Genomic DNA, 45,437 nt, shown 5'->3' with positions numbered 1-45,437 from the left:
CCTAGCAGTGATACACAACTGCAGTATGGCGCATTGCGACGCCGGTTGGAGCAGGAGCTATCCACCCCATCGGGTTCGACGGGCCGCAGTGCAGCATCTCGGTCGCCGGTCCAATGTCCGGAAAGCGGGCCGCCCTTGCAGGCGGCCCTAAGCTTTAGATTTCAATGGCTTCCGCGATAGCCAGTGCATCTTCAAGCTCGACACCGAGATACCGGACCGTGCTATACATCTTGGTGTGACCGAGCAGAAGTTGCACGGCTCTGAGATTTCCCGTCTTTTTGTAGATCTGCGTAACCTTGGTGCGGCGCATCGAATGGGTGCCATAGGCCGTCGCTTCTAGACCGATCGAAGTGACCCAGTCGCGTACGATCCTCGCGTACTGACGGGTTGAGATGTGCAGACGTTCGTGAAATCTACCTGGCCAAAGATATTCTGACCCGACCATGAGCTCATCCTCCATCCACTTCTCGACAGAGGCACGCGTGCCTTCGGAAATCTCGAAGCGAACCGGTTTCTGTGTCTTGTTCTGTAGAACGGAAGCGCGCTCTTTGATCTGACCCGAAGCCATCACGTCGACCACTTGCATCTTCACTAGGTCACATCCGCGGAGCTTGCTGTCGATTGCCATATTGAACAGGGCTAGATCAAGATGGTTCTCTGCCAATTCAAGTCGCACCCGGATTGCCCAGACATGCTTTGGCTTCTGCGGGCGTTTTTGACCGACAATGCGACCCTTGTTCCATGCAGGGCGAAGTGCGCGAATGGCTGGCAAGTTTGGTGTTTCCATGACTGATCCTCCGATCCACCATGCCCTCCCAAAACGACAACCCGACGTTGACCTAGTCAACATATCACGTGATGTTGCACTGCACTTTGGGTCCGGATTGAGCCCTTCTTGACCGATGCTGCGCTTTGCACGGATGTCGGCTTTTCTCACAAAGCGAGAAACGTCAATTGGCGAGAGTGGGCAACTTTGATTGCAGCCACGATGCGCGCAGGTGCTTTGGTGGTACTTTCGCTTATCAAACTCAGACCATGCGTTTTGACAAGAATCGAATAATCCCAATAAAATAGTGAGGGCTGGCTTCTTTGATCGTTATTTGCAGGGGTTTTTGCATGAAAATTTTTCTCTGGATACTCGCGCTTACCATGTTGGCTGAACCGATCTATGCACAGAACCTACCGGCCAACTCTGTTTTTTGGTCGCCGCCTCGGAGCACAGCTAGCTGCTGGGCCCAATCGCAACAGAAATTGCCTGATGAAGTCACTATCGTCGCGCGTGGAGCATTTGAGGGCAAATCATCGGCGCAGCGGTTCACGCAGGCCAGTGGTTCCAACATGCAGACTGCAATAGGCAGCAGGAGCTTCAATACCCGCACATTTGCGCAGCAATACGTCGCGCTGGCGCAAAAGGGGTCGTTTACACGGCTGCCAGGCGGCAGCCACGATACACATCCGGCGTTTCAATCATCCGTCATTCTCATCAATGCGGCCTTTGCGGTTTCATTGTTTGAAAACCGCCAAGCCTGGTCTTCTCAGGAGCGTGAACTTGTCGTCAAATGGGGAAATAAGGATGAGCGTAATCAGTGGAAATACGGCACGCCCTCGGTTGATTCCGTTGCCGCGCAAGGCGCTGCGGCAATGGCGTGGGGCGCAGCCACCCAGCAACAAAAGATCTATAAGAAGGGATATTCCCGCTATATTCGCGTGTTTAAGCGGATCGACAAGACTGACCTTTTTGAACAAAACCTACGGGACAATAATGAAACCATCGCGATGATCATGCTATCGGCAGAGGTTCAGCACCGTAACGGGCTGCCGGGCTATAATCTGGTCAACAACGGCAAAACGCTTCACGATGCGGTAAAGGCCCATTCGATCCGTACGTTGGAACTGGGGCCCACAAAATTGCGTACGCAGACAGATGATGGGGGGTTGGTCAGCTATTTTCGCACCAAAGGTTACGCGGGACACTTAGCATGGATCCCCATGTATCTTAGCCGCTATCCGAATGGCCCCGCGTCAGCAGATGTCAAAAGACTGAAGACAGCGGTGGTGCGCCATGGTGCGGGCGGCAAAAGCTTCTTTGGTCGCAATATCGGCGGGCCGACAGATTGCCTTTGGTAATGCGATCGGGAAGAAATTCGGATCGCTCGTTGAAATGTTCGGTGAAGAGGTGGTGTTTTGGTACGTGCTGCGACGTCTGCAAATGACAGCACAACACCGCGTCGAAAACTGGCTGCCATCTTTGCCGCAGATGTAGCAGGCTACAGCCGCCTGATGGCGGATAACGAAGAAAAAACCACCGCAGAACTGGTCGCGCAACGCAAGATTATGGATGCCGTGATCAAAAAATACGGTGGCCGGATTGCGAATACAGCTGGCGACAGCGTGCTTGCTGAATTCGAAAGCTCTGTTGAGGCGGTCAGATGCGCTGTTGAAGTGCAAGAGGCCCTCAGATCAAGAGTTGAAGGGGCGCCGGACCACTGTGCGTTTCAATTTCGCATCGGAATAAACGTGGGCGATGTCATCGTTCAGGGCGCTGATTTGCTTGGGGATGGTGTCAATATCGCGTCACGGTTAGAGGCGATTGCCGAGCCCGGTGGGATATGCATTTCCCGACAAGTTCGCGAGCAAATTGAAGGGAAGCTAACCCTGCAGATTGTTCCCATGGGAAAGCAGAAGTTAAAAAACCTTCCTCATCCAGTCCAGACATTCAAAGTTGGCGGAAAGGCCCACTCTGGAAATGTCCTTGAAAGAACTCGATCATTTCTTTTCGATTTTCGGGCACAATTCAAATTCGTTTTGGGTGCGATCAGCCTGGCTGTGATCATCATTTTTGGTTTCCTTTTTGTGCAGCAGACGAACACCGGCTTAAAACTGCCGGACAACCCTTTGCTGGGCCTGCCGCCCTCCCCCGTAACAGATCAAAACTATAGCCAGAGCGCGCTTGATGAATGGGCCAGTTTCTCAATCTCTTCGCGAGAAATAGTGGAAGAAAGGGAATTCAACGGCACCCGGTATGTTTTGGTCAAGGCTTGGGGGATCAAGTGGGTAGAAGCTGAAGCAGAAGCCCGCGCGCTTGGCGGTCAACTGGTCTCAATTGCCAGCCAGGAGGTAAACGACTTGCTGGTTAACATGATAGCAGAGCGCGATGATGTCTGGCGCAAACGTGAGGATGAAGGTGGCTGGCAACGGTTTGGCCCCTGGATTGGTCTGTTTCAGAGTGAATTCGATCAAGAACCTGACGGGGGATGGGTTTGGAGCAATGGCGAAAAACTCACCTACTCAAACTGGTTTTGGCATCAGCCTGACAACTGGGATGGGGTTGAGCATTTTGGCCGGTTCAGAGAGTTTTCCGATCAGGACGGTATTAGATGGGATGACGGGCGCTTTGATACGATCGCGCGCGGGTATCTTGTAGAATTCAAGTAAGAAGCGCTGCGCTTCACAAACCAATTTAGTCGACAGAAACATGGTTCAATTATTTCCGCAAGGTTTGTGCTCTGAGCAGAAGGTTTTCCATAATGCAGCGATGAACTGCGTTCAGCTCTGAGTGGCAAGCCCGAATGTCCACACTGGATCTTGAGCGGTTATTAATCCCGGACACGCGAAGGGCAGTTTCGTCCCGCAAACTGTGAGTTCGAGCAGCGCCAAATTTTGCACTTGCAGCGAATGACCGGAATGCGGGCTGCGACCGCAGAATGCCAGCAGGGCGCCGAATGTCTCCTATGGGCCGCTTTGAGCGAAGCAGTGCAGGCCTTCTGGGTCCGGATTCAGGGCCAGAAATGACAACTACCTCTTGAGCGCTATCTTTGCTTTTATTATATGCCGTATAAATTTATTGCGGGAGACCCGGAAGATGCCCACTGGACATATCATGATGGCGATGAGCCTGGACGGTTTTGTAGCGCGGCCTGATCACCGGTTGGATTGGTTGGAAAAGCAACCGACCGCGGATGAAGACCACGGGTTTGTCGCCTTTCAGGACAGTGTCGATGTGATCGTCATGGGGTCCGGGTCGTATAGGACGGTGCGAGGCTTCGGGGTGTGGCCCTACGCCAAACCGGTGGTCGTTCTTAGTAGAACAATGACTTCCGCCGAAATTCCTGACGATCTGCGCGACAAAGTCGAAGTCTCAGACTTGGCGCCCGAAGATTTGATGAAGAGCTTTGACGCGCGCGGTTTCAATCGCGTCTATGTGGATGGCGGCGCGATCATTCGCTCGTTCCTGAAGGCCGGGCTGGTGGAAGACATGCGGATCACCCTGGTTCCCATTCTCATCGGTAAGGGCATCCGGATATTTGGCGAGACCGAGGTCGATGTCGATCTGGAACTGGTGTCGGCCAACAGCTTTCCTTCTGGTCTGGTGGATCTGGATTACAGGTTGAAAGCCGCGTGACGAAAGCCTCTTCACCAGGGCGGCCGCCGAAGGCCGAGCAGCGCCTTTCGAAACAGCTGATCCTGAAGACTGCATTCCCGATTGTCCAAGGCGAAGGCGTCGACGCGCTATCGTTTCGTGCGCTTGCCGACCAGCTTGGCGTCACACCGATGGCGGTGACCTATCACGCTGGCACCAAGAAACAGCTTCTGTCCGATTTGGTGGAACATGCATTTGCGGGCGTTCTGGACGGCGTTGACGAGGTCACTCCTGTCGAACGGGTCCGAAGCATCATGGCGATGTACTACAGTTACGCTTTGAGGAACGCCAACCTACTACGCGCGATCCTTGAGGACGTGACGCTAATGAGCGCGGACCTGAAAGACGTGGCGGCGGAGCTGAAGGCCAACACGGATCAGCTTGAAAACAGCGATGGTGGCGATGTTCTTGTTCACCTACTTATTGACTATGCACACGGGTTTGTACTCGCTGCCTCCAGCGGAGCGAACAATCCCCTGACAATAGAAGACTATCTGTGCGGTATCGACTGGATTCTCCGTCGAGCCGCTGGTGATCGCGAGGCCCTGTAGTGGAAAAAATATAGGTGCAAGGGGAGCACAAAGGAAATGCCTTGGCGACAGAAAAATCAAGACTGAGCTCTATCTTCGCGATTGCAGTGAATGTCCGAAAAGCGGGCTGCGACCGCAGCATCTTGACCCGTTCACCAACGGCGGGAATGGGCCGAAATCTGCGACAGATCTTGCAAGTCGTGTTAGCCTTGCCTCAACGCGTAACCCAATCTTAGCAGGAAGGTCAATCAGATGTCCTCACGCGATACTTCGGTTAATGTGCATTACAAAGTCGGGAAGTGGTTGCCTTCGGATCAAGACGTGCTGGATGCTTGGTCTGCAAAGATTGCTAAAAAGGCTGAAACGGACACTAGCCCTCTGTTACCCGCAGTCCAGAACCTCAAGACGCTGATCGAAACGGATGCCAAGGTCTATATGTTCTTTACGCAGATGTTTCAGGAAGTACCCGAGAGCGAAAAAACCTCGCCTTCTGGTAAACCGCAGGTGCGCAACTATGAGCATATGCTGCGTCTCTTCAACACCATTATGACCCATGCGCCTGAGTTTAACGAAAGCGGGCTAGTGGGGTTCCCCTTTAACGCGATTCTCGACTGGTCGATGGCGAATGTCGGTGGTTGGGCCGGTTTCCTGGACGATAAGATCGACGCGCATCTGCGCGCAATGCTGAACGAATGGGCTGTGTTTCTGCAATCCCCGGAAAGCACATCGGTTCTTGGTGATGATCCCAAGTCCGGCTGGTTCGGCGCCGATGCAAGAAAAGCGATGCCCACCTTTGTAGAGGATTTTATCTGCGACCCGTCGTTGCCGCATTATGGTTTCAAATCCTGGGACGATTTCTTTACCCGCCAGTTCCGCGAGGGTGTGCGCCCGATCGCCGGAATCGGCGATGATTCCATCGTTGCGAACGCATGTGAGTCGGCCCCATACCGCGTGGCTCAAGACGTCAAACTGCGCGACAGGTTTTGGATCAAGGCACAACCTTATGCGCTACAATTCATGCTCGATAACGACCCTTATGCGAGCCGCTTTGAAGACGGGACAGTGTATCAGGCATTTCTGAGCGCCTTCAGCTATCATCGTTGGCACGCGCCGATCTCAGGCCGTATCGTGAAGACGCGGTTGATCGAGGGCACGTATTACTCTGAGATCATGGCCGAAGGATTGGACCCGGCAGGCCCGAACGCCTCGCAAGGGTACATCGCTGAGGTCGCAACCCGCGCGCTTATCTTCATCGAAGCCGACAATCCCGATATCGGGCTGATGTGCTTCGTGGCAATTGGCATGGCCGAGGTGTCTACTTGTGATGTTACGGTCTATGAGGGTCAGCACGTTACGAAGGGCGACGAGATCGGTATGTTCCATTTCGGCGGATCTACGCATTGTCTGGTATTCGAACCGGATGTCGATATCGAGTTTGATCTGCATGGGCAATCGCCGGGACTGGACAGTTCCAATATCCTTGTCAACGAGCGCATCGCCAAGATTGGTCCCCGAAAGACCTCATGATCGATATGGCGGTCGCGGCAAGCCTTGTGTCTCAGGTTGCATAGACCTGCGGCAACCTCCCATCGATCAACATCCAGATCGCAGCCATAGCGACGAGAAACAGCCCAATTGCCGCTACGGCCTCAGAACCGGAAAAGGCGCGTTCTCCCGGACTGCCCGACCGGCGAGCCCAATAATATACAGGGATCCCGGCCGCATATATCACTGCTCCCGCCAGCATGAATTGAACGCCTGCGGCATAAACCAGCCAGAGCCCAAAGCCCGTCGCAAGCAGGCTGATGATCAAAGCCGCGGCCTTGCCCACCTTCGCCGTAGAAGGGTAGGCGCCCGATGCTATGAGCTTCCAGAGAAAGGCCGCCGATCCAATATAGGCTGGCAGGATCACTACGCCCGTAATTGACAGCATCAGGTTCCAGGCGTTGTCCGAGAAATACACAAGAATGATCGCCGCCTGCATGATGGCCGTGGAAATGATCAGGGAAATCGACGCAATCCCAGCCGCGTTGGTCTTTGCGAACATTTTTGGAAAGGTCTCGTCCTTGGCGCAAGCCCAGGGCAGTTCCGCCACCAGCAATGTCCAGACCAGCCAGGAACTGAGCAATGCAATGATGACACCGATATTTATCAACACCTCTCCCCATAAACCTACCAGTGACCCGAGGATCGCTGACGTCGACGGGGGTGCGAGGGTCGACAACTCACCTTGCGACATGACCCCGAATGGCAGGACGGAAACCAAAACAAACAGGACCGTCACAATAAAGTAACCTAGCAAGGTTGCCCGGCTCACCGTTTTGGCATCCGAACGGTTGGACATGACTACCGCGCTTTCGATCCCGATATACATCCACAGTGTGACTAGCATTGTCCCCTTGATCTGTTCGACCACACCGCCCAGTGGTTTGTCCTGCCGCGCCTGAACAGTGACATTGCCCCAGAAATCCGATGTGAAAAGATCCCGGCTGAACGAGAAATAGAGTACCACCAGCAGGAACAGCGTCACGGGAACGAACTTGGCCACCGTGCCAATATTGTTCAACAACGAGGCCCCCTTTACGCCCCGCATCACAAGAAAGCACAGCCCCCAGATAATCGCAGAGGATCCCAGCGTCGCCTGCCAGGTGTTGCCGCCGGCGAAGTACGGAGGAAAGAAATAGTTCAGAGCGTCCATCATCAGCACGGCATAGCCAACGTTTCCGAACGCCACTGACAGCCAGTATCCCCAGGCGATCAGAAACCCAGCCAGTTTTCCAAACCCAGCGCGTGCGTACATGTAGATGCCGGACGTCATTTCGGGACGAATATCGGCCAGCACCTGAAAACTGCGCGCGAGAAAGAAAATGCCCAGCCCCGAGATCATCCACGCAATCAAGATCGCCCCAAGTGCCGCCGACTGGGCCATATTCTGCGGGATATTGAATACCCCGCCACCAAACATAGCGCTGACAACCAGCAGCGTCATAGCAAAAAGTCCAAGCTTCTTGGGACTCGCGCCCTTTGCACTGTCGGCAGCAGAGGATGAATGGCTGGATGCGGTCTCGGTTGACATCACGTCTGTCCTAGAAATTAGGAGGTGAGGGCAGTTGGCCTGGCCCATGCACTTTCAGGCAACAACGGATTTTTCATCCTTACTTTAATGCCTTGGAGCTGTCGCGGGAAGCATTCTTCGTGAGGCTGCAATTGGCTCCATCAGAAGTAATGCCGCACCATTAGTAAAATTGCTATTGGTCGCCTGATGCAGTGCGTCGTTGAATGGCTGCGCCGACGCCAGCAATTAGCGCCAATCTCTTCGGAGTATAACGGGCCAACACCTCTGTGGCCCGCAAGTCGGCTCTAGGCCCAGGTTGAACGATGCCAGCCGAACAGAAAGGGCGATTTCCATCGACATTTCGCAGGTACTGCTAAGGTGGTAACGCCGATCGCCGTTGTATCAGGTCTTTCGCAAATAGGCCCAGGAGACATAGCCCTTGAGCCCACGCGCACGCACCAAAGAAACGCGGCACCAACGGGTGCCACCGGTCTGCTCGCAACTGTGAACTCGTAGCGCAGTCCCATTCGGAAGACCAACAATCACATTGTAGCCTGTTCCAGGCCCACCACGCATTTTCAGCATGTCACCCTCTTCGACGCCAACAACTTCGTATCGTCCAAGTGAGGCTGCCGCTGCAGGTTCTGCGTCTATGAAGGCCCCTAAGAACGATGCAGATAGGAGAAAGAAGATTGCACTGCGCATCGCGTTATCCTGCTTGTTGGCTCTGCGATAATCGTAGCGGTTCAGAGCACCAGGAGGAACAAACCTAAAACAGAAATGCGCGATTTTGCGAAAGTCTCGTGGCAATACTGCCGCGCCCGGTTCGATTGGCCGCAACGCAGTATCTCGATTGTCAGGCGATTGGCTGGGATGGGTCAACCCAGAAACTTCAAGGAACGACTCACAATGTCCGTAGTTTGGGAAACATCTGGGCTGCTATGCAGGATCGATTGGTTGCATTGGAGGACTTGATGCGTGAGGTTGCGGGATGACCGCCGAGGAGACCGCGACATGATGATCTATGGATTGAACACCTGCGCTATTTGCCAGAAGGCCCGCAAGGCGTTGGAGGCAGAAGGCAAGGAAGTCAGTTTCCGCGATGTCCGGGCGGAACCACTGAGCGAGGCTGAGCTGGCCGAGCTCATAGCGGAATTTGGGGACTTACTCGTGGATCGAAAGTCGAATGATTACAGAGGGCTCAATGATTGGCTGAAAAATTCAGAAGCAGAGGCCCAGATTTTAGCCCAACCCAAAGTGATGGCGCGCCCGGTAATACGCGATCAGGATATGTTGTATCTTGGCTGGGATGAGACAGTTCAAAAGGCTTTGCTTCCGGGCTGATGTTTTGAACCAAAAATTGCATAATTAGCTGAACGAAACCCGCTGAAATGCTGCACAGGGCCGAATGCCCGCTTTCGGGGTGCCCCTCGGTAGATTGTGGTAATGCAGAACGTCTGCAATGGGCCGAAATAACCGGGATTAGGCTTGGGACTAGCCCTCTGCAGTCTCAATCTTCCAGGCGTCTAGTAACTTCGGGAGTGCAATCTCCCAATCCAAAACCCCGGATTGTGCTGCCCATGAAAGGTATTGGCCTTTCAAATCCACCTCAAGCTTCGGAGATGTGCCAGCCAGATTGTTCAATTCCGTACGGTCTGTCTCCATATCGTAAAGCTCCCAATCTTGCGAAAATTGACGCACCAGTTTGAATTGCCCGAGGCGAATTGCAGCGTTTCCTTCATGTTCGAAGAAGATCGGTTGTTCGCGTTCCCAGTCTTTTCCATAAAGCAAAGAAAGCAGGGATTCGCCTTGCATAGGCTGGATTTCGTGCCCTCCAACCTCGGTCTGATATATACACCCTGTTGCCTCAAGGATTGTCGGTAAGATGTCCACGACGTGACAGGCAGCGTGCGCGGTGCCACGGGCCCTAAACCCTTTGGGCCAATGCGCGACAAGCGGCGTCGATATCCCGCCTTCGTGCACGTAATGCTTAAACAACCTGAATGGTGCGTTGGAAACGTTGGCCCAAGGTTTGTCATAGCTTTGATAGGTCAATGCACTGCCCGGCATAATGTCAGGGCGATTGCCCATCTCAATCTTGCGGCCATCAGCGATGGTGTCCGGAAAAAACTTGGCCCATCCATCTTCGGCCATGAACTCGGCACAGCCGCCGTTGTCGGACAAAAACAAGATCAGCGTGTTGTCGAACTTGTCCATGCGTTTTAGTTCGGCGATCAGACGGCCAATGGATTGATCCATCTGATCCACCATTGCCGCATATGTCGCCATTTTGCGGGATTCCCAGTCGGTGTTCTTCTCCGCTATCCAAGGGTGGACCTGAGTGTCGCGCGGAGAAATATCCCAGTTGGTCTGGAACAGCCCCATAGCATTCATCGTCTCGTGGCGCGCGGTGCGTGTGGCGTCCCACCCAGCATCGTAAACACCGTCGTATCGGGCGATGTCTTCTTCATGCGCGTGAAGCGGCCAATGCGGGGCGGTATGTGCAAGATAGAGAAAGAACGGCTGATCTTCGGGCGTTTCTTCGATCATGCCGACCGCTTTGTCGGTGATCGCATCTGTGAAATAGAAATCATCGGGGAAGGTCTCGACCCGGCTATCGTCTTCCAACATGTAATGCGGCGAAAAGAAATGTGTGACGCCATCGACAATGCCATAAAAGCGGTCAAACCCGCGCTGACGTGGTGTTGGGTGCTCGACATCGCCAACGCGCCAACTGTCGACCTCGCGGGCCATGAAATCCCCCGCGACATGCCATTTCCCGGACATCAGCGTTCGGTAGCCGTTCGCCCTGAGGTGCTCTGCAATCGTGGCGCTGTCGTTGCGCAAGAACCCTTGATAGGCGGGCGTGCCAAGATTGGCCCCCATGTGACCAACGCCTGCGTTGTGAGGATACAACCCGGTCAGTAACGACGCGCGGGTCGGGCAACATCTGGCGCAATTGTACATGGCCGACAACAAGGTGCCGTCGCGAGTGAGTGCATCAATGTTAGGTGTCTTGATTTCGGAGCCCGTAACGCCGAGATCCGCAAAACCCAAATCATCAGCGAGGATCAATATGACGTTTGGTCGTTCGCTTATCTTTGGCAACGTTTTTTCTCCAGAAAAGTCTGAAGAAACGTAAGATTGTACAAGCGCAATCACAACAATCTTCAGTCACATGAGCTGAAGGCAGCCACGAAGGTACGCATTTGAAGGGTTCGCTTCGTCAGCACATGTTGAGTGCAGACTGAACTAAATCTTGTACCAGCAGCGAACGGCAACAATGGGCCGCAAGAACGACTAGTCTGGATTACCTTTTGGGGAAGGGCTGATAAATAGTGAATTGCAACGAGATGATCTCTACAAAGTTGCAATTTTTTCAATAGTTTCTCCTGTATTGCCTGATCTTGATTAAGGCGAGATACTGGTAAGAATGACGATTACAAATTATCAGAAAAGTATCGCCGCCAGGCAGGTAGATTGGTGAAGCAGTATGCAACAAGATAAAGAGCTTACCTTTGCAACGGCCTTGGCCTGCCATTCCCGAAGCCAGAGCTTCCAATCAGAAGAACCTGCACATGAGTACTACCAGGCTTCCCTTCTGAGCGCGGTCATGCAGGGCGTTTATGACGGCAATGCTTCGGTTGCAAGCAGTAAGGCTCTGACACCTTATGCTGCTGTCATTAATTTCAAGCCTGAGGTTTGTCGATCTTTGGACAAGGAGACACGAAAAGCTGTTTTCGAGGCACAGCTTGATGCAATGGCCGAGGCAAGGAACCTGTTTTATGCTGTTCGATTTACCGGCCACATCAAGCACATCAAATTCAGAAACGTATTGTGGCAAAAGAAGCCATACAAACCCTTGCTGGAAGTTGTAAAAACCCAGGCAGAATTTGAATTGAACAATGTGGACGGGACAATTCTGGGTTTCAGGTGCCCGGATTATGCCGTCGGGATTGGCGTCCCAGGTTACCACCTACACTTCATTTCCAGCGATCTGAGCAAGGGTGGGCACGTCCTTGATTACATTCTGACCGGCGGTCGAATTGAAATTGATCATACGTCTTCTCTACATCTCGAACTTCCGGAAACCAGATCGTTTTCAGATGCCGACCTTACTGCGGGCGCATCGGCCGACGGTATTCTGAAGGCAGAGAATAACGATACCTGAGCACGATTATATTGAACCGCCGATATTGACACCGGATTAGAGAAGAGCAGGGTTCCGCCCGTTGACCTGAACTTCTGACTTTCTCCTGGTTCCGAAGATCTCGCCTGCGTGCAGAAAGAATGGCGCAAGCAGCCACTTGGGTAATCGCAATGAACGGTAGCAATCGCGCGGAAGTACTTTTTGGCGATCGCAGATAGGCACCTCGATGTAGGTCGGTTTGATGCGATCGCGTTCCAAGTCCGTTGCAATTGTCATCATATAATGCTGACTTTGCTGCACAAGATGCGTGTACCCTGTGCGTGCAATTCCGAAAGGACAGTCAATGGTCGAATCCGGTCCTGCAAATTTGCAGTACGTCACCAACCCACTCTTGAACAAAGGCACCGCCTTTTCATTGCGCGAACGAGAAAAACTTGGGTTGATGGGTCTTCTTCCGCCACACATCGAAACACTCGAAACCCAGATAGACCGTGTATATGCCGCCTTTGAACGTGAGGAGACACCGCTGGACAAGCATGTCTATCTGCGTGGCCTGCAGGATGACAATGAGGTTCTGTTTTACGCTCTATTGGTGCGGCATCTATCCGAGATGATGCCGATCATTTACACACCTATTGTAGGTGACGCCTGCAAAAAATTCAGTGAGATATATGATCACCCACGTGGATTGATCATTTCGTACCCTGAGCGTGATCGGATTGATGACATACTTGAGAATGCGATCCTGCCCTCTGTCGAAGCCATTGTCGTCACCGATGGGGAGCGGATATTGGGTTTGGGCGATCAAGGCGCGGGCGGCATGGGAATTCCGATCGGTAAGCTCTCGCTTTATACTGCAGCCGGTGGAATAAGCCCGACTGTGACATTGCCCATCGTATTGGACGTGGGCACCAACAACCAGGAACGGCTGAAGGATCCCCTCTATATCGGCTGGCGGCATGAGCGTATCAGCGGGGATGACTATTTCGAGTTTGTCGATCTTTTTGTACGGGCGGTAAAGCGCAAGTGGCCGGATGTATTGCTGCAATTCGAGGATTTTGCACAACAACATGCGGCACCTTTGCTTGCGCGGTATCGTGATCAGCTCTGTACGTTTAACGATGACATTCAGGGCACGGCGGCGGTAACCGCAGGTACCTTGCTGGCGGCCTCTAATGTCACTGGTATTCCGTTAAAGGACGCAACCATCGCCTTTCTTGGAGCAGGGTCTGCAGGGGTGGGTATCGCAGAACAACTGGTGCAACTCATGGTCCGGCAAGGATTGTCAGAGACCGAGGCACGCGCGCGCATCTACATGGTGGATCGGAACGGGTTGTTAACCGATGCGATGTCAGACCTTCTGCCGTTCCAAAAGCAAGTGGTCCAACCTCTCACAAAAGTGGGAAGCTGGTCCGATGGTGAAATTTCATTGCTGGATGTGATTCATCGGGCCAAACCCAACATTTTGGTTGGTGTCAGCGGTCAGGCGGGCTTGTTCTCAGAAGAGGTCATTCGGGCAATGGCGGCTAACACAGAGCATCCTGTTGTATTGCCGCTTTCGAATCCGACATCGCGAATTGAGGCCGTGCCCGCGGATATTATCCATTGGTCAGATGGCCATGCCATGGTTGCCACCGGAAGCCCGTTTGATCCCGTTGTCTACAATGGCAAGACGCACCATGTCGCGCAATGCAACAACTCCTACATATTCCCCGGTATGGGGCTGGGCGTGCTGGCGGCGGGCGCGCGCCGCGTCACTGACGGAATGTTCATGGCCGCCGCCGAGGCGCTGGCCACATTGTCACCGGCGAGGTCCGATCGCACCGCCAGTTTGCTGCCCGATGTGGGGAACATTCGTGAGGTCAGCAAAGCTATCGCATTTGCGGTTGGTCAACAGGCACAGCTGGATGGGGTTGCGCCCAAATCTACAAAGGATGACCTGAAAGCCGCAATCAATGCGAAGTTCTGGATCCCGCAATACCAGGAGATTGTCTGAAGCAGGCTCGTGTCAGAGTGACCTGAAGGTTTCTTTGTGCACGTTCAGAACCCACTGAGTTTGCTGTAGGGAATAGGCGCGGCATCAAAAGTGTGGTTCTGGTTGCGACGGTTACATCGCCTCGCGCCTGAGCGGCTTTTGCATAGCAGCAAAAAGGGCACCCACCAGCAGGACCACAGATGCAACGACCAGGCTGTCTCCTATTTCTCCGGTTATGTCACCTATGATTCCGGCCCCTATTGGCCCCAATGCCTGTGAGATGGCGAAAACGACTGTAAAAAAGCTGACGGTTGCACCCCAATCCGGCTGGTTCACGTTCTGGCGGACGAAGCTGGTTACGGCAGTGGGGGGCATAAAGACCGACAGTCCGAACACCAGAGCCGACAAAATCAGTCCAACTCCATTTGGAACGAGGATCGGCAGGGCTGAGCCAAAGGCGACGCCGCTTAGGATAAGCGCCAATGGTGTCCCAGGAGCAAAGCGGGCCAACACCCCCCGCCAAACAAATGGGGACACCATAATACTGAAGCCAAGGATCATCCATGTTGCGGTGGTCAGAAGGACACTTGAATGCTGCTCCTTCATCCAGACAGAGATGAAGGTGACGTAGACAATGTAACCCAAACCGAACAGCCCATACCCGCTAAGTTCGCCGAGCATCCTACGCACCGGTGGAATGGAAGGAAGCTCTGCGTTGTGCTCGGTTTCGCTCAACATCGCGGAAGCCCAAATCGAAAACGGGCAAATGACCAGAGCAGTTATGCCGAGACCGATCCATGCCCAATCCCAGGATTGCGGTCCAAACACGTCCAGCATGGGCGGAAGCGAAGCACCACATAATGCAATGCCAAATCCACCGCCGCCGCCAAAGTACAAGGCAATGGCCAGTGCATTCTTCCGGGCGCTGCTCTGAAACAACGATGCTGCCAGTACACCGCCTGACACAAATGAAAGAGCCCCGAACAGTCCTACCAACGTTCGACAGACGGTCTGAAACACGAGGCTTTCATCAAACCCGGTTGCCAATAGACAAAATGCGGTTGCCACGGTACCACCTGCAAACAGCCGCGACGGCGAAACATGCCGGATCAGGAGAAGTGTCAGGATTGACCCCACTATGTACCCAATCGAATTGGCCGTATTTAGCCAGCCAGATTGTGTGAGACTCCAACCAAGGCTACTTTTCATTGATGGCAGAATTAGGCCGTACGCAAAGCGGCCAAAAGCGTTGGATATGCTAACCCCGAGCGCAAGGCCCAGCAATATAAGCCAAGGATTGGTAGATTTTGCGGAGGTCATGAATATCCTTCCAGCTTGAACGGCCACCGTGCCCCAAGGCCCCTGACTGCGCAATCCCAACGGACCCAGAGCAATTCCTTGTGATTGAGCTTGGGCAACAACAGATTGGATATTCACAACAAGTTGTGGCGATGCTGCCGACCGTTGTTAGCAAATTCATTTGCCCAGCGACTTTGCAAACACGGCGAATGACCGCAATGACGTACAGCAGCGTAGAGCCTACAATTCATGATGGAGGCCGTTTCAAACTTCCTCTACCCTTTGCCCATAGCCACTGTGTCTATTCCCGTGGCAAGCTGACCGCACCTACGACCTGGTCGTCACGGTATCACTGCACGTGCGCTGCGCCGCTCTCGTCAGCCGCCAGACGTTTCAACGCCATTCGATCCAGCTTGCCGCCTATTGTCAAAGGCAAGGTCGCCATTATTCGCACCACATCCGGCGCTTTGTATCCAATCCGTTCACGCGCAAAATCAATAATCTCACCGGCGCGCACCAGCTTGGAATCTTCAGCCAGGCTCACGAACGCCCATACGTCCTCGCCATGCATCTCGTCCCGGATCCCAACCGCAACCGCTGCCGCGACGGCTGGGTGTGCTGTCAGCGCATCTTCCACCTCTGCCGGGCTGATGTTGGACCCGTCATGCACAATGATCTGCTTCCGTCGCCCCCTGAACCAAAAGTAGCCATCCTCATCCCGTCGCATCAAATCTCCGGTATCAAACCATCCCTCTTGAAACGCCGCCGCCGTCGCCTCGGGGTTTTTCCAATACTCTGTCATCATAGTTGGGCTTTTGATCCAGTGTCGGCCATCCACTCCCACAGGCACTTCTGCCCCGGCCTCGTCGCGGAGCACCGATATATAGCCAGGGTTGTTCAGTCCGACAGAGCCAACCTTATCAGGGCCACCTTGGATATTGGAATGTGACGTTCCCATTTCCGTCATCCCGTAGAACGCCCCAATCGGTACTCCGGCCAACGCACTGAACGCGTCGACCAGAGTTTGTGAAGGTTTATCCCCACCTGCCATCATCGATTTTAAAGAACCAAAGTCTTCGCGAACCGCCCCATGCCCTGTGACCAAAGCTGCTAAAGGTGCAGGCAGGATTTGGGCCACCGTTGGTCGCGTCTGCCGCAGGAGGCCCAAAAGCTCGTCAGGTGTAAACCGCCGTGCGATGTTTGTTCTGGCGCCGACCCAAAGCCCAGCAAAAGTTAGCCGCAGCCCCGCAGTATGCGAAATCCACGAAGCCGGCAGAACTACGTCCTCGGATCCTAACCCCAGTCCCTGCGCATTGCTCGCGACCATGTACCCCATGCTGGCATGGCTATGCGTCACGCCCTTCGGTTTACCCGTCGTCCCTGATGTAAAAAAGATGAATGCTGGTGCTTCGGCATCGACATCTGGTAGCGTCCCTTCACCCGCTCCGTTCAGGAGGTCATCGAAATCCAGCGCCCCGTTCACTTCGCCTGCATATGCCATCATACTAACAGGCAATTCCGCTATGGCCGGGACGGCCGCCACATCTTTAGCTCGTTCAGCATGTACCAACAAAGCTGCTGGAGTCGCCAACCGCAGTGCATAGTCGATATCCGAGGCCGTGTAGCGATAGTTAAGTGGCATCGCCACCAACCCGGCCCGCATACAGGCAAGATAGTGGATCACCAGAACTGCCCGATTTGGCATGATAGACGCCACCCGGTCCCCCGGTTCGAGGCCCAAGCTCAGATACCGCAAGGCCAGTCGCGTACAGGCAGCATCCAGCTCCTGCCACGTCACGGCACCATCCAGTGCAAAAAGCGCCACTGCCTCAGGGTCCGTAGACAATCCCTGGTGAAACAGGTCAGTCAGATCCGCTGGCGCGGCCAATTGCGGTCCGGATACCGTCATTTTTGCCTCCAAGGCCAACCCCTTTCTGAACCTACACCGCGCCGTTCAAACCCAAAAGCCTTTCGCCAAACCAGTTGTATCGCACGTATTGAATGCGGGAACCCAAACTGCAGTTGCCAAATCAAGGCCCGTACGTATGCGACCCCCGGCCGGTTGCACGAACCGGAAAATGCCAGCTGAAACTCGCAACATGGAGTTTCATAAATCTTTCGATTAGCAGAGCACGTCAGCGGGAGTTTGCCCCAACATTCGAGGTTACTTCTCAAGCCCTGACCATTCTTAGTGCCGCAGCACTAATGATGCGGAAGCTCACGAATTCGACCGTTTTCGACATCTACCAAATGCGGTCCCTAGGTCAACCGCAGCTAAGGCGCACTTTGTCAGCGACGAATGAATTCAGTTGTTTCCAGATTTTGTGCTCGTGTGTATGCCTCCTTCAACAGACCGCACCGCAGCATCACCACGGGGTAGTCAACGGTTCCTTAGGTTCTGGACCTAGTAATTTGGCTGCCGTCATCTCGGCTGCGTGTTTCAAGCCCCTGAGTTTCAGGGGTATAACATGAGCAATCTATTCTGGCTGACCGATGAGCAGATGGCGCGGCTTCAGCCTTACTTTCCAAAGAGCCATGGCAAGCCGAGGGTTGATGATCGTCGTGTACTGAGCGGGATTATTTTCATCAACCGCAATGGGTTACGTTGGTCCGATGCGCCGCGTGAATATGGGCCGCCAAAGACGCTGTACAATCGATGGAAACGATGGAGCGATATGGGAGAGTTCGCTCGGATCATGAACTGTTTGGCTGCGGAGGGAACCGATCATAAGACCATCATGATTGACGCAACATACCTCAAAGCGCACCGCACGGCTTCCAGCCTGCGGTTGAAAAAGGGGGCGTGGCAGGCTGATAGGGCGCACCAAGGGTGGTATGAATACGAAACTGCACGCTGTTACTGACAGTCTGGAACGCCCCATCCGCTTCTTCATATCTGCGGGCCAAGTCAGCGATTACACGGGGGCCAAGTCACCCTGAACGTTGGGTCACGCGCGGCACAAGCTGCGATGAGCCCTGCAATGCTGATCGTACCCGACCGAAAAGATGCAGAGCGAGGACGTATCGTTGCTGGTTTCTCGCAGGTTTCTCGCACCGAACTGTACGAGGGAATGGCCGCAGAGGTGGCTTGCGAAAGCAACTTCAACATCTCGATGCGCAATACCGTTCTTCCTGCGAGGATCGTACGTATTCAGGAGCAGATTTCTTCCGGTCAGCTAGCGCCCAGCGGTCGCCTGATCGAGCCCAGTGAAAAGGCGAAACGGGGTCAGATCGTTGTGCATCTCGATCTGGTGCACCCAGAACACCGCGAACTTTTGGTGCCGGGTAGCGGTTGCATCGTCCAATCCTACACCACCAATTTTGAAGGTGAAATGGAAGGAACACTTGTCGCCCACGGGATCCAGGCTATGGGAATCATCAAGGCAGTCGGTCTGCGGGTTAAAGCTTGGTTCGGTCTGAATTCCGGTATCGGCTTGATCGGCGGTGGACACGCTTGATTTCCCAAAGACCGCCCTACTCAATAAACACGGCTCCCGATAAACGTTGGGAGCCGTTTCTACTACTTACGTACAGACCGCACGCCAAAAAAGCGAGTTCGGTCACGGCTTTCTGCTGCACGGCGAACGATTAATAGGTCCGCTCAGGCAGTCTTTTGTAGGAAAAAGACGACCACATACAGTAGTCCGGAATGTCAGCTTTGGAAGGTCAGTAGTCAGATCTCACCACTTCTTCTGGTACAGCAAATCGACGCAACCTTTAGCACATCCCAGTGCGCGAACTGTGTATTTCCACTGTTTCATTCAGCTATGGGCACAGTAAATGACTTAAAAAACAGTTTTGGACTTAGAATTGACATGAATTGGTCCAAAATTTCGATGACTTGAGTGATGTTGGAGACCATGTCGGCCCGCTAAGCTGGCGGCAAACCAGAGAATCCCGAGCAACGAACACATGATCACAGTCACGAACTTCGGCAAACAATACAAAGGCTTCACGGCCGTGAAAAATCTTAGCTTTTCGGTTGAACCCGGCCAAATCCTAGGGCTGGTCGGTTCGAATGGTGCAGGCAAGACGACGACCCTGCGTGCCTTGTGCGGGATTGTCCCTCCGACCTCGGGGCGCCTCTTGGTTGCGGGCCATGACATTGTACGGGAGCCAATCGAAGCCAAACAGAACATCGGCTATATTCCCGATGATCCGCGGCTTTTTGACACCATGACGGTCTGGGAACATCTGGCCTTTACTGCAGCGGCTTACCAACTTGTAGATTTTGAGGAAACCGCCGAAGCGCTTCTAGTGTCCTTCGAGCTTATCCATAAGCGCGATACGCTCGTCCACAACTTGTCTCGCGGTATGCGCCAGAAGGTGGCGATCGCCTGTGCCTTTTTGCACGATCCCAAGGTGATCCTGTTCGATGAGCCCCTGACGGGGCTCGATCCGCAGGGGATCCGGGGCATCCAGCAGGCGATCCGAGAACGTGCGCATTCCGGTGCCGCCATCATCATCAGCTCGCATCTTTTGAGCCTGTTCGAGAACTTGTGCACGCATATTATGGTGTTGAACCTTGGTGAGTGCCGCAGGTTTGGCACGATGAGCGATGTGCTGAGCGAGGTCGGCGAGACCGACAGTAACTCGGCCCTAGAAGAGGCGTATTTCAGCATCACCCAAGACAAAGAAAAGGCTGAAGCTTAAGATATGGATTCAGCGCTTTTTCGTCTCCTTTTGATGCGCCTGCGTGCCGGCATTCGCCTGCGTCTGATCCAATTGACAACTTCGCGCGGCCTGCTCTTTTCTGTTTCTTTTTGCGGGATCATTTGGCTGCTGGTGGTTGCAAACGGCTCCTCCCTGGAAACGGGGTTCTTGGCTGACGCCGCCTCGGATCGCCAAGCTTTAAGCACGCAGATCAGCACTTACATGCCACTCGGTATGCTTGCGATGTCCCTGCTGACAGTCGTGTTGTCCACTGGCCCCACGTTTCATTTTTCGCCTACAGAGATCAATTTTCTTTTTACCGGGCCGTTCCGTCGGCGCGACCTGATCATCTACAAATTCAGCGCCTACGTTGCTGGTGCCACCTTAAGTAGTGCGCTCATCACCATCTTTGCGCAGGCGCAAACGGGGTCCGCCCTGACTGCGTTTATCGCCTCGCTCCTGACGCTCATCTTCGTTCAGTTGAACAGCGCCGTCATCGGCATGGCTGGGCAAGCACTGGAAGGCAGCAGGCTTGCACGGTTTCGATGGCCCGCAATTGCATTGCTTTCCGCCGCTGTAACCGCCACCGTGGTCTACGCTTGGATGACGCCCGAGTGCAGCCTATTCGACCTTCTGGTCGAATTTCGCCACTCGTGGATCGGTACCATTATCCTGTCACCCTACATCGTGTTTGCCGAACTCTTCGTAGCGCCATCGCTTTTTCCGCATCTATTCGTTTGGGCCTCAATCGCGGTCCTCATCAACGCTGCGCTGTTGCACCTTGCAATCAAGCTCGACACGCGCACGACCGATCGTGCCTTAAAGGAAAACGCCCGACAGAGCGACCGATGGGAACGCATAACGCAAGGAGGATCGTTCTGGGCCACTGAACGAACCGAAATACCCTCGATCTGTCGTGCGCCGATTGTAGTTGGTTTGGGGCCGATTGCCTGGCGTCAGGCCCTCAACGTTGCCCGCAGTTCATTCAGGGTCGTCGCCGTGTTTGTTGGTATGGCTGCCTGCGTCGGGCCAGTCCTTTCCGCGGCCGGTATATCGGTCACAGACACGCGGGCCGTGTTGTTTTTCTACATCTTTTTTGTGTTCATCCTGCCTCGAACACTGGTCTGCGACTTTCGCGGCGACCTGAGCCGGATGGAAGTCTACAAGACCTTGCCCATCACACCATGGCGCATCTGCGCAGGTCAGCTCGTGACTCAGGTGGTTCTGGCCTGTGTCGTTGCTGTGACAATGATCGTCAGCATCGTCGTCTTTGAAGATGGAGTCCGCGTACCCGATGCACTGGCCCTTGCGGCTTTTGTATTCCCGTTGACCGTGCTCCTCTATACCGTTGAGAACACGATACATCTTTTGTTTCCGACAAAACTCCTCCCGATGGGACGAGCAGACTTCGAATTTCTTGGTCGTTCACTTGTCGAGTTCATTGCGAAATCGATTGCCATTTTGGCTGCTGCGGCGGCATCGGCTGCCGTGGGGCTAATGACATTCACAACGATAAGACCCTCCTTGGTCCTATCGGGGTTGGCCAGCTGGATCACATTGACCCTGATCGGGCTTTTGACGTTGGTCGTAATGCAATATGCGTTCCGTAGGTTCGCAGTAGCAGAAAACACCGACTAGGGTATGGCGTTCCGCTTGGCTGAGGTTAGTTGGTTCATTGCTGATAACTAACACGCCATATTGTGGTTGACTTCGTCAAGACAAATGAACGGCAACTTCTCCCGCTTACTGGACGCATGCACCCGCGGAGATCAAGTAGCTTGGAAAAGGCCGGTAAGGGCTCGTCGCGACCATTCTCTGCGCGTTTAACGAAAGGCTGCTTTTTGATAGTTCAGCGAGAAAACCGTGACTTCTAGAGTCTCAGAAATTCAAAACCCTAAGTAGCTGATTTTTCTGAAACGGCTGTCTCACCATATAGGTGATCCGACAGCGCGCTATTTCCAAGTGTGACTCCTATTAGAAATCAATGGGTTATCTAATGGGAGATCATCGCATGGGCACAGTGTATTCGCAACTCAGCATCGAAGAACGCCGTAGAATTGAACGCTGGCGGCACGCAAGAGTCCCGGTTCGAGAGATGGCACGCGTGTTGAAGCGTTCGAAGGCAACCATAAATCGTGAGCTCAAACGGAACTATTTTTCGGATCCCTGTCTGCCTAAATGCGATGGATATTACTGCGCATCCGCTCATCGGAAGGCCGCAGATCGGCGTGCCCGACAACGCAAGCTGATCCGATATCCTCAATTGCGTGAGTGCGTTGTTGAGTGGTTGAAGAATGGCTGGACGCCGGAACAGATCGGCAATCGGATGATCTATGAAGGCGCCATGCTGCGCGTGTGTCAGGAAACGATCTATCGTTACATCTATGCTCAGGAAGGTATGACCGACGAGCTTTGGTGGTATCTGCCTGAGCACAGAATGTGTCGTCGGCCGCGCCGTGCCAGAAAACGTCAGGCTCCCAAGTTCGACTGCGATGTCAGCATTCCGTTTCGACCGGATGATGTCGCGCACCGCCGCCAGTTTGGGCACTGGGAAGGCGATTGATACTATTCAAGCGGGCGCGCTTGGCCAGTCAAATGTCACATCGCTGGTCGAGCGCGTCAGCCGGTTCACAGCGCTGCTGAAGAACCCGAACAAGCGGACGAAACCAGTCATGGGCAAGATCATGAAGGCTGTCCGCGATCTGCCCCACCTAGCGCGCAAATCCATCACCTTTGACCGCGGCACAGAGTTCGTGAGTTGGCCGCACCTTCAGGCCGAGATCGGAACGCAAACGTGGTTCTGCGATCCCTCATCACCGTGGCAAAAAGGCAACGTCGAGAATGCCAACCGCAGGGTTCGGCGATGGCTTCCCCGCAAGCGCCACATCATGGCAGTCTCAGATCATGAATTGAAAATGATCTGCGACTGCCTCAACGCAACGTTTCGCAAATGCGTCGGATGGAAAACATCGGCCGAGGTCTTCCGCGAAAAGATGATGGAGGAAATGGGCCGAGGCCCCTACGGCCGGAGGATTGTACGACCAATCCGTCTCTGGTTCTTGCGGCATTCCAAGACCCGGTTTCCGAAAGCCTTATCGCTCAGGAATTACAATCCTGCCGAAGCCAGGGAAGGGATGCGCAAGCAGCTGCGGCTACTCTTTCAGTTGCCATTGGCGCGGAGCTTGCGAAACTCGTGCCAGGCCGCGTCTCGACAGAGGTCGATGCTTGTCTGTCTTTCGGCGTCGACGACTCTGTTCGTCGGGCTTATGAAATCGTCGAGGACTATGACGCGCGTGGTGTCGAAAAGGACCGAATACTCATTAAGCTGGCAGCTACATGGGAAGGCATCCGGGCTGCCGAGATCCTTCAACGTGACGGGATCGACTGCAATCTAACCCTCATTTTCTCGCTGTCCCAGGCAATTGCATGTGCGGACGCCGGTGTTTTTCTGATTTCCCCATTCGTCGGCCGCATAACGGATTGGTACAAGAAGTCAGAGGGGCGCGACAGCTATGCGCCTGATGATGATCCCGGCGTGGCTTCCGTGAAGACTATTTACGACTACTACAAGTCGAACGGGATTGAGACCATCGTGATGGGCGCTTCGTTCCGCACGATTGATCAGGTTAAGGCGCTGGCAGGGTGCGACCGGCTCACCATTGCGCCGAAACTGCTTGACGCGCTGAAAGATGAAGAAGGCGATCTGAAACCGGCCCTGTTGTCTGATCGCGTTCAAGACGTGGAGGCACAAGTATTGGACGAAGCCTCTTTCCGGTGGGAATTGAACCGTGACGCGATGGCAACTGAGAAACTGGCTGAGGGAATCCGAAATTTCGATAAGGATCACTCGACCTTGATTTCGATGGTGACGAAGCGGATGTGCGGGTAGCCATGGCAATCGGACGTGAAAGCCCGCAACAGAATTGGGGCAGCCATTCGTAGCCGCCAGGTGAACGACCGGTAAGTCCGCAGACTGTGAGTTCGAATAGACTCAGATTTTAGCAGCGCAGCGAATGACTGAAATCCGGGTTGCGATCGCAGCATCCAAGACGGGCACTGAATGTCCCTTGTGGACCGATCCATCAGTAAAAGACCTTTTCTTGGGCGACTTCTCGGTGCGCGTCTTGATCAGAATTCCGGCGGTGTATCGTACTGTTCATCTGAAACGTGCTCCAGCCAAGCCACAGGTGAACCGTTGAGGGCTTCCTGAATCGCCAGATGCGTCATTGCGACATTTGGCGAAGCACCATGCCAGTGTTTTTCGCCAGGTTCAAACCAGACGGTGTCGCCAGGTTGGATTTCCTAAACCGGTCCGTCCCATGACTGTGCCAGCCCTCTCCCTGAGAGAACGATGAGTGATTGGCCAAGAGGGTGTGTGTGCCATGCGGTTCGTGCCCCCGGTTCGAAGGTTACGACAACTGACCGGATACGGGCCGGTTCGGGCGCTTCGATAGCAGGGTCCATTCGGACTGCTCCAGGGAAATAGTCCGGCGACCCTACGGTCGATGACCTAGAGCCGTTTTTCTTGATGTCCATTGGATTCCCTCCCATCACTGTCGCTTCGATCAGAGTGTCAAACTACCTGATCCTGCGCCGTCGACCAATGTCCGTTTTCGGAAAGCCGCTGTGCAGCGCCAGAAGATCGGGTCAAGGTCCGGAAAGGGCCGTGTGCGAATTCAATATCATCTAATCTAATTTGCAGATGCCGTGAGCATGATGATTACTTCTAGCCCCAACTGCAATCGGTATGCTGTACAACCTGGGACAAGATCGCTATTCAGCCTGTTCCTGCAATTCATTGCAAACTTCAGACTAGAAAGGTGGTGTAAACCACATGCAGGTTAGTGTTCGCGACAACAATGTTGATCAGGCCCTTCGGGTTCTTAAGAAAAAGCTCCAGAAGGAAGGCGTTTTCCGTGAAATGAAGCTCAAGCAACATTTCGAGAAGCCGTCCGAGAAAAACGCGCGCCAGAAAGCCGAAGCGATCCGCCGCGCCAGAAAGCTGGCACGTAAGAAATTGGAACGCGAAGGATGATGTAATCATTCCTCGACGCTGAAAAACATCCCCCGTTGTCCGATGGCAGCGGGGGTTTTACGTATTTGGACTGAGAGCGCTACAAATTAGCGTCCTGCAGCACGCGTTTTGCATTGCCGAGAACGTAGACTGTGTTCACGGTTGAAGCGCCATCCCACGAAAACACCCCACTCGCACAATCCTTTCTGCGCAGAGTCAGTCGAAGTAGTGCACTAGCGGGCGGGCGGCGCGGAAGATCTCGATCAGCAGATCGATTACCTCGTCGTCAAGCAGCAGGGCGTCCGGCAAATCTTTGCGGCATCCCAGGTCGGCCATTTTCAGATAGGGCGCGGCGGGGTCGCTACTTGAAAAGCCTTCCGGCACAGTACCCAACGCCTTTCGCGTAACAATGCCGTCTGGGAACGTCTTCTTAAACTCAGGGTCGTTCAAGATGGCTGTCAGGCCGCTCGGATCATCGATCAAATGCGTTCGCATTCGGGCGAGCGTGGCCTTGGAGGGTTTGAAAAGTGCAGCACCTGCGTAACAATTTCCTGGCTCGATGTGGAGATAGTATCCGAAGCTTTCTTCGGGATCACCTGCATTGGCAAAAACATCCACTTCCGAGCGGTATAGAGCACGCCCGATGCGCTCTCGTGGCTCCTGAAAGAACTTGGTGTAGCTTCGCTTCGGTTTGATCCCCGCCTCAGCCACGAAAGGATCAAAGCGATCAGCGTAGTCGTGCAGTGTCATTGCGATACCAGCAAAATTGCGCAAGGCGTCGTCGCGTTCTTCTCGGTGCTCGTCCATCCAGGCTTTGCGGTTGTTCATTCTGAGATCCGCAAGGAACGCAAATGTTTCTGGCTCTACCAAGGGTGCAACTCCTGTTTCGCAGTTGCCAAGAGGCTTGACTGCGTTCCCATAGCATCCTTGTAAGGCCAATTCAGAGAAACCGCCATGGATTGTAACTCAGCGCCTGAGAGACACCACCGGTGAAGAAATGGACAGCCACCGCTTACGTGTTGTCTGTAACGTTCGGTCCCGAACAACGAAAATGCTGCACCAACGATGAACGTCTGGTTTGAAGAAGTTGAGCCACAGCTAGGGACAGAGCCATCAATGTCTGCAAAGGGGCCGGTAGTCACCAATATAAGCCCACCACCAGTTTTATTTGGTGGCGGGTTGTATTCTTGCTCCAATTGAATCAGAGCTTGATCCGGAAGGCTGCGAAGCCGTCGGCGCCTTCTCCGGCGTCCTCGATTGTGACACCTTTGACGTCGCCCATATAGTCCCGCGCTTTTGGGCCGGTCTCGAACAACACTGTCGTGTCCCCAAGCGGCGCAAAAGACCAGTTGGCATCTGCCTTTGGATCAATCGTGCCCTGCTCGACAATATAGCGCACGATGACGTCGCGGTTGGTATCCGGGGCTTCGAATACGATTGTGTCACCCAACGCTCCGGGGAATGATCCACCGCCTGATGCTCGATAGTTGTTGGTGGCGATGATGAACTCCATTTCATCAGTAACCGGTGCCCCATTATAGGAAAGATCCACAATCCGCGCGGCATCAGAGTTGATCTCTTCGCCTTTGGGCCCAAATCGCGAAGGTTGGGACAGGTCAATCTGATAGGTCACACCATCCATCACGTCAAAGTTGTAGGAAGGGAATTCCGGGTTCAGCAGCACCGCATCTTTCGAACCCGCTTTAACCTGATTGAACATTCCGGCCGAGCGTTCCAGCCAGCCCCTGACATGCGCACCATTCACGCGGACTGCTCTCACTGTGTTCGGATAGAGATACAGATCGGCTACGTTTTTGATGGCAACGTCACCAACGGGAACATCCGTGTAGTATTCCGGACCACCGCGGCCACCAGCCTTGAAAGGTGCTGCCGCTGACAAGATCGGCAAGCCTTCATGTTCAGTGCCTTTCAGCATTTCTTCGACATACCACTTCTGCGCGATTGATACGATTTGGACTGATGGGTCGTCTGCAACCAGTGCGAAATAGCTGTGCAGAGGTGCTGAGGTCTTGCCAACAGCGCGGCGAACATAGACTAGCGTTTCGTCGTGATCTGTCGCAACCGAGTCGAGGACTCGCTGATCATCTCCGACCAGCGCGGTGATTGATCGGTCCTCGTTCCTTCGGGAAATGGGTCGCGCCTCGGATGTGGTGGTCACCACCCGCCATTCGTTTCCATCCCGTTCCAACAGCAGATCAAGCAGACCAAGATGCGACCCCCAGAAGCCGCCCATAACGGCGGGTTTGCCCATCAACGTGCCTCTATCAACATCGATGCCGGGACGGTCTGCAAATGTTGGCGAGGGAAAGACCAAGTGGTTGTGACCCGTGACCAGCGCGTCGATCCCGTCGACACCAGCAAGCACAACCGACGCGTTTTCCATACCATCCGCGTGATCGGCTCCCCCAATACCGGAATGCGACAAAGCGATGATCAGATCACAACCTTGTTCCTGCATCTCAGGCACATAGGCCTTGGCCGTCTCAACGATATCCCGCGCTTCGACATTGCCTTCGAGATGTTTGCGATCCCAGTTCATGATCTGCGGAGGGGTAAAGCCGATAATACCGATTTTTATTGGGTGCTTTGTGCCGTCACCCATTTCGATTTCGCGATCGAGAATTGTGTAAGGCTGGACGAGCGTCTTGTCTTCGCGCGGGCTCGCGCCTTTCTCTTTTGCTACGTTGGCAAGAACCACTGGGAAATCTGCACCGGCCAAAGAGGTCTCAAGGAAGTTTAACCCATAGTTAAACTCATGATTTCCCAGTGTGGCTGCATCATAACCAACCGTGTTGAACGCGGTGATGATTGGGTGGCTATCTCCCTCCTTCATACCGCGTTCATAGGCGATGTAGTCGCCCATCGGGTTGCCCTGTAGAAAGTCTCCATTGTCAACCAACAGCGAGTTTACTGCCTCAGCACGGATTTCATTGATGATAGAGGCGGTGCGGGACAGGCCCACCGTATCCCGGGGTTTGTCGGCATAGTAATCATAGGGGAACACATGAACATGGATGTCGGTTGTTTCCATGATACGAAGATGCGCCTGATTGTTGGCCGCATCAGCCGAGAAGGGGTGAAGCGTAATTGCAGCGGTACTCGCAGCTGTTGTGGAGAGAAACTGGCGACGCGAAAACAATGTACGGTTAGAGAAAGACATTGGGCACCTCTCAAGTTGGTTGGTTAACGTGCCTTTTGCAGGCTTTCCGCGACATCCGTATGACATGGGTTGCGAGAACATCTGTCGCGCTATTCACGGTTGGTGGTATTTAGCACCATACCCAAACATCAGGGGTTTGCTAAGGTACCGCAAGTGGTGAACCTGAGCTTCCCTTTGATTGGTCAATTCAACGTAGAGATTTCTCGGTCATTCGAGGCTAAACAAAGCAAAACACCAAGCCGAAAAAGGTCTGCCTTGTCGGATATGCTCTCATTCATGCACCCTTCCTTCACCACGGTGTAGCAGACGGTTGCTTTTGCTTCAGACTGTGAATTCGCAATCGCAGCGAAGGGCTGGTTTCGTGGGCTGCGCCGCAGAATCTCAAGTTGATTCTGTAGGTCGGCTATGGGCCGTGCATGATGACGAGGCGGGCAGTGGTTTGGCTTGATGCTGCGCTGTCCCCTAAGTCAGTGGAGAGCCCGTTTAGACCGTTGGTCGATATGCAGCGAATGGCTCGTTTTTCGAATCTGAGAACTACTTCGGCAGTCATTCGCTATCACAGGTCGGCCCCAGTCGATAAGATTGATGCAGTCGTTAGCTTATGGCAACACTTGCCCCGGATGAAACCTCTTCTCCAAACAAAAACCCAACACCAATCAAGGCTAGAACAACACCAAAGAACTTGTTCGCAGTGAATTTTTCATCGGCGAGCATGTAATGTGCAACGGCTATTGAAAAAACGGGAGTAGCGGCATTTGCGATAGATGCCAGACCACCCGGTATGGTCGTTTGTGCCCAGAAGAATAGGCTGAACGGGATGACATTGTTTAGAATCCCCATCGTCAGGAATGCCTTCCAAACCTGCCTGTTTTTAGGCAATGTAATGCCTCTAATCCCCAAGTAGATGAGCAAGGCAAGAGCTGCGATGCTCACCCGCAGAAAAACAACGGTCAGAGGCGGAAGTTCACCCACAGCTATTGAAGTGAAAAAGAACGTACCAGCCCACAATATTGACAGAAACCCAAGCAGCCCCCAGTCCACAACCGTCATTCTCATGTGCACATCTTCCTAATTTGATTTGAGGAAGGTGTACGAATTCAGAACGGCTCAGGCTGGCCTCTTTAGGACCTGATCATGTCAAAGGGGAATCGAAGGCGGTTTTGTTTCAGCTTCGATTTCTAGTATCAAGTCCCACCTGTCTGCCATTTGCTGTAGAGTTTCGAATATCCCGTTCAGGCAAAAGATAGAGGCTGCCGAAGTGTCCTTCCGGTCGATACGTGAACCCTGGGCCGATACTACAAGCTCCATGGGGAAGTTCCTACTTACTGTTTTTGCAGGACTTTCCGAACTGGAAAGAAAGCTCATCAATGAGTGAACCGACGAAGGCCGGACATCCGCCAAAAAACGCGGTGTGAAACTCGGACGAAAACTCAAGCTTACCTCACATCAGCAAGATCAGGTCAGAACCATGCTGCAAGAAGGCCAATCCATCCGCGCCATAGCTCGACATTTCAACGTCGGCGTCGCCACAATCGACCGCATCAAGCGCTCAACACCACTCTCCTGAAAATCTTGCCGTTTTAGACCCCCTTCGTGCGTACAGGGCCAAATAACTGTTTTTCTTGGCCAGCCAGAACCAATTCGGGGGGGCCGGGAAATGGCGCGAAAGTGCAGATGTTTTCGACTGCGAGGAATGGAGCCACTCAATGACGGTAAAGACAGTCGGACCGGATTTGGCCAAGGACGTTTTCAGGTGTATTGCGTTTCAACCACCAGGCTCAAGATCAACAACAAAAAGATAAAACGCGCAGAACTGCTACCGGCTTGTTCTAGTTGTGAATCCTGACCCTAGGTCTTCTGCTACACTCCCAAATGTCGTCTGTGTGACGTAGAAGGGCGGTCCTGGATATTGAGCCTTGCATCTGGGCGGGGAGACTGACTGATGAGTCTGCCATTTGCCACAACGTGCAAACGCGCTGCGCGTAGCCGCAGGGCCTCGGTTGGGGTGCCAGCATCAAGCACGACCAGGGAGGCTTTGGCCCCGACGTGAAGCCCATAGTCCTGCAAACCCATCGTCTTTGCATTGTTCACGGTTACCATGTCAAAACAGATCCGCATTTCTTCTGGGCTGGTCATCTGCGCCACATGTAGCCCCATAAAGGCCACGTCCAGCATGTCTGCTGTTCCTAGTGGGTACCACGGATCGAGCACGCAATCCTGTCCCCAACCAACGTTGATCCCAGCGTTTAGCATCTCTTTCACCCGGGTCAGACCGCGGCGTTTGGGGTATGTATCGTGCCGCCCCTGCAGAACGACGTTGATCAAAGGGTTCGGGATCGCGTTGATCTGAGCCTCTGCGATCAGTGGAAGCAGTTTCGAGACATAGTAGTTGTCCATAGAGTGCATTGAGGTCAAATGCGAGCCCGCCACACGCCCGTGCAGTCCAAGCCGCTGGGTTTCAAATGCAAGCGTTTCAATGTGGCGCGATAATGGATCATCCGTCTCGTCACAATGCATATCCACTTGCAGGCCGCGTGCGGCGGCAATTTCGCATAGTTCAGTCACTGACGCAGCACCATCCTGCATCGTGCGTTCGAAATGCGGGATGCCGCCGACAACATCCACGCCCATATCCAGCGCGCGGATGGTATTCTCGCGCGCCGTGGGATTGCGGTAGAACCCATCTTGGGGGAATGCGACCAGTTGCAGATCGATATAGTTTTTGACCTTATTTCGAACCTCGAGCAGCGCCTCGACCCCTAACAGCCGGTCGTCGCATGTGTCGACATGGCTGCGGATCGCAAGCAATCCCATGCTGGCCGCCCAGTCACAGTAGTGCAGGGCGCGATCAATCACCTCGTCCTGGGTCATGACCTGTTTGAGTTCACCCCAAAGCCCAATGCCCTCTAGCAGGGTTCCTGAGGCGTTGATGCGAGGCAGGCCATAGGACAGCGTCGCATCCATATGAAAATGCGGATCAACAAAGGGCGGGCTGACCAAATCGCCGGTTGCATCAATGATCTGCCCTGCTTTGGCAGTGCCGAGCCGATCTATGGCGGTGATCTTACTGCCTGAGATGCCGATATCAGCGACGCTGCCGTTCGGCAGAAAGCCACCTTTTACAATCAGGTCAAACATCACCGCTCCCCCTTGTTGAATGGCACCATAAGTGCGGCGGGTACTTCAGCCCGGCGTGACATTACTACCAATGCCAGAATGGAGAGTATGTAGGGCATCATCAAGAATATCTGATAGGGGACCTGCGCCCCAAGGCTTGTCTGCTGAGCCCGGATTTGCAGCGCATCGAAGGCAGCAAACAGCACTGCCCCAAGCATTGCCTTGCCCGGTCGCCAGGACCCGAAGACAACCAGAGCAATGCAGATCCAGCCGCGCCCATTGACCATCTCAAAAAAGAAGCTGTCAAAGGCGGACATCGTTAGAAACGCGCCACCGACGGCCATCAGCCCGCTGCCAATGATAACGGCCCCCATGCGGATGGTGGTCACCGAAAGGCCTTGTGCGGCGACCGCAGCCGGGTTTTCACCTGCGGCACGCACGGCCAAACCCAAGGGCGTTCGGTAGAGAACCAACCCGACAACTGCAACAAGTACAAAGGCCAGATAGGTCAGCGGCGTTTGCGAGAAAAGAGCGGGCCCAAGCAGTGGAATGTCCGACAGCAATGGGATTTCATAGGGCTGAAACGCGACGATCTTGGGCGGGCTGGTGACCTCTGGCAGCGCCAGCCGATAGGCATAGTAGGTTGACGAGGTGGCCAGAAGTGTTACGCCCAGTCCAACTACATGCTGGGACAGTCCAAAGGGCACTGTCAGCGTGCTGTGCAACAGCCCAAACAACATCCCAACAGCCATTGCAACACCGACACCAACCCAAAGCCCGGTGCCCGAATAGACCGCCATCCAGCCCGCAAATGCACCGGAAACCATGATGCCCTCGATGCCAAGGTTCAGGACACCGGCGCGTTCACAGATCAATTCGCCCAAGGTCGCAAAAATCAGTGGGCTGGCGATACGGATCGTTGCAGCCCAGAAACTGGCGGTGAAGAGGATGTCGATGATGTCCATGGCGCTAGTCCCTCACTACGCGAAACCGCGTCAGCATGATCGCAAAAACCATCAGCAAAAGGGCGACGGCCAGCATGATATCGGCTAGGTAGGTAGGTACGCCTGCGGCCCGGCTCATGCTGTCGGCGCCGACAAAAATGCCTGCCACAAACAGGGCGGCGATCACCACACCCAGCGGATTGAGCAGGGCGAGCATCGCCACGATGATGCCGGTGTAACCAAATCCGGGTGAGAGATCGAGAGTCAGGCTCCCCTTCAGCCCGGCGACCTCGGAAAAGCCCCCCAAGGCGGCAAGCCCGCCAGACAGCAGCGCGGTTTTGACCAACACCAAATTCACCGGAATGCCCGCGAAACCTGCGGCCTGTTTGTTTAGGCCCACGGCTCGCATCTCATAGCCTAAGGTACTGCGGGTCTGGATCACCCAGACGCAAAGCGCCGATATGATCGCAAGGGCGAAACCCCAGTGCAGACGCAGCCCTTCGACGATCCGTGGTAGGCGGGCCTCGGGGATCAGTCGGGCAGATTTTGGCCAGCCCATCCCCATCGGATCTTTCAATGGCCCCTCCAACAGCATTGAAATAAACAGCAGGAAGATGAAGTTGAAAAGCAGGGTCGTCACGACCTCATCCACCCCAAATCGGGTTTTCAGAAGCGCCGGTACCAGCAGCAAATTCGCACCCGCAAACACGGCAATCAACGCAATTACAGGAAGGATCAGGCCACTTGGCCACGCCAAGGCTCCGGTTCCCAATAAAACCGTGATCAGAGCTCCGGCGTATAGCTGCGCTTCGGCCCCGATGTTCCAGAACTTGGCCCGAAAGGCCACGGCAACAGCAAGCCCCGTAAAGATCAGCGGTGTCGCCCGGTTGAGCGTTTCAAGAAGCGCGAATTTCGACCCAAATGCGCCCTTGATGATCAGGCCCAGAACCGAAAAAGGGTTTGCGCCTGCGATCATTGCCAAAAGCGATGCGATCACAATTGTCGCAGACAACGCCAACGCAGATGGGACCAGTTTGCGCCCAAAGCTGGGGTTGTTTATCGGTTCAAGACGCATGCGCATTCTCGTTTTTAAACCCTTGTCCGGCCATCCATAGGCCCAATTCCGTGGGTGTCATACTGCCCCGGCCAAATCCGGGTGAGAGCTGTCCGTCAGCAATCACATGGATGACATCGGACATGGCCATGACCTCATCCAGATCTTCCGAGATCAGCAGGATTGCGGCCCCTCTGGCGCGGGCTTCCAGCAACTGGCCGTGCACATAATTGACTGCGCCGATATCCAGCCCGCGCACGGGTTGATTGGCCAGAATAACCCGCGGTGCGGCCTCAAGCACGCGCCCCAGTATCAGCTTTTGCATGTTCCCACCGGACAAAAGTCGGATCGGCGTGTCCGGGCCCGGACAACGCACATCGTATTTATTGATGATGGCCTCGGCAAAAGCCCGTGAACTGCGCCAATTCAGCCAACCAGCCTTGCTGAACCCCGCTGAGCGGTAGCGTTCGAGAATCGCATTCTCGGTCAGATCAAAATCCGCAATCGTTCCGGTTTTGTGTCGGTCTTCGGGGATGCGAGCGATGCCACTTTTTACTGCTTCGCGCGGGGTCCAGCGGTCGATGCCAGATCCGCCGATCTCGATCCGCCCCTCGGCGGGTTTCACCAGCCCACCAACCACATCTGCTATCGCGGCTTGGCCATTGCCGGAAACGCCAGCCAGGCCGATGATTTGCCCGGCATGCAAAGATAGAGACACCGACTTGAGCCCCGGAGCGTTGCCGACATCCGGTGTTGCGACGCGATCCAGTTTCAATAATGCAGGCCCGGGTGTCGATTGGGGTACCTTGGGTGGTGTCGCCTCTGTGCCCATCATCAGGGTCGCCAGCGCGTGTTTGTCGGTATCTGCGGTGCGAACGCCACCCGTTATCTTACCGTGCCGCAATACGACAACTCGGTCCGATATTGCCATAACCTCATGTAGCTTGTGGGAAATGAATATGACCGACAAACCATCCGCTATGGCCAGCCGGAGGGTCGCAAACAGATCATCCGTTTCCTGCGGCGTCAGAACTGCGGTCGGCTCATCAAGAATAAGAATGCGCACATCGCGGTAAAGCGCTTTAAGTATCTCGACCCTTTGCCGTTCACCCACCGTCAGCGCCCCGACACGGGCGTTTGGCGACACGGACAGGTGATACTTTTGAGACAGCGCCTTGATCCGGTCGCGGGTTGCCGATCGTCCCGAGCTTGTGCTCAAAAGTGAACCGACCCCAAGAGTGATGTTTTCCAGCACAGTCAGGTTGTCGGCTAGGGTGAAATGCTGGTGTACCATCCCCACACCCGCATCCAGCGCAGCGCGAGAGTTTCCCGGTGGCAAAGTTTTTCCGAACACCCGAACGGTTCCGCTATCAGCCGTATATTGGCCAAAGAGGATGTTCATCAGCGTTGTTTTGCCTGCCCCGTTTTCACCGAGCAAGGCAACAACTTCGCCTTCGCTCAAGGAAAGGCTGACCGCATCATTGGCGGTCAGCGTTCCAAATCGCTTGGTGATAGCATCGAGGTTCAGCGCCTCAACAACAACGGTGTCCATGGGTGGTTATGACGATGTCGGTTCGTCGTCGTTGATGGTCACAGAGAATGCACCCGATTTGATTTCGGCCTCGCGTTTCTTGACAAGTTCAAGCGCAGGGGCAGGTACCTTGCCGTCGAATGTGCCCAAGGGAGCTAGCGAGGTTCCGCCCTGATTCATAAAGGAATAGATGCCATAGTCAGCGGCTGTAAAGCTACCAGCCTGCACTTCGGCAATGGCCTTATCCAGGGTTGGTTCAAAATGCCAGATCGCCGAGGCGACCACGGTGTCAGGATATTCTGGCTGCGTGTCGATCACGTTGCCAATTGCAAGAATGCCCCTTTCCTTAGCGGCGTCGGAAACGCCGAAACGTTCAGCATACAAGATATCTGCTCCGTTTTCGATCATTGCAAAGGCCGTTTCCTTGGCTTTTGGCGGATCAAACCAGCTGCCGATAAAGCTGACCTGGAAGGTGATATCGGGGTTCATCTCACGTGCACCGGCCATGAAGGCATGCATCAGGCGGTTCACTTCCGGGATTGGAAAGCCGCCAACCATGCCGATATTGCCCGTCTCGGTCATGGAGCCGGCAATGATACCGGACAAGTAAGAGGCGTCCTGAATATAGTTGTCGAAAACCGCAAAATTGGGCAGCGCTGGGTCTTCCTTGAAGCTTGAGCCCATCAGGAAGGCAACGTCGGGATATTCTGCGGCGACTTCTCGCGCCTCTTGTTCGGCGCCAAATACCTCGCCGATAATCAGCTTGTTGCCCGCCTCGGCATATTCGCGGATCACCCGGGCGTAGTCTGTGTTGCTGACATTCTCTGAGAAGCTATAGGAAATATCCCCGCGATCCTGCGCCGTCAGCGCGGCGTTGTGGATGCGGCTGACCCATTGCTGCTCGACGGGCACGGTATAGATCCCGGCGGTTTTGATCGGTTCTGCGGCAGCAACGCGACCAGCCCCAAGCAAAAGTGACGACGCTGCGGTCGTCATCAGAAATTGGCGGCGGTTGAGAAATAGTGATATTTTCATGATGTCCTCCCCTTGGCAATTGACGCTAAGTAACACGTAATTTTATCATTTGGTCAAGAATTTTGAGATTGAGTGGCCCAGACGATCAGAACTTGCTTAGAAAATGTGCTTAGGGTCAGGAATAGGCCAACTTCATAGACCTGCTGTCTTGGCAACGTCTGCTTTGGCGTTTTGCAATGCGGCTTGACTAGTGCCGTTGAGCGGCGGCTTCGGGCCGTCCTCATCGGCGCAATTTGGGGCTGGACCCAATTTGCTGCGTCAGCCCCGATGGCGGCAGTGAGCCCTTAGTTACCGATGCCGCAGCTTGAACGGAAGTCCGCCAATAACTCATTTGGGGATAGTAGGATCGAAGGAAAGCGCATACGCTGGATTAAGGCGATGGACACAAATACGCCTCGCTATCAGTCTAGCAACAATTTGCAACTTTCGGACAAAAGTTTGGGTGCACAGCACCACTGAACAATGAAAACCTATTCGGGAGAATGAAGTGAAAATGTCAGCTAAACTTTTTGGAGCCGTTGCTGTGTTGGGTGTCATGGCGTTGACCGCAACGGCGCAATCGTCTGACGACACATCAAAGCCTGAGAGTTATCTGTTCATTGAAACCGCTGATCGCGCCACGCTATCCGAAGGTACTATGACATTGCACGGAGTTAGTCCCGGTGTACCCGTTTTTGCGGATCGGCCCTACCGTCATGCGGGACAGATCAGTCGCGCTGATTTTCTAAAGGCATGGAGCAGTGGGCAAGACAGCTTTGAGGCAGACCCGCCCAATGTCGCGATAACTGGTCAGAGCGAAGGCAAGCAGGTTGTCCTGATCGCCGAAATCAAACAGCCCAAAGCGGATGGTGATTGGGTCAGCTATGAAGTTAACATTCTTGAGGGATCCGAATTTTCCGAGCTCAATAGTCCGGTCATGGTGATAGATGATAACATCATACAGGATATCTTATGTTGGCCCTATTGCTGATAGAACCTTTTGCCCTGAAGGATAAGTGCTGTAAGCACAAGTTAAGATAAGACGACCTAGTTGTCTTTAGGCAGAATGACTGCTTTGTCCGCAAACTGTGAGTTTGAATACCGCTGGATATTGCGCTCACGGAGAAAGTCCGGTTCGGTGAAACTGCATTGCGGCGCGCATCGAACCGATGAACGGTAGGAATGGGCCGTCCGAGTGATCGGTTATTGGCGGGGCAGGGAGCCTTTCTGCAACGGCACTGGGGTCGGTTGTGAGTCCAAGTTGCTCATAGGTGTTATTACTTTGGATCATACAGGTACCCGATTCCGCGTACGGTTCTGATTATCTCCGGCTTTTCGGGGTTGGATTCGAGCTTGCGACGCAATCTGGAAATTCTGATGTCGATGCTGCGGTCGAAAGGATCCCATGATCGATCGTGTGCCTGTTCCAATAGCTGATCTCGGTTTAAGACGCGTCCTTTGTTATCCGCGAAAACCTTTAGCAACCTGTATTCCATTGCGGTCAACTGAACTTCGGACCCATCCGGGGCCAGAAGTTTTGCCGCTTCGTTATTCAGCGTGTAGTCCCCAAAACGTGCTCCATCACTGTCGTTCGCGACTGACGCTGGTTCAGCGATGGCCCCGCGACGTAGAATCGCCTTAATCCTGGCCTCAAGCTCTCGAAGATCGACGGGTTTGCCCAGATAATCGTCAGCGCCCATTTCCAAACCGATGATACGATCAACAACATCACCCGCCGCAGTGAGCATGATCACTGGTGTTGTGTTTTCTGGGCGCAGGGATCGCAGAATGGCAAGACCGTCTTCCTTGGGCATGTTGATGTCCATAATCATGACATCCACGGCCTCTGCTGAAATTATCGCCCGAAGTTCTTCCCCCCCAGACGCGGCGGAAACCCTGTAGCCACGTTTGCTCAGGTATTCCTGAAGCATCTCGCGCACATCGATTTCGTCATCGCAAACCAGTATGTGAGTGTCTTGATTATCCATCGGTGGGGTCCTTCTGGTCGGCGAGTAGTGTTCCGACAAGCGTTCTGAGTTCTGACGGAGAGACAGGTTTTTCCAGGTAAGGAAGGCCGGATTCGCGCAGCAATCCCAATGAGCTTTCCCCCATTGTGTCGCCGGTAATATATGCTGTTCTGCTTAGCATATGAGGGAAATGTACCAACAGAGCTTCGTAGATCTTTCGACCGTCAATGCCCGGCATGTTCAAATCACTTAGAAAGATATCGTATTTGGCAGATTGCAGACGGCTGAGCGCCTCTTCACCCGATGTTACAAAATCAACATGAAGCCCTTCTTTTCTAAGGATTTCGGCATTCAGCTCGCCAACTTCGACTTCGTCATCAACGATCAGGACCCGGTGTCTGGTAGCGGTCGCAGGGTTTTCGAGAGGCTCATCAACATTGCTGACATCAGACACCGCGACAGGCAGGGTGATCCGAAAACAAGTTCCGGGTTCGTTAGCCTTTTCCAACCCGATCTGACCACCATGAGACAGGACGATCCGGTGGCAGAATGCCAATCCAATTCCGGTTCCGTCGCCTACTTCTTTCGTGGTGAAAAATGGTTCGAATATACGTGGGCGAATGGCTTTGGGAACACCGGGTCCGTTGTCCCGAACTGTAATTTCCACCATCCCTTTGTCCGGTTTGGTTTCGGCAGACAATATGATTTCGTCACCGATGCCGGCCGACGTCATCGCTTGTTCTGCGTTGATTATCAGGTTGAGGATGACCTGCGTCAGCTGATCGGCATCCCCGGCGATTGGAGGCAAATTCGCAGGTATGCTTCGCAGAATTCGAATTTCATCCGACGTACTGCCGTAACCCGCGACATCCGCCGCGGTATCGATCATTCCGGCTACATTGACATGTTCGATTTTGCTGGGTTGTTGACGCGCCATGGCAAGGAAGGTCTTTACGATCTTTGCACAGCGCTCGGCGGCGTTGCCGATCTTTTCGATTCTGAGCGTCAAATCAGGATCCGCAATTTCCTCCCGAAGCATAAGCGAATGGCCTACAACAACGGAGAGCGGGTTGTTCAGCTCATGCGCAACCCCGGCAAGCAGCTCGCCAAGGGCGGACATCTTTTCGTTTTGAAAGACCAGCTCTCGTTGTTTTTCAAGTTCTGCTTCGATCGCCAGTTCGTCGGTCAGGTCGCGCGTGTTTGAAACGATGACTTCTTCACCATTAAACTCGATAAGGCGGGATGAATCCGCAGCCCAGAACGTCCGCCCATTGACGTCGATAAACTCCATGCGCCGGTCTTTCAGCCAGCCCGCCTGTCGCAGAGCATTCAGATAGCGTTCACGCTCGTTAGGGTCTGCATAATACGATTTTGAGTTTTTGGAGTCCCCAAACAACGCTCTGATTTCCGGCGTTGCGAAAAGCACGTCACCGGTTTCGGCATGTGTCATGTTGATGGCGGCAGGATAGGCCTCCATAACCTGACGGATGAGGGCGTCCGCCTCTTTTTGAACCGTCAGATCGATAATGCTGGTAACGATGACTTCTTCGCCTTTGTAGTCAATCAACTGAGATGAAATCGAGGCGGGAAAGGTTTTCCCTTCCGCGTTAACCAGATCAAGTTTATAGTCCTTCACCTGTCCATCAGCCAAAAGCAAAGTGATAAAATCCGCGCGCTCTTCTGGCCTGAGGTAATGCTCTCTTGCTGACCGCGCCGGGCCGAACATCTGAAGGGCGGCGGGTGTGCGGTACAAAATCTGACCGTCACCGATTCGCGCCATGGTAACAATTGCCGAGCTGGCATCCAGAACCTTACGGATCAGAATATCACCGTCGCGTTCTTCGACTTCGGCCTGCTTTCGGGCGGTAATATCTTCGCGCGTGACAACAAAGCCGCCGAGTTCCGTCGGATGTACGGAAACCAGATAGGTCCGCCCGTCAGTTTCGGTCAATTCATAGTCCTGAATGAACTCGATACCGTTGGCCAGCCGGTCTGAAACCCATTGCTGTTCGTTGCCTATGGCGTCGGCATAGATCCCCCGGCGCGCGGTTTCCCGCATCAGTATTTCCCAGTCCAGGCCCGGTTCCAGCAGGTCCGCGACCCCTTTGTTCATCTCGGCATATCTTTGATTGAACATGACAAGTCGACGATCGTCATCGTAAAGGGCGAACCCTTCCTTGAGCGCTTCAATGGCGTCTCGAAGAAGGTCTCTTGCCTTCTCGACTTCTTCCAGATCGTTTGCCTTACCCGTCGTCATCCTGAACTTTTAAGATATCATTGTTTCAGTGCCATTTCAAAATTCTAGCCTAGTGTTTCAATTGTTTCAGTGTATGCGATTCCGTTCCAGTGTCAGTTGATAATATGTTTTTATTCTAGGCGGATAGCACGTTGAGTGACCTGGTTCACATAGCTACAAATGAAACATTTTGCGCTGCTTTCAGAAATCACATTGAAACATTGGAAGGTCAGTTATTGCCCATCGCTAAAGCAATTGGGTAAATACGATGACTATTTCATTTAAACCTACTGAAACGACAAACGCACCTATTGTTGCGTTACATTCTTCTGCATCGAATGGAGGACAATGGGGCCAGTTGGCAGCGGATCTGGAAGGCCGCTTTGAAGTTCATGCTTTCGATCTGCCCGGCTATGGCAGCGCCCCTCTGGTCGGAGACTTCACACAGAAAGGAGCGGCGGTTTCAGCAATCCCCGTGATCCGGGAAATTGAGGCCATAGGACGCGCCGTACATCTGGTTGGTCATTCCAATGGGGGAGGTGTCGCCATCAAGATCGCGCTGATGCGTCCCGATCTTGTGAAAAGCCTGACTGTCTACGAACCTGCGACCTTTCATTTTCTCAAGCATGGGGACTCGGTCAGTCGGCAACTGTTCAGTCAGATCCAATTGCTATCTGGCGTAGTGACGGCTGCGGCTGCAGATGGCGACGCCGCAGCTGGGATGCGTCATTTTCTGGACTTCTGGAATGAACAGGGGTTCTGGGATGCGCTTCCCGTTCCCGCTCAAACCCGCTTCGCTCAGCAGATCGTTTCAATCATGACCGATTTTGCCAACGGGTTTGCTGAAAGCTGGACGCTGAAGGATCTGTCCAGTCTCGAAGTTCCCACGTTGGTTATGACCGGCCTGGAATCGCCTGAGATCACCCAGCATGTGTCGGTCGCTATCGCCAAGGCATTGCCAAACGCACGGATCGCATTGCTGCCAGAGCTAGGCCACATGGCGCCGGTTTTTCAGCCCAAGTGGACCAATTCGAGAATACTTGAGCACGTGGCCAGTGCAGAACGGCCCGTCCTTAACATCAGCTGGCCGGAACGGGAAGCTGCATAAGCCGTCTGCACGCTATGTCGCAGCCAGGAATTCAACCGCTGGTGTCAAGCTAGCAACAGCCAAGAGGAACAAGAAATGGGTATTCAAACTGCAATCGATTCCACAACGGATTTCACTTCAATCAAGGCCAAGCAAAACGTCGCTTGGGGGTCAGGCGATTACAGCAAAGTTGGGGTGACGCTCCAGATCACTGGCGAAGAACTTGCCGAGGCCATGGATATGATGCCGGATGCCAAAGTGCTTGATGTTGCGGCCGGGAATGGTAACGCCACACTGGCCTTCGCGCGGCGCTTTTGCAATGTCACCTCGACTGATTATGTCGAGGCCCTGCTAGAAGCCAGCAGCCAGAGAGCCAAGGCAGAAGATCTATTTGTCACCTACAAGGTCGCTGATGCGGAAAACCTGCCCTTCAAAGATCAGTCATTTGATGCCGTCGTGTCGACGTTCGGGGTAATGTTCACGCCAAATCAACAGCAATCTGCAGCGGAGCTGCAGCGCGTCGTGAAACATGGCGGCAAGATCGGCATGGCTAACTGGACACCTGAGAGTTTTATCGGCCTGTTGTTCAAAACAATTGGCAAGCATGTGCCGCCACCCGCTGGCGTACAATCGCCAGCTCTGTGGGGAAGCCAGAACTGGGTCGAAGACACCCTCGGTGTTAATTGTGATATTACGTCGTTCAGACGCAAGAACTTCATGTTCCGTTACAGATCAGCGGAACACTTTCTGGAGTACTTCCGAACGTTCTACGGTCCCATGCAAAAGGCCTTTGACGCTCTGGATACAGAAGGACAAGCCGCACTGCGTAATGACATTATGGCGCTAATCAAGACATTCGATATCTCTACCAATGAAACGCTGTGCATTTCATCGGAATATGCCGAGATTATCGCGCAGCGGCACTAGTCGTATTGCGCGCACTCACTGCTCTTTGGCTTTATGCGAAAGAGCAGTGACGATTTGCGACAGGCATGTCCGATTAGTCAGTTTTGGAAAGGTTTTAGTATGGCTGCACCTACACTTTATGAGAAATACGGTGGTTTTTCGAGGATCAGCAAGATCGTGATCTCATTCTATGACATTCTTCTTGAAAACGATGAGGTCGGGCCCTTCTTTGACAATGTCGATATGAGCCGGATGGTCGACCACCAGACCAAATTTATTGCGTCACTTCTTGGCGGTCCGGCTTCGTATACGGATGACCAATTGCGTCGCATGCATTCTCATCTGGACATCACGCACGCCCATTTCGATGAACTTGAAGCAGTGTTGCAAGGTGCTCTGGAAAAACACAACGTGGCGGCAGAAGACATTGACGCGGTTGTCACGGAATTCGGCAAACGCCGTCCCCTGATTGTTAGGTAAGCCATGACTATAGAAGCCATCAATGAACAGCTGCTGCGCGCGATTGGCGTGGGCGTTGCACTTTTGGATCGTGAAACGCTGAAGTTCGGTTTCCGCAATGACACATTTGACGAGTGGTTCATTGGCGATAATCATTCGGATCATCTGCAGCAGCTTTTTCCCGATCTGGATCTGACTACGGTTCAAAAAAGCCTGTTTGAGACACGGCGATACACGTCAGAGATCAGTTTCAAGAAAAAGCGCAGAACGTTGGTCATCGCGCTCGACTTTACGGTCGCAGATGAGGATGTGCTTGTTCTTGTCTGCCAGAATATCACTCGCATCAAAGAGCTGGAGTCGATGATCGATTCATACTCGATGATGGTCGAACGCAACACGCGCGCGTTGAAGCGGGAAAAGGAACAGGTGGAAAAACTACTGCTGAACCTGATGCCGCGATCTGTTTATGAAGAATACAAAACATTTGGAGTCGTGACACCTCAGCTTTACGATCCGGTGTCGGTGCTGATGCTCGATTTTGTCGGGTTCACAGAGATGGTCGCCTCGCAAGATCCAAGCGTCACTGTCACCGAACTGAACGATATCTACAGCGCGTTTGATCGCATCGGTGAACAGTTTGGTTGCGAACGTATCAAGACGATCGGGGATGCCTACATAACCGTCGCTGGTTTGCCGGACCCAACCCCAGATCACGCCAAGGCGATTGCCAATACAGCGATAAGGTTCGTGCGCTATCTGAACCGCCGAAACCTGAGCCACCCCCACCAGTGGCGGTGCAGGATCGGGTTGGCTTCGGGTTCCGTTGTGGGGTCAGTCGTTGGAATTCAAAAGTACGTCTACGACATTTTCGGACCAGCGGTTAATCTGGCTTCCAGGCTTCAGGAGTTTTCCAAACCCATGCAGATCACGGTACAGGGTGACGTTGCGCATATCCTCAACGATGAGTTCGACATGGAAGATATGGGCGCGAAGATGATCCGAGGCTTTGGTGAACAACCAGTTTGGCGCCTTTCCGATAAAAATTAACCGGCTTTGTCGCAAAGTGCTGAGCCAGGCGAATTTCTTGGCGAGCCAGCCCATTCCGGTCCACCGATACTCCCCTAAAATCAGAACTTACCGTTCCCGTTCGCCATTTCCGCCTGGGTGGGTGAAACGACATCCCTATGCTCGACGATCATTTCGTCCTCAACCAACCATAGGTCGAAGAAAACCCAGGACTTCTCGCCGACGGTGGCATCTCAGGCGACGAAGACAAAGTTGCCTTCTGCCACGGCTATCTGAGGCTCAAATTTGGTAATCACATTTCGCTATTTAGGCCGCAATTTGTTGGATATGCATAAGCCATATGTATTCTGGTCGTGTTAACAGATGGACGGAGTCAGACAATTTCGCATGCAATTCGACCGTGAGCTGGCGTGTCGATCTCAAAGCAGACCTAAAGCCGACGACTTCAGATGGCGGCTTTGCCCCGCATTGCGGCCATCAACCTATCTGAATTACTGTGCAGCGCATGAGTGGCCGCTTGCGGGAAGCCGCCCTGCTAGATATTTTCTGAGCCCAATGTCGGCAAAGGGCCGTGCCCGTTAATGGTAGAGAACGCGTCGCACGATAATTCTGCGATCGATCTAATGGCGGCAGAGTGCCCAAGTGACCGATGCTGCAAGGAGTGCCGATGTCTGCTATTGCTATCCTATAGCAGCAATCTGCGGGATTTTGCGGCCGTGCGACAGTTCACTGGCGGATTGTATCAACGCATCTGCGTTTATCCGGAAATGACGATACAGGTCGGCGATTGTCCCGGTTTGGCCAAAGTGTTCGACTCCGTGCGGAATAGTTTGATGCCCGTGAACCGCGCCCAACCAAGAAAGCGTAGCCGGGTGGCCGTCGATGACAGTGATGAGAACGCAGTTGCGCGGCAAGCCAGCAAACAATGCTTCGATATGTGCCTCCGCGCCGCAGATCCCATTGGATCGCGCCCGTTGCGCCGCCGTCCAGCCCGCGTTCAGGCGGTCTGCTGATGTCACAGCGAGAACGCCGACGTCACGCCGTCCCTGTGCGATATGGCCGGCGGCCTTGATGGCTTCCTGCGCAACGGAACCCTGATAGGCGATTACAACTTCGCAATTAGGGCCCGGTTTGCGCAGCCAATAAGCACCATCGATTGCTCCCTGGCGAAAATCGTCATCGACTCGCTTGCCGGGCTGTTCAATTGGATTGGTCGTCAGGCGCAGATAGACGGATCCGCCGGTTTCATCGCGCAACCAAGTGCGTTCATCCGGATCGCCTTCGCCGTCTTTTTGCATATGGGCAAAAGCCCATTCCATGATAACCGTCAGTTCGTCAGCAAAGGCAGGTTCAAATGCCGCTAGCCCGTCTTGTGACATGCCGATAAGGGGCGAGGCGATGGACTGATGCGCGCCGCCTTCGGGGGCCAATGTGACACCGGACGGCGTGCCAACAATCATGAACCGTGCATCCTGATAGCAGGCATAGTTCAGTGCATCGAGGCCACGCGAGACGAATGGGTCGTAAACCGTCCCGATGGGGATGACCCTTTTTCCAAAGACAGAATGCGACAAACCAGCGGCAGCAAGCAAAAGAAAGAGGTTCATTTCAGCAATACCCAGTTCGATATGCTGACCTTCCGGCGTAAACTCCCATTTTGCGGTCGAGGGGATGTTTTCAGCCTTGAAGGTATCTTCCTGATGCGAGCGCGCGAACAGTTTGCGGCGATTGACCCACGGGCCAAGGTTGGTTGTGCCGGTCACATCAGGTGAAGTTGTGACAATACGTTTGGCCAGCAGGCTGTCGCCCTTTGACAGGT

The 45,437-nt window shown here is 53.8% G+C and carries 37 protein-coding genes and 2 pseudogenes (1 of these 39 only partly in view); 22 read left to right on the top strand and 17 right to left on the bottom strand.

Features of this window, described 5'->3' with window-relative positions; genetic code table 11:
- Nucleotides 1-154: 154 nt before the first annotated feature.
- On the bottom strand, nt 155-787 hold the full coding sequence (locus BLU89_RS19320; protein WP_074739082.1) for a tyrosine-type recombinase/integrase: 633 nt from the start codon (nt 785-787) through the stop codon (nt 155-157).
- Nucleotides 788-1,116: 329 nt separating this feature from the next.
- Here BLU89_RS19320 and BLU89_RS19315 point away from each other — a divergent pair, with 329 nt between their 5' ends.
- From BLU89_RS19315 to BLU89_RS19295, 5 genes are all read left to right on the top strand, one after another.
- Nucleotides 1,117-2,127, top strand: coding sequence for a hypothetical protein (locus BLU89_RS19315; protein ID WP_143030623.1), 1,011 nt, complete (start codon nt 1,117-1,119; stop codon nt 2,125-2,127).
- Between the two features lie 57 nt (nt 2,128-2,184).
- Nucleotides 2,185-3,435: an adenylate/guanylate cyclase domain-containing protein gene (locus tag BLU89_RS19310; RefSeq protein ID WP_074739078.1), complete on the top strand. Its 1,251-nt coding sequence runs from the start codon at nt 2,185-2,187 to the stop codon at nt 3,433-3,435.
- Nucleotides 3,436-3,862: 427 nt separating this feature from the next.
- Nucleotides 3,863-4,402: a dihydrofolate reductase family protein gene (locus BLU89_RS19305; protein WP_074739076.1), complete on the top strand. Its 540-nt coding sequence runs from the start codon at nt 3,863-3,865 to the stop codon at nt 4,400-4,402.
- A complete protein-coding gene (locus tag BLU89_RS19300; protein ID WP_074739074.1) occupies nt 4,399-4,971 on the top strand; it encodes a TetR/AcrR family transcriptional regulator in 573 nt (190 codons plus the stop codon). Before BLU89_RS19305 ends, BLU89_RS19300 begins: the two co-directional genes overlap by 4 nt.
- 231 nt (nt 4,972-5,202) lie before the next feature.
- Nucleotides 5,203-6,477, top strand: coding sequence for a phosphatidylserine decarboxylase family protein (locus BLU89_RS19295; protein WP_074739072.1), 1,275 nt, complete (start codon nt 5,203-5,205; stop codon nt 6,475-6,477).
- A gap of 31 nt (nt 6,478-6,508) precedes the next feature.
- Here BLU89_RS19295 and BLU89_RS19290 read toward each other — a convergent pair whose 3' ends face one another.
- Together BLU89_RS19290 and BLU89_RS19285 are read right to left on the bottom strand one after the other, a co-directional pair.
- Entirely contained in the window at nt 6,509-8,026 is a 1,518-nt protein-coding gene (locus BLU89_RS19290) for a basic amino acid/polyamine antiporter (RefSeq protein ID WP_074739070.1), read from the bottom strand.
- 381 nt (nt 8,027-8,407) lie between these two features.
- Nucleotides 8,408-8,710: an SH3 domain-containing protein gene (locus tag BLU89_RS19285; RefSeq protein ID WP_074739098.1), complete on the bottom strand. Its 303-nt coding sequence runs from the start codon at nt 8,708-8,710 to the stop codon at nt 8,408-8,410.
- A 309-nt stretch (nt 8,711-9,019) separates the two neighbouring features.
- Between BLU89_RS19285 and BLU89_RS19280 the strand changes: the two genes are divergently transcribed.
- Nucleotides 9,020-9,349, top strand: coding sequence for an arsenate reductase family protein (locus BLU89_RS19280; RefSeq protein WP_074739068.1), 330 nt, complete (start codon nt 9,020-9,022; stop codon nt 9,347-9,349).
- A gap of 150 nt (nt 9,350-9,499) precedes the next feature.
- Here the strand turns inward: BLU89_RS19280 and BLU89_RS19275 are convergent, their stop codons facing one another.
- Nucleotides 9,500-11,113, bottom strand: a complete 1,614-nt coding sequence (locus BLU89_RS19275) for an arylsulfatase (protein WP_074739096.1) — start codon at nt 11,111-11,113, stop codon at nt 9,500-9,502.
- 385 nt (nt 11,114-11,498) lie between these two features.
- Between BLU89_RS19275 and BLU89_RS19270 the strand changes: the two genes are divergently transcribed.
- On the top strand, nt 11,499-12,176 hold the full coding sequence (locus BLU89_RS19270) for an acetolactate decarboxylase (RefSeq protein WP_074739066.1): 678 nt from the start codon (nt 11,499-11,501) through the stop codon (nt 12,174-12,176).
- Nucleotides 12,177-12,498: 322 nt separating this feature from the next.
- Nucleotides 12,499-14,151, top strand: a complete 1,653-nt coding sequence (locus BLU89_RS19260; protein WP_074739061.1) for an NAD-dependent malic enzyme — start codon at nt 12,499-12,501, stop codon at nt 14,149-14,151.
- Nucleotides 14,152-14,262: 111 nt separating this feature from the next.
- Here the strand turns inward: BLU89_RS19260 and BLU89_RS19255 are convergent, their stop codons facing one another.
- Complete coding sequence (locus BLU89_RS19255; protein WP_074739059.1) at nt 14,263-15,450, bottom strand: YbfB/YjiJ family MFS transporter; 1,188 nt, start codon at nt 15,448-15,450, stop codon at nt 14,263-14,265.
- Between the two features lie 328 nt (nt 15,451-15,778).
- Nucleotides 15,779-17,338, bottom strand: coding sequence for a class I adenylate-forming enzyme family protein (locus BLU89_RS19250; protein WP_074739057.1), 1,560 nt, complete (start codon nt 17,336-17,338; stop codon nt 15,779-15,781).
- A gap of 559 nt (nt 17,339-17,897) precedes the next feature.
- Between BLU89_RS19250 and BLU89_RS19245 the strand changes: the two are divergent.
- From BLU89_RS19245 to rpsU, 7 genes and pseudogenes are all read left to right on the top strand, one after another.
- Nucleotides 17,898-18,357: pseudogene (locus BLU89_RS19245) on the top strand (IS5 family transposase); the annotation flags it as partial.
- Nucleotides 18,358-18,410: 53 nt separating this feature from the next.
- Nucleotides 18,411-18,887: a hypothetical protein gene (locus tag BLU89_RS19240; RefSeq protein WP_218129438.1), complete on the top strand. Its 477-nt coding sequence runs from the start codon at nt 18,411-18,413 to the stop codon at nt 18,885-18,887.
- Nucleotides 18,888-19,341: 454 nt separating this feature from the next.
- Entirely contained in the window at nt 19,342-20,082 is a 741-nt protein-coding gene (locus BLU89_RS19235) for an ABC transporter ATP-binding protein (protein WP_074739053.1), read from the top strand.
- Between the two features lie 168 nt (nt 20,083-20,250).
- The gene (locus tag BLU89_RS19230) at nt 20,251-21,720 is read left to right on the top strand and encodes a hypothetical protein (RefSeq protein ID WP_483880092.1); all 1,470 of its coding nucleotides are present in this window, start codon (nt 20,251-20,253) and stop codon (nt 21,718-21,720) included.
- 373 nt (nt 21,721-22,093) lie between these two features.
- A pseudogene (locus tag BLU89_RS22020) lies at nt 22,094-23,099 on the top strand (IS30 family transposase); the annotation flags it as partial.
- A complete protein-coding gene (locus BLU89_RS19220; protein ID WP_083347816.1) occupies nt 23,033-23,971 on the top strand; it encodes a transaldolase in 939 nt (312 codons plus the stop codon). The pseudogene BLU89_RS22020 and the gene BLU89_RS19220, both read left to right, overlap by 67 nt.
- Nucleotides 23,972-24,916: 945 nt before the next feature.
- Nucleotides 24,917-25,117, top strand: coding sequence for a 30S ribosomal protein S21 (gene rpsU, locus BLU89_RS19210; RefSeq protein WP_040700433.1), 201 nt, complete (start codon nt 24,917-24,919; stop codon nt 25,115-25,117).
- 195 nt (nt 25,118-25,312) lie between these two features.
- Here rpsU and BLU89_RS19205 read toward each other — a convergent pair whose 3' ends face one another.
- The 3 genes from BLU89_RS19205 to BLU89_RS19195 all read right to left on the bottom strand — a co-directional run bounded on the left by BLU89_RS19205 (nt 25,313) and on the right by BLU89_RS19195 (nt 29,333).
- Nucleotides 25,313-25,966: a DUF2461 domain-containing protein gene (locus tag BLU89_RS19205; RefSeq protein WP_074739047.1), complete on the bottom strand. Its 654-nt coding sequence runs from the start codon at nt 25,964-25,966 to the stop codon at nt 25,313-25,315.
- A 331-nt stretch (nt 25,967-26,297) separates the two neighbouring features.
- On the bottom strand, nt 26,298-28,277 hold the full coding sequence (locus BLU89_RS19200; protein WP_074739045.1) for a bifunctional 2',3'-cyclic-nucleotide 2'-phosphodiesterase/3'-nucleotidase: 1,980 nt from the start codon (nt 28,275-28,277) through the stop codon (nt 26,298-26,300).
- Nucleotides 28,278-28,871: 594 nt separating this feature from the next.
- Nucleotides 28,872-29,333 carry a DMT family transporter gene (locus BLU89_RS19195; RefSeq protein WP_074739043.1) on the bottom strand — a complete coding sequence of 154 codons (462 nt, stop codon included), beginning with the start codon at nt 29,331-29,333 and terminating at the stop codon, nt 28,872-28,874.
- A 91-nt stretch (nt 29,334-29,424) separates the two neighbouring features.
- On the opposite strand from BLU89_RS19195, the gene BLU89_RS22015 reads away from it, so the two are divergent.
- Together BLU89_RS22015 and BLU89_RS22010 are read left to right on the top strand one after the other, a co-directional pair.
- Nucleotides 29,425-29,652 (top strand): recombinase family protein, encoded by a 228-nt coding sequence (locus tag BLU89_RS22015; RefSeq protein WP_083347815.1) that lies wholly within the window; start codon nt 29,425-29,427, stop codon nt 29,650-29,652.
- 36 nt (nt 29,653-29,688) lie between these two features.
- Nucleotides 29,689-29,844 carry a helix-turn-helix domain-containing protein gene (locus BLU89_RS22010; RefSeq protein WP_083347814.1) on the top strand — a complete coding sequence of 52 codons (156 nt, stop codon included), beginning with the start codon at nt 29,689-29,691 and terminating at the stop codon, nt 29,842-29,844.
- A 293-nt stretch (nt 29,845-30,137) separates the two neighbouring features.
- On the opposite strand, the gene BLU89_RS19180 is transcribed toward BLU89_RS22010, so the two are convergent.
- From BLU89_RS19180 to BLU89_RS19160, 5 genes are read right to left on the bottom strand one after another with little or no spacing between them, the layout of a single operon-like run.
- Nucleotides 30,138-31,415, bottom strand: coding sequence for an amidohydrolase family protein (locus tag BLU89_RS19180; RefSeq protein ID WP_074739041.1), 1,278 nt, complete (start codon nt 31,413-31,415; stop codon nt 30,138-30,140).
- Entirely contained in the window at nt 31,415-32,359 is a 945-nt protein-coding gene (locus BLU89_RS19175; RefSeq protein WP_074739039.1) for an ABC transporter permease, read from the bottom strand. Before BLU89_RS19175 ends, BLU89_RS19180 begins: the two co-directional genes overlap by 1 nt.
- A gap of 4 nt (nt 32,360-32,363) precedes the next feature.
- On the bottom strand, nt 32,364-33,413 hold the full coding sequence (locus BLU89_RS19170; protein ID WP_074739037.1) for an ABC transporter permease: 1,050 nt from the start codon (nt 33,411-33,413) through the stop codon (nt 32,364-32,366).
- Nucleotides 33,403-34,944, bottom strand: a complete 1,542-nt coding sequence (locus BLU89_RS19165) for an ABC transporter ATP-binding protein (RefSeq protein WP_074739035.1) — start codon at nt 34,942-34,944, stop codon at nt 33,403-33,405. Before BLU89_RS19165 ends, BLU89_RS19170 begins: the two co-directional genes overlap by 11 nt.
- 6 nt (nt 34,945-34,950) lie before the next feature.
- Nucleotides 34,951-35,958: a BMP family protein gene (locus BLU89_RS19160; protein WP_074739033.1), complete on the bottom strand. Its 1,008-nt coding sequence runs from the start codon at nt 35,956-35,958 to the stop codon at nt 34,951-34,953.
- 493 nt (nt 35,959-36,451) lie between these two features.
- Between BLU89_RS19160 and BLU89_RS19155 the strand changes: the two genes are divergently transcribed.
- Entirely contained in the window at nt 36,452-36,928 is a 477-nt protein-coding gene (locus tag BLU89_RS19155; protein ID WP_074739031.1) for a hypothetical protein, read from the top strand.
- 286 nt (nt 36,929-37,214) lie between these two features.
- Here BLU89_RS19155 and BLU89_RS19150 read toward each other — a convergent pair whose 3' ends face one another.
- Nucleotides 37,215-37,925 (bottom strand): response regulator, encoded by a 711-nt coding sequence (locus tag BLU89_RS19150; RefSeq protein WP_074739029.1) that lies wholly within the window; start codon nt 37,923-37,925, stop codon nt 37,215-37,217.
- The gene (locus BLU89_RS19145; RefSeq protein ID WP_074739027.1) at nt 37,918-40,161 is read right to left on the bottom strand and encodes an ATP-binding protein; all 2,244 of its coding nucleotides are present in this window, start codon (nt 40,159-40,161) and stop codon (nt 37,918-37,920) included. Before BLU89_RS19145 ends, BLU89_RS19150 begins: the two co-directional genes overlap by 8 nt.
- 247 nt (nt 40,162-40,408) lie before the next feature.
- Between BLU89_RS19145 and BLU89_RS19140 the strand changes: the two genes are divergently transcribed.
- The 4 genes from BLU89_RS19140 (at nt 40,409) to BLU89_RS19125 (ending at nt 43,639) form a co-directional block, all read left to right on the top strand.
- Nucleotides 40,409-41,248 (top strand): alpha/beta fold hydrolase, encoded by an 840-nt coding sequence (locus BLU89_RS19140; protein ID WP_074739025.1) that lies wholly within the window; start codon nt 40,409-40,411, stop codon nt 41,246-41,248.
- Nucleotides 41,249-41,323: 75 nt separating this feature from the next.
- Nucleotides 41,324-42,154, top strand: a complete 831-nt coding sequence (locus tag BLU89_RS19135) for a class I SAM-dependent methyltransferase (RefSeq protein WP_074739023.1) — start codon at nt 41,324-41,326, stop codon at nt 42,152-42,154.
- 99 nt (nt 42,155-42,253) lie between these two features.
- Nucleotides 42,254-42,613, top strand: a complete 360-nt coding sequence (locus BLU89_RS19130) for a group I truncated hemoglobin (protein WP_074739021.1) — start codon at nt 42,254-42,256, stop codon at nt 42,611-42,613.
- A 3-nt stretch (nt 42,614-42,616) separates the two neighbouring features.
- Nucleotides 42,617-43,639, top strand: a complete 1,023-nt coding sequence (locus BLU89_RS19125; protein WP_074739019.1) for an adenylate/guanylate cyclase domain-containing protein — start codon at nt 42,617-42,619, stop codon at nt 43,637-43,639.
- A gap of 659 nt (nt 43,640-44,298) precedes the next feature.
- On the opposite strand, the gene BLU89_RS19115 is transcribed toward BLU89_RS19125, so the two are convergent.
- Nucleotides 44,299-45,437, bottom strand: partial view of a 1-deoxy-D-xylulose-5-phosphate synthase N-terminal domain-containing protein gene (locus BLU89_RS19115; protein ID WP_074739017.1) — the 3' portion only. 1,237 nt of this gene lie beyond the right edge of the window; only the last 1,139 of its 2,376 coding nucleotides appear in the window; its start codon lies off the right edge, out of view — the gene reads right to left on this strand; its stop codon occupies nt 44,299-44,301.

The organism is Ruegeria halocynthiae (assembly GCF_900106805.1).
GTDB classification, from domain to species: Bacteria; Pseudomonadota; Alphaproteobacteria; order Rhodobacterales; family Rhodobacteraceae; genus Ruegeria; species Ruegeria halocynthiae.
The sequence above is the reverse complement of the archived record's forward strand: the minus strand, read 5'-3'. Positions and strand labels throughout refer to the sequence as shown.

Bases quoted from the DNA above. Each gene is read 5' to 3' on its own strand.
- BLU89_RS19180 (WP_074739041.1), bottom strand. From the start codon at position 31,415: ATGTTTGACCTGATTGTAAAAGGTGGCTTTCTGCCGAACGGCAGCGTC.
- BLU89_RS19250 (WP_074739057.1), bottom strand. From the start codon at position 17,338: ATGACGGTATCCGGACCGCAATTGGCCGCGCCAGCGGATCTGACTGAC.
- BLU89_RS19290 (WP_074739070.1), bottom strand. From the start codon at position 8,026: ATGTCAACCGAGACCGCATCCAGCCATTCATCCTCTGCTGCCGACAGT.
- BLU89_RS19175 (WP_074739039.1), bottom strand. From the start codon at position 32,359: ATGGACATCATCGACATCCTCTTCACCGCCAGTTTCTGGGCTGCAACG.
- BLU89_RS19270 (WP_074739066.1), top strand. From the start codon at position 11,499: ATGCAACAAGATAAAGAGCTTACCTTTGCAACGGCCTTGGCCTGCCAT.
- BLU89_RS19150 (WP_074739029.1), bottom strand. From the start codon at position 37,925: ATGGATAATCAAGACACTCACATACTGGTTTGCGATGACGAAATCGAT.
- BLU89_RS19140 (WP_074739025.1), top strand. From the start codon at position 40,409: ATGACTATTTCATTTAAACCTACTGAAACGACAAACGCACCTATTGTT.
- BLU89_RS19160 (WP_074739033.1), bottom strand. From the start codon at position 35,958: ATGAAAATATCACTATTTCTCAACCGCCGCCAATTTCTGATGACGACC.
- BLU89_RS19320 (WP_074739082.1), bottom strand. From the start codon at position 787: ATGGAAACACCAAACTTGCCAGCCATTCGCGCACTTCGCCCTGCATGG.
- BLU89_RS19195 (WP_074739043.1), bottom strand. From the start codon at position 29,333: ATGAGAATGACGGTTGTGGACTGGGGGCTGCTTGGGTTTCTGTCAATA.
- BLU89_RS19135 (WP_074739023.1), top strand. From the start codon at position 41,324: ATGGGTATTCAAACTGCAATCGATTCCACAACGGATTTCACTTCAATC.
- BLU89_RS19280 (WP_074739068.1), top strand. From the start codon at position 9,020: ATGATGATCTATGGATTGAACACCTGCGCTATTTGCCAGAAGGCCCGC.
- BLU89_RS19145 (WP_074739027.1), bottom strand. From the start codon at position 40,161: ATGACGACGGGTAAGGCAAACGATCTGGAAGAAGTCGAGAAGGCAAGA.
- BLU89_RS19125 (WP_074739019.1), top strand. From the start codon at position 42,617: ATGACTATAGAAGCCATCAATGAACAGCTGCTGCGCGCGATTGGCGTG.
- BLU89_RS19315 (WP_143030623.1), top strand. From the start codon at position 1,117: ATGAAAATTTTTCTCTGGATACTCGCGCTTACCATGTTGGCTGAACCG.
- rpsU (WP_040700433.1), top strand. From the start codon at position 24,917: ATGCAGGTTAGTGTTCGCGACAACAATGTTGATCAGGCCCTTCGGGTT.
- BLU89_RS19155 (WP_074739031.1), top strand. From the start codon at position 36,452: ATGTCAGCTAAACTTTTTGGAGCCGTTGCTGTGTTGGGTGTCATGGCG.
- BLU89_RS19295 (WP_074739072.1), top strand. From the start codon at position 5,203: ATGTCCTCACGCGATACTTCGGTTAATGTGCATTACAAAGTCGGGAAG.
- BLU89_RS19165 (WP_074739035.1), bottom strand. From the start codon at position 34,944: ATGGACACCGTTGTTGTTGAGGCGCTGAACCTCGATGCTATCACCAAG.
- BLU89_RS19260 (WP_074739061.1), top strand. From the start codon at position 12,499: ATGGTCGAATCCGGTCCTGCAAATTTGCAGTACGTCACCAACCCACTC.
- BLU89_RS19130 (WP_074739021.1), top strand. From the start codon at position 42,254: ATGGCTGCACCTACACTTTATGAGAAATACGGTGGTTTTTCGAGGATC.
- BLU89_RS19235 (WP_074739053.1), top strand. From the start codon at position 19,342: ATGATCACAGTCACGAACTTCGGCAAACAATACAAAGGCTTCACGGCC.
- BLU89_RS19220 (WP_083347816.1), top strand. From the start codon at position 23,033: ATGCGTCGGATGGAAAACATCGGCCGAGGTCTTCCGCGAAAAGATGAT.
- BLU89_RS19200 (WP_074739045.1), bottom strand. From the start codon at position 28,277: ATGTCTTTCTCTAACCGTACATTGTTTTCGCGTCGCCAGTTTCTCTCC.
- BLU89_RS19305 (WP_074739076.1), top strand. From the start codon at position 3,863: ATGCCCACTGGACATATCATGATGGCGATGAGCCTGGACGGTTTTGTA.
- BLU89_RS19170 (WP_074739037.1), bottom strand. From the start codon at position 33,413: ATGCGTCTTGAACCGATAAACAACCCCAGCTTTGGGCGCAAACTGGTC.
- BLU89_RS19255 (WP_074739059.1), bottom strand. From the start codon at position 15,450: ATGACCTCCGCAAAATCTACCAATCCTTGGCTTATATTGCTGGGCCTT.
- BLU89_RS19240 (WP_218129438.1), top strand. From the start codon at position 18,411: ATGCTGATCGTACCCGACCGAAAAGATGCAGAGCGAGGACGTATCGTT.
- BLU89_RS19285 (WP_074739098.1), bottom strand. From the start codon at position 8,710: ATGCGCAGTGCAATCTTCTTTCTCCTATCTGCATCGTTCTTAGGGGCC.